This window comes from Collinsella sp. AM29-10AC, assembly GCF_003469085.1.
Lineage (GTDB): Bacteria > Actinomycetota > Coriobacteriia > Coriobacteriales > Coriobacteriaceae > Collinsella.
The window spans coordinates 1-57,671 of record NZ_QSKB01000011.1; the positions used below are offsets into that span (position 1 = coordinate 1).

Sequence of the window (57,671 nt, forward strand, 5' to 3'; positions counted from 1 at the left end):
TCCTAGTGTTCGCTTCTAATAAAGAAGGCCAAGATTCGGGACGCAGTTCAAATGAGCGATTTCACTCATTTAAGTCTGTCCCCAATGAGTAAGTACCCAATGACTGGTTTGGAAAAAATTGCGCCTGTCGCTTAAAAATAGTTCACCGTGGTTTACTATTAGCTTAGAAAAGTAGCAGAAGGCTAACAACGGGGGATAACATGGCGACAAAGCAAGCCTATGTCCAGGTCAAAGGGCTCAAGAAACACTATGGCGACGGTGATGCGCGCCTGACGGTGCTCGACGGCATCGACACGTCCATCAACCGCGGCGAGATCTGCGTCATGCTGGGACCCTCGGGCTCGGGCAAGTCGACCTTTCTCAACCTCATTGGCGGCCTGGAGGATGCCGACGGCGGCTCCATCATGGTGGACGGCTGCGACCTCACCGCGCTCAAGCCTGCCGATCTGGGCGAGTACCGCCGCCGCGAGCTGGGCTTTGTCTTCCAGTTCTACAACCTGGTGCCCGACCTTACCATCAAGGAAAACATCGAGGTCACGGCGCACCTGTCCAAAAACCCGCTCAATGTCGACGACCTGCTGCGTTCGCTGGGCCTCTACGAGCACCGCAACAAGTTCCCACGCCAGGTCTCGGGCGGCCAGCAGCAGCGCTGCGCCATCGGCCGTGCACTCGTCAAAAACCCAGGCCTGCTGCTGTGCGACGAGCCCACGGGCGCGCTTGACTACAAGACGTCCAAGGAAATCTTGCAGCTCATGGAGGATGTCAACCGCACCTACGACTGCACCATCATCATTGTCACCCACAATGCCGCCATCGCGCGCATGGCAAATCGCGTGCTGCGCCTGCGCGACGGGCGCATCGTCGAGGATGAGCTCAATGAGTCACCCGTCGCGGCCGCCGAGCTCGATTGGTAGGCGGCGCCATGACACCTCTCGCAAAACGTCTCCCGCGCGAGCTGCGCCGCAATATCGGCAAGTACCTGGGCATCTTTTTGCTTATGTGCGGAAGCATCGCCCTTACCTCGGGCTTTTTGCTCGCGGCGCATTCCATCGGCTGCCTCATCGACGACATGCGCGACGAGTACACGATCGAGGACGGCCGCGTGACCACCTCCTTCGAGGCTACCAAAGACCAGCTCAAGGCCGCCGAGGATGCAGCCGGCGACGTCGGTGGCGTCACGCTCTACAAGAATTTCTCCATCGACGCCATCATCAAAAAGACCGCCGGCGACGATGGCACCAAGCGCACGCTGCGCACCTATGCGCACCGCACCAAGGTCGATATCGCGTCCTACTGTGAGGGCAGGCAGCCCAAGGCGGACGATGAGGTGGCAATCGACCGTGTCTTCGCCACCAACAACGACCTCGCCATCGGCGATAAGGTCGAGCTTGAGGGCCGCACCTACACCATCTGCGGCATCATGACCCAGCCCGATAGCCAGGCGCTGTTCCTCAACAATTCGGACTTTACGGTGAACACCATCACGTACGGCGTGGCAGAGGTCACCGATGCCGGCTTTGCCGCGCTCGAGGATGCCGGTGGCGCGCCTGCCTACACCTACTCCTTCACCTTTACCGACCGCGATCTCCCCACCGCGGATCGCATCGATGCGGAGCAGGATATGGTCGAGGCGCTGACCGATGCCGATGCGCGCGTGGACGATCTGATCGATGCCGATTCCAATCAGGGCATTGGCTATGCGCGCGACGACGTGGACGGCGACTCCATGATGTGGATGACGTTGCTCGACATCATCATCGTGATCATGGCGTTTGTCTTTGTGGTGCTCACCGACGCCACCATCGAGGAGGAGAGCGCCATCATCGGCACGCTGCTCGCCAGCGGCTATCGCCGCCGCGAGATCGTGCTGCACTACCTCGCGCTTCCCGCCATCGTGGGCGTGCTCGCGGCGCTTTTGGGCACTGCGCTCGGCGTTGTGTTCTTTACCGAGCCCATGCGCGGTCTCTACTACGGCTCGTACAGCCTGCCGCCCTTCCAGGTGTACTGGAGCTGGGAGATCTTCGTGAAGTGTGCCGTGGTCCCCGCCGCTGCGCTCATCCTCATCACGCTGGTGGGTCTGCTTCGCAAGATGGGCAAGACGCCGTTGCAGTTCCTTCGTCACGAGGCGAGCGGCAAATCGGGCACCAAGCGCGGCCTGCAGCTGCCGGAGCGCATGGGTTTTGTTTCCCGCTTCCGCCTGCGTATCTTCCTGCGCAATCTGGGCAACTTCGCCACGCTCTTCGTGGGCATCGCGTTTGGGTCGCTGCTTTTGCTCTTTGGTCTGGCGATCCTGCCCACGATGACGCACTATGCGGACAATCTAGAGACGAGCCTGGTCGCCGAGCATCAGTACACACTCAAGGCGCCGCTGGAGCTCGAGGGCACTGCCGAGGAGCGCGAGCAGTGGTCGGCACTCGAGCGCTTGCAGTCGGTTGACGGCGCGCTGCTTTCTGCCGCCCAGGATGCCGATGACGAGCTTGACGGCGCGGCCGATGCGGCGCAGACGGCAGCCGATGCCGCGACCGCATCTCCGTCTGCCGAGAGCCTGACCGCAGCGCAGGATGCGCTTGCCAAGGTCCAGGACAAGAAGGATGCGCTCTACGCGCGCCTTGACGATCTTGCCGATGCCCTTGGCTGCGACCGCGACGAGGCTATCGACCTGATCGACAAGGCCTCTAAGATCGACACTGACAACGACGACATTCACCCGGTCAACACGACCGACAACGGCGCGGGCGCAATCGCGCAGGCCGAGAAATATGCCGTTTACCAGCTGCAGTACGACCGTGGCGACGGTAATGGCGAGGAGACGATTTCTGTCTACGGCATCTCGTCCGATTCGCGCTACTGGAAGGGCCTCAACATCGGCGATGGCCGCGTCGTCTTTGGCGGCGGTCTGCTCGATAAGTTTGGCTGGAGCGAGGGCCAGAAGGTCACGCTCAGCGACAAGTACGAGGGCGAGCATTATTCCTTTGAGTACGCGGGCAAGGACTGTGCCTGGGGCTCCAAGTCGGACATGAATATCTATATGAGTATCGACGACTTTAACGAGCTGTTCGACAACGACGCCGCCTACTTTAACGGCTATGTGAGCGACGAGAAGCTCGACCTCGACGCGCGCTACTTTGCCGGCGACACCACGCCCGACGACATGCGCGCCGTGGGTGACCAGTTCATCGGCATGATGAGCGACATGATCGGCATGATGGTCGGGCTCGCGGTGTTTATCTTCCTGCTGTTTATGTACCTGCTAACCAAGGCCGTTATCGACCATAGCGCCCGCTCGATCAGCTATATGAAGGTCTTTGGCTATCGCGATGGCGAGATCTCGCATCTGTACATCCGCTCGATCACGCTGTGCGTGGCGGCATCGCTCGTGCTGAGCCTGCCGTTGATTATCTGCTCGCTTACGGCTATTTTCCGCTCCATGTTGCTCGCCTATAACGGCAATATCGAGATTTATGTGCCAAGCTGGTCCATGGCGGCGTGCGCAGGGATCGGCTTTGCAACGTACCTGGTCGTGGCGCTGCTGCACATGCGCTCGATCAAGCGCGTCAGCCTGGCCGAAGCCCTCAAAGTTCAAGAGTAGTCATTGGGGACGTTCCTAAACGACTAGTCATCGGGGACAGTCTTTGCCGATCTGCCCGCTCGCCGGCCGGGCCGGCAAGGACTGTCCCTAGCTGCCGGCAGGAAAGGAACGTCCCCAACTGCCGGGTGCCGGATGGCGAAAGGATGTCCCTGGCGGCCGGTCATTTAAGTCTGTCCCCAATGAGTGGCCAGGCGCTGCGCTTGACTTTGACCCTGCTTCAACGGGTACCATCTCCTATGTCTGTAACGCCATATAGACCGAGGGGATATATCTATGACCGCAACTGCACCCGCAGCACCCGCCAAGGTGTACTTCACCAACCTGCGCACGCATGCTCGCGAGAGCCAGCTCGACAAGCTCAAGCGCCTCATTCGCCGCGCCGGTATCGAGCAGATCGACTTTGAGAACAAGTTTGTCGCCATCAAGATTCACTTTGGCGAGCTGGGCAACCTGAGCTTTTTGCGCCCCAACTACGCCCGCGCCGTCGCGGACGTGGTGAAGGAGCTGGGCGGCAAGCCCTTCCTCACTGACTGCAATACGCTCTATGTCGGTAGCCGCAAAAACGCGCTCGAGCACATCGACACCGCCTACCAGAACGGCTTTACCCCGTATGCCACAGGCTGCCAGATCATCATCGCCGACGGCCTCAAGGGTACCGACGAGGCGCTCGTCCCGGTCGAGGGCGGTGAGTACGTGCGCGAGGCAAAGATCGGTCAGGCGCTCATGGATGCCGATATCGTGATCAGCCTCACCCACTTTAAGGGCCATGAGCAGGCCGGTTTTGGCGGCGCCATGAAGAACCTGGGCATGGGAGGCGGCAGCCGTGCCGGCAAGATGGAGCAGCATGCCGCCGGCAAGCCGAACGTCGCGACTGAGCACTGCGTTGGCTGCCGTGCCTGCGAAAAGATCTGTGCGCACAACGCCATCTCGTTTGACGATACCCGCGAGCGCGAGCTTGCCAACGGCAACGCCCGCACGGTGCACGTGGCCGCCATCGACCACGATCGCTGCGTGGGCTGCGGACGCTGCATTGCGGCGTGCAACCAGGACTGCATCAAGCCCGACTATGATGCCGCGGCCGACGTACTCAACTACAAGATCGCTGAGTACACGAAGGCCATTGTTCAGGACCGTCCGAGCTTCCACATCTCGCTCGCCATGGACATCAGTCCCAACTGCGACTGCCACCCCGAAAACGACACGCCTATCGTTAACGATATCGGCATGTTCGCGAGCTTCGACCCGGTCGCTATCGATCAGGCCTGCGCCGATGCCGTCATGGCATCCGAGCCGCTGCCCAACACCGAACTCACCGATAGCGCGGCCAAGATGGAGCATAACCACGAGCATCTGGAGGGCGAGCAGGCCAAGGACCCCTTCTGCATCACGCATCCCGACACCGACTGGCGCGCGTGCATCGCGCATGCCGAAAAGATCGGCCTGGGCACGAGCAAGTATGAGCTCATCGAGGTCAAGTAGCACCTGTCTATTGGACATATCAAGCGCTTTTGTAGCGCAACGTTAGCAAAAGCCGCCCGTGAGCACAGCGCTTGCGGGCGGCTTTCCGGAAGTATGCGGCAAATTTCGAGACCGCCGAGCACACGACATTTTTTGGCAACAAAACCCCTGATAAATTGTTGGTAAAACTGCGGTCTGGTCGGCAGTTCCAGATTTTGCAGCATACTTCCGAAAATAGGGGGTTAGATAAATCCCCAACGCCGCTTTTTCCCTAAAAATTCCTATCGAGGAAGTCGTCGACCGTATTCCAGTAGAGCTCGGGGTCAACTTGCGCGCTCTTGGCGTGGGTGGCGCCGTGGATAGTGAGCTTCTGTTTAGCCTTGCTGACGCACGCCTCGTAGTTTTGGTCGAGCATACTGTACGGCACAAAGGTGTCCTGGTCGCCGTGGATAAACAGCATGGGAACCGTCGCGTGTTTGAGTTGCTCCACACTGCTCGCCTTATGAAAGTCGTAGCCCGCGCGCACGTTGCACACCAAGTTTGCTACATCGAGCAAAGGAAAGCTGGGCAGGCCGAACACGTCCTTGAGCTGCAGAGAAAACTCGTCCCAAACACTCGTATAACCGCAGTCCTCGATAATGCATTTCACGTTTGCGGGCAGAGATTCCCCCGCGACGTTCATGGCGGTTGCTGCACCCATCGACTCGCCAAAGACCAGGATGCGCGCCTCGGGGTCAGCCTGAACGATCCGCCCAATCCATGCAACGACATCGAGCCGCTCGGGCCAGCCCATGCCGATATAGTCGCCGCCGGAGCGTTCGTGGGCGCGGGCGGCGGGTGCGAGTACGTTCATGCCGCGGTCGTGGAATCGCTTGACGTATCGGGCCATACCGATGGGCTCGTCGGTATATCCGTGCAGGCAGACGGCGTAGTCGTGTGTGCTCTCCGGGGCGGCAAAATACCAGGCGGCGAGCTCGGTTCCGTCATCTGCGGTGAGGCTGCTGCTCTTGCGGTTCTCTTTAAACCATGCCCGCGCCTCGGTATCCTCGGCATCCGGATGCTCACCTTCTTTGTCGTTCTTGCTATCCTGCATCATCTTCATGGTGTACGGCGCTTGGGGGTTCAGGGCAAAGTCAAACAAAAAGTTGCCGGCAAATCCGAGCAACGTGACAACGAGCGCCAGCGCAACAACGCCGGCTATCTTGAGCCTTCGATGGGGGTGTGCGCTTTGAGTCATAATGTCTTCTCCTCTGGGATGTTAATACGTCAACAATCAAACGAAGCGCATTATGGATGTTCGCCGTTGATGCGTCAACAGACAAAGAATGGGTAAACAAAGGGTCACGTATGGTGCAAATTTCGCACGTACCCAGACGCTTTGATATAGTGTTGAGAACTCTTTTATGTTGGAGGATGTAACCGGCATGTCCGATTCGAGCGACAGTTCCAAGCCGCGGCCCAAGACCGCGGCCATTCCGCACTACACGGTGGGCGAGGAGATCATGAACTCCGTCACCCATGGTGTCGGCTGCCTGCTGGGCATTGCGGGTCTGGTGCTCCTGATCGTATTCGCTGCCCTGCGCGGCGGCGGCCCGGCCCACATGGCCGCGGCAATTGTCTATGGCGTCAGCATTATCCTCGAATACCTAGCCTCTACGCTCTACCACGCGATTCAGCCCGCGCGCGCCAAGCGCGTGTTTCGCATCATCGACCACAGCTGCATCTACCTGCTCATAGCCGGCAGCTATACGCCGTTTTGCCTCATCACGCTCGCAAACGACGGCGGCCCCGCGCTGTTCTTTGCCGTGTGGGCCATCGCCATTATCGGCATCGCCCTCGAGTGCTTTCTGCGCGAGCGTCAACCGCATTGGGTATGCGGCCTGGTCTATCTGCTGATGGGCTGGCTCGTCGTCTTTAAGCTGCCCGAACTTGTGGCGCTGCTCAACCCCGTGGCACTTGCCCTGCTCGCCGTCGGCGGCGTGTGCTACACCGCGGGCGTGCCGTTCTATATCGCCAAAAACGTGCGCTACCTGCACAGTGTGTTTCACTTGTGGGTGCTCGCCGGCAGTATCTTCCAGTTCATGGCGGTGATCCTCTTCGTAATCTAGCGACCACGCCTGCGCGCCCGCATCCTTGTTTGGGCGCCGGTGCAATTGCCGTATCCGCCACCAACGTTTTACCCTAACGTCCCGAATCTTGGAGGTTCGAGAAACTCCCGATGGACATAACCATCTCCCTTATCACTACCCTCGTTTTGACCCTCATCAACGGTTACTTCTCTATGTCCGAGATGGCGCTCACCACGGCAAAGCGCGCTGTGCTGGAGCACGAGGCCGAGGAAGGCGACAAACGCGCCGAGCGCGCCATTAAGCTGGCCGCCGATTCCGACCAGCTGCTCGCTACCATCCAGGTCGCCATCACGCTCGTGGGCTTTGCCTCGTCCGCTGTTGCCTCGACGAGTCTGTCCGACCCGCTCGCCACGTGGCTCATGAGCTTTGGCATCGCGCCGCTCTCCGCCATCGCGCGCGGCCTGGCGCCGGTCATCATCACCGTCGCGGTCGCCTTCGTGTCCATCGTGATCGGCGAGCTCGTCCCCAAGCGCATCGGCCTGGCCAATGCCGAGGGCGTGTCCAAGCAGGTCGTGGGACCGTTGTCGTTTTTCCAAAAGATCGCCCGTCCGCTCGTGTGGCTGACTGGCGCTTGCTCCGATGGCCTGGCCCGCATCCTGCGCATCAAGAGTGCCGACGACCGTCAGAACGTCTCGGAAGAAGAGATCAAGTACATGGTCTCGGAGCAGGACGACCTGCTCGACGAGGAAAAGCGTATGATCCACGAGATCTTTGACCTGGGCGACACCGTTGCCCGCGAGGTCATGGTGCCGCGCGTGGACACCACCATGTGCGAGGACGACGAGACGGTCGCCGACGTGTTGTCCACCATGCGCCAGACCGGCTTCAGCCGCATCCCCGTCTATCACGAGGACCCCGACAACGTCGCGGGCATCGCGCACATCAAGGACCTGATCCAGCCCGCGCTCGACGGCAAGGGCGACCAGCCCATCGCCGGCTTTTTGCGCGACGCCACCTTTGTGCCCGACACCAAGGACATCCTGCCGCTGCTGTCCGAGATGCAGACCTCGCACGACCAGATCGTGGTGGTCGTGGACGAGTACGGCGGCACGGCCGGCATCATCACCATCGAGGACATCGTCGAGGAGATCGTCGGCGAGATCGAGGACGAGTTCGACCCCGACAACAAGTATCTCACGCGCCTTTCGCGCCGCGAGTGGCTCGTCGATGGGCGTTTTTCGTGCGATGACGCGATTGAGCTTGGTTGGCCGCTCGAGGAAAGCGATGATTATGAGACCATCGCCGGCTGGATCTTGGAGCTTTGTGACTCGGTGCCCGACATCGGAGAGGTGTTTGAGGTCGCGGGGTACAAGTTCAAGGTGCAGTCGATGCGTGGCCAGCGCATCTCGCTCATTCGCGTGATTGCTCCGGCCGAAACCGATAAGAAGGATTCCGAGTCCTCGGCAGAGAAGCCGGCGGCGTCGGGTGCGGGCTCTGCGGATCCGCACGATGGCGACGAGTAGGGCAAGGACGAGTAGGGGAGAGTTATGGCAGGCCTGTTCAACATCCTTAAGGTCACCGTCAGCGAGGACAAGATCTGCGCGCATGTGCTGGTGAACCCCGGCATGCCGCTCATGACCTCGGAGGACATCGAGGCCACGGCGCGCGTGTACTACCTGGTGCCTGCGATTGCCAAGCACCTGTGCCTGGGCGATTCCGGTCGCGAATTTCAGGACTGCATGGGCCAGACTGAGCTTTGCCACCTGCTAGAGCACGTGACGGTCGAGCTCATGAACGAGACCGGTCTTGCCGGCAGCATCTCGTGCGGTCGCACGCGCGTGAGCGAGCACGACGAGCGCGTCTTTGAGGTTGAGCTTTCGTGTCCCGATGACGCGTTGGCCATTGGTGCGCTGTCGTCGGCGACCTTTATGATGGATTGGGCGTACCTGCACGCCGACCAGCAGGCTCCCGATGTGGACGGTACGGTCGCGGGCCTGCGCAACCTGGTGCTGGGCATGCGCGCCGAGGCCGAGGGCAAGGATCCTCACGAGGCCGTCGCCGCTGCGAACGGCGAAGATGCTGCCGAGGACGAGGGCGCTGACGAGGGCGATGTGCCGGTCGACGCCGAGCCCGTTGCCGATGCGACCGCCGAGCCCGTTCCCACCGAGCCCCAGGGCGTCCCCAACTTTGACGACGAGCCCCAGGTGGCGATTGATACCGAGGGCGCGGTTGCCGAGAGCCACGAGGCCTCCGCTGCCGTCTTTGGCGGTGCGGCGACGGTTCCGGCAGGACCTGCGCATGAGGGCGGCCTGCCGCTCGTGGACGGCGCCGGCGAGGACCCGGGTGCCACGGTGGCCATGCCGGCTATGCCTCAGGAGTAGGCCTACGCGTTTATCACCATCACGTACCTGCACCTTTGCCGTACGCAGATGAGCGGAGCGGCAAGTGATGCGCTGCGGGTATAATGGACAGCATTCAAACGGTGGGCACCGACGTGCCCGCAGGAGAGGAATGATCATGGGTAAGACTTTCAGCTTTGTCTCCGGCGCACTTTTTGGTGCTGCTGCCGGCGCTATTATCGGTGTTGCTCTGGCTCCGCGCTCGGGCGCCGAGACCCGCGCCATGGCTGCCGATATCGCCAACGACGCCTGGGACAATATGCGCGACACCTACGAGCACAGCGCCGAGGAGGCCCGTGCTGCGGTGAATGACTTTGGCCCGATGGTCGACGCCAAGACCGACGACCTGCGCGCCAAGGTCGACCTGGCCCGCGAGCGCATGGACCAGCTGCGTGAGCAGCTCAACGACGCCATTTCGGGTGGCAACGTGACGCCTGCCGCCGACGTCGTGGTCGAGAACGCCGTCGAGGCTGATACCGAGGCTGCGGAGCCCTCGACCGAGGCATAATGCGCGCCGGGGATTTTGTCGGCGCCAAGATTTATCGCAAGCCTACCGAGGACAAGCGCACCAAAAAGGACGGCACGCCGCGCAGCCCTAAAAAGCTCGGAAAGATTCACTTTCCGGTCTTTACCCCGGGCGGTACGCGCGTGGTCGGCTTTATGGTCCGCCAGTCCGATATCGCGGGCATGATCGAGCGCCCCGACCGATTCGTAGCGCTCGACGCCATTGGTGTCTACGAGGGTGCCATTGCGGTCGATGACGTCAAGGACACGTACGATGCTGCCGCCGCCAAGCGCCTCGACATCAACCTGGACGATTGCATCATCTGGGTTGGCATGGACGTGCGCACGGAATCGGGCGATGTCGTGGGCTACTGCTCGGACGTTGAGTTCAAGCCACGCTCGGGTGTCGTGCAGGCATTCTATGTGACCGCCGGTGCCGCTTCGAGCGTGCTGGTGGGCGACACGCAGGTGCCACCGACGATGCTGCGCGGCTACGAGAACGGCGCGATGGTCGTCTCGGACGAGGTCAAGTCGCTCGGGTATTCGGGCGGTGCGGCTGCCAAGGCCGCCGAGGCCAGCGTCGTGGTGGGCGATAAGGTCAAAAAGGGCGCCAAGGTACTCGACGATAAGGGATCGGTTGCCGTGGACAAGGGCAGCCGCGCACTGGGCAAGCAGCTCGGCAAGACGCGCGGCATGTTCAAGGCCTTTAAGGACGAATACCAAAAGGCGAGCGGAGGCTCGTCAAAAGCTACAAAATAGCGACGTACCAAATGATGGGAGGCAAGCCGGAGACCTGTTGCTCCGGCTTGCTGTGTTTATGGGGGAGGGCATATGCGCCAAAACGGATCCAACTTAAACGGGCGTTCGGGTACGCGTCCGACGGCGCGCCGCGATCTGGGGCAGCTGCCCAGCGGTCAGCGCAAGCGTCACCGTAAGCCCGGCGCGATGTACCTCAACCATAGCCGCGGCTTTAGCGATCGCAGCGCGCGCATCGGCAACAGCCGTACGCCCCGTCGTTCGTCTCGCCTGCCCTATGCGCTCATCGCCGTGGGTTGCGCACTCGTGCTGTTTATCGCTGCCGTCGTGGGCTACGTCAACCGCAGCGTGGACGTGGAACTCAACGGCCAGAAGACCGCGGTGCGCGTGGGCTCTACGCTGCAGAATCTCATAGACGACCAGGAGTTGACTGACACCTACGACGCAGGCGACCTACTGGCCGTCGATGACAGCGTGCTCAAGCGCCATGGGGGCGAAAAGCTGTCGGTGAAGGTCGACGGCAAGCGCGTGAAGCAGGGCAAATGGGATAGCCGCGAACTTGAGGGCGGCGAGAAGGTGACGGTCAAGGATGGCCGTAACACCTACGAGAAGCACGAGATTCAGGCTACGGTTATCGAGCCCAAGCTCAAGGTCGAGGGCACGGGCGCCATAGAGTATGTGCAGACGTGGGGTGTCCAGGGCCGCTCCGAGGTGTGGGTTGGTGAGCAGTCGGGCAAGACGCAGGACCGCGGCGAGGTTGTGCCCGCCACCGATTGCGTCGTTGCGTGCGCCAGCGTGGCGCCCAAGGGCAACAAAAAGTACGTGGCGCTGACGTTTGACGAGGGTCCGAGCGGCGCCACCAAACAGATCTTGCAGGTGCTCAAGGAAAAGGGCGTCACCGCGACGTTCTTCCTTTCGGGCGATGCGGCCGAGGCCTCGCCTGCCACGGCCAAGGCGATTGTCGACGCCGGGTGCGAGATCGGATCCAACAGCTACAGCGACGATTCGCTCAAGGGTCAGGACCGTGAGGCGGTGCGCGAACAGATCACGAAAGGCACCGATGCGATTAAGTCGGCGACCGGCGTGAAGACGATGCTGCTGCGTGCTCCCTACGCTGCCTTTGACGAGCAAAACTGGATTGATGCGATGGACCTGGTCTCCGCCGTGGTCTCGTGGAATATCGACTCGGGCGACTGGCTGCTAAACGGTGCCGACGAACAGGTCTCGACGGTGCTCGATTCGGTGACGCCGGGCAATATCGTGCTGCTCACCGATAGAGACGAATGCGCCGAGCAGACACTCGAGGCGCTGCCGCAGATTATCGACGGCCTCATTGCCGACGGCTACAAGATCGTGACGCTCAGCGACCTGGTCAAGACGGACACGTCGCTGAGCAAAAAGCTCACCTCGCTGACGAAGGTCACCATGCCCAAGGACGCCGTGTTCCCCCAACTTGCCGAGGACGACGACACCACAGAGTAGTCATTGGGTAGTCATTTAGGAACGTCCCCAATGACTATGTCACGGATGCGTCAGCGTTTGGTATGCCTGCAATGTGCAGCGCATAAATTCGATGCCGCAGGGCGATGCTGATGCTATAGTTACTGCGGTTAATGAGGGTCAAGAGAAAGGTTACAGGTGAAATCCAAACCTCGACCATACAGTCGATGACCCCATGCAGGTGCTTTTTGCGCATGCACGGGGTGTAAGCGTCGAGCGGCGTGCCGCCCGCGCATGCGTATACATATCCAGAAGCCCCCGGACGTCGCACATGCGGCCGCGTTCGGAGGAATAATGATGGGGAGCACCATTGAATTATCTGAGTGAGATGCTCAAATTGCCGGTCTTGGACGTCGATGGAGAAAAGCTCGGCGTGGTGAACGATTTTGGTATTGCTACCGGCGAAGTTTTTCCGCACGTGACGTCGCTCGCGTTCCGCGGTCCCGGCAAGACGCCGTTTATGATCAGCTGGCGCAAATGGGTCGACCGTATCGACGAGACGGGTGTACACCTTAAGACGTCGGCCACCGAAATCCGTTTTTCGTACCTGCAGCCGACCGAACTCTTGCTTGCCCGCGACGTGCTCAACAAGCAGATTGTCGACACGCAGGGCATGAAAGTCGTGCGCGTAAACGACATCAAGTTTTCCATGTCGGGCGAAAATCAGCTGCGCCTGCTGGGCGCCGAAGTGGGCGCCCGCGGTCTGCTACGCGCGATCAGCCCCGCACTCGAGCATATCGTCGAAGGCTTTATGAAGCACCTGGGCAAGCCGCTCAGTGAGGACATCATCGCTTGGTCCTACATGGACCTGCTCGATCGCTCGACCAAGAACATTCAACTCTCGGTGTCGCATAAGACGCTCGGCGAGCTGCACCCTGCCGACATCGCCGACATTATCGAGCAGCTCGACCCGCGCCTGCGTGCGCAGGTGTTTGCACAGCTCGATACTGCCCAGGCCGCCGAGGCCATCTCGGAGTTCGATGACGACGAGCTTATGACCGAGATGCTCGAGGGCCTGTCCGACACGGACGCATCGTCGATGCTGGCCATGATGGACCCGGACGACGCCGCCGACCTGATCGACGAGCTCGATTACGAGAAGGCCGAGAAGCTCCTGCGCCTGATGGGCGTCAAGGAGGAGAAGGCGATTCGTAACCTGCTGGGCTATGAGGACAACACCGCCGGCCGCATCATGACCTCGGAGTTTGTCTCGCTGCCCGCCACGGCGACGGTCGGCGATGCCATCGAGGCGATTCGCAAACTCGATGAGGACTTCGAGAGTGTCTATTACGTCTATACCGAGGATCCGAGCGGCATGCTCACCGGCGTGCTCTCGCTGCGCACGTTGATCGTTGCCGACCGCGATGCCACGCTGGGCCAGCTCGCCTATCGCGACCTGGTCTACGTGTCGCCCGACGAGGACCAGGAAGACGTGACGGACGAGATGACCAAGTACGACCTGGTTGCCATCCCTGTCTGCGACGAGAACCGTCATATCCTGGGCATCGTGACCTTCGACGACGCCATGGACGTTATCGCCGAGGAGCATCAGGAGGACCTGCAGATCGCCGGTGTCGGCTCGGGCGATAGCGCGTCGGACGACTCGACGAACGTGCTCAGCTGGTTTGTGCATCGCCAGTACTGGGTTGTCGTGTGGGGCATTGCCTCGTGCATCATGGCAACGGTGCTGGGGACGGCGCTCGGCTCCGCGCATCTGGTGGTGTTCCCCATGTGCGCCATGCCGCTCGTGCTGCTTGCTGCCTCGCGCATGGTGTCGTTCGTCAAGAACTACTTCTTGGAGTATGACGGTCACGACGACGAGCCCAAGCCGTATCTGGGGTTCTTCTTCCAGAGCACGGGCATGGGCCTGATTCTGTCACTCGTGACCTACCTGTGCGCCCAGCTGGTGCGCACCGCTGCGTTCCCCGATGCGCCCATGTTTGAGGAGCAACTCTTTACCGGGTGCTTTAATATCGCTGCCATCATTTGCCTGGTTGGCAACATGAGCGCCGTGATTTACCTGATGGTGCTGTTCTGGCGTGACGAGCATGACCTCAACACGTCGGGCACCGCCATGAACGTTATTGCCGTCATGATCTCGTGCGTAGCGTACTGCGCCGCTGCGGTGCTGCTCACCATGTCGGTCATGGGTTAGGTGGTCGCGTGCAAAATACCAAGCAAAAGTCGGGCACCAAGCAAAAGTTGACCATCGCGGCCATCTTTGGCGCTATGGGTCCCGGTCTGCTGGCGGCGCTTTCGGGCAATGACGCCGGCGGCATTGCAACGTATTCCAGCGCGGGCGCCAGCTATGGCTACAAGATGCTCTGGATGCTTCCCGTCATGACTGTGCTGCTTATCGTGACGCAGGAGACCGCGGCGCGCTGCGGATGCGTCACGGGTAAGGGCCTGGCCTCGCTCATCCGTGAGCGCTTTGGCGTGCGCAGGAGCGTGCTGGCCATGGCGGCGCTGTTGATTGCCAACACGGCGGTGACCATCTCGGAGTTCGCGGGTATCGCGAGTGGCCTTGCTCTGTTTGGCGTTCCGGCGAGCATCTCGGTGCCGCTCGTGGCGCTGCTGGTGTGGATGCTTACCATGTCGGGCAGTTTTCAGCGCATCGAGAAGATTTTGCTGCTGGTAAGCTGCGTGTTCGTGACCTACATCGTCGCCGCGTTTATGGCCGGCCCCAACTGGGGCGAGGTCGCGGTCGACTTGGTCGTCCCCAATATTCAGAACGATCCCAGCTACGTGTCGCTCGTGGTCGCAACAATCGGTACCACCATCGCACCGTGGATGATCTTCTTGGCGCAGAACAACGTGGTCGATAAGAACGCGGGCGAGGACGATATCGTGCTGCAGCGCATCGATACCGTGAGCGGCTCGCTTGCCGCTGATGTCATTGCCGGCTTTATTATCATTACGACCGGTACGGTGCTGTTCCCGGCGGGTATTCAGATTAGCGATGCTGCCGATGCTGCCCGCGCGCTGGAGCCTATTGCGGGTCAGTGGTCTACGGTACTGTTTGCCTCGGGCCTGGTCGCGGCGAGTTTCTTGGCTGCCTGCGTGCTGCCGGGCGTTACGTCGAGCGCTATCTGCGAGGCATTTGGCTGGGAGCGCGGTGCCGATCGCAGCTGGGACGAGGCCCCGGTCTATCGCGGCATCATTACGGCCATCATCGGCATCTCTGCCGTGCTGGTGCTTATGCCCGGCGTCGATCTGTTCCAGATTATGATGACCTCGCAGGTCATCAATGGCGTGCTGCTGCCCGTGGTTCTGGTGTTCCAGGTGGTTATTGCCGCTGACCGTCACATTATGGGCACTAACCGCAACGGCCGCGTGTGGAATGTGCTCACTTGGGCGACTATCGGTGTGATTACGGTGCTCACGGTCGTTATGTTTGTTCTGCAGGCGATGGGTTACAGCGCTTAGCGCCTCCTTTGGACTCCAAACAGGCCGCTGCCATGGGTTGCGGACTGTATTTTGCCTGTTATAGGGGGTTAGTAATATGCGTGTGGACAAAAAATGCCAAATATGAGTACTGTTGCCTGGATGATAGTATTTACGACCAAGAAAATAATGAACATATCTAAAAATCTGTTCATTAAAAGCGAAGCTCCAAGTCTTAAGCCGGCCATTCTGGTCAACTGGAAGGGTCGCGCGCTACCGCTTGGGCGCCATTTTGGGTGGTTTTGCCTGCTACTAAAATGGTAACAGTACTCATATTTGCCCCTTTTTGTCCACGACCTCTTGGAGCCGGCTCGAAAAGAGTGATTTTGGGTTGTTTGCTGCAGGCTACTTGTCGGTGCCCAGTTTGTGCGGCTTGAGAGCGAGCGCATTGACGAGTGCGTCGGTGGCAGACTTGACGGCTGCCGGTTGCGGATCGTTGACGTGATCCTCGGGATGCACGGGCAGGTCCTTCTTGACTGCATCGTGGATCAAGTTGAGGTACTCAGTTACGCCAGTGGTCGATAGATGCGTGCCATCGCCATCGAACAGGTCGTTGCGGTTGGCGCTGTATCCGTACCAGTCGATAACGCGCACGTTCTTGTAGCGCGTAGCGGCGTTGGCGATGGCCTGGTTGGTAGAGCCAACCCACGGCTGCGGGCTGCGCGTGTTCACAAACACCACAATACGCTTATCTCCCGCATCGGCCATGATGGCGTCGATCTGGTCGTCGGTTACCAAGCCGTTGGTGCCCAGTGCAAAGACCACGATCTTGCCGGCAAGGTTCTGTTGGAGATAGCCCTCAAATGCCGCGCGGCCCGCATCGAACTGGCGGCCCTTTTCGGCATCGATGTGACTGTGGGGGAACACGCCGTCGAAGGAATCGACGGCGCGCAGCGACACGGAGTCACCGATCATCAGCAGGTCGTAGGATCCGTCGGGGAAGCCGTCGTTGTCCTTGTCGGTGTCGTCGGCCGCCTGCTGGTCGGTGGGCGCGGTGTTTTTGGCTTCCTTGTTGAGGACTTCGGCGCCCTCACCGCTCAGTGCGGAGGTCTCCGGCACAAAGATCAGGCCGCCCAGTGCAACGACCAACACGACAGCGCAGGCTGCGCAGACAGGGACGTGCGCGCGTACCCAGTTGGCGGGCGTGGTGGCGCCGTCGCGAAACTCGGATACGGTGCGCCCAAAGGCGCCCTTTCTAAACGGCGTCTCGATAAAGCGATATGAACATTCGGCTGCGGCGACCACCAACAACACCTGCAAAATGTACTGCCACCACGGCGTATCGTTGATGTTGGCGACCGGGTTCATGAGCAACAGTAGCGGATAGTGCCACAGGTAGATGCTGTACGAGCGCTTGCCAACCCACACGAGCGGCTCGGCGGACAGTGCGCGGGCAACCATTCCCTGGGGCTGCACGCAGGCCGCGATGACCATGAGCGTGAGGATGGAGCATAGCAGCGTGCCGCCGCGATACTGGAACGCGGTGTAGCCGTTGGTGAGCGCGACCATGGCGGCAAGGCCAACCAGACCCACGACGCCCAACACATCGATGGATGCGGGCGAGGACCAAAAGCGCACGAGGGCGCTCGGCTGTGCCGGGACGGTCTCGGCTGCGTTGTCGGCCTTCTCGCCAGGCTTGCCCTCGGCGTTCTTGCCGTGCTTGGCGGCGCCAGCCAGGCGATTGAGCCCCAAACGATGAGCGAGACACACCGGCGCCAGGTCGCGATCGGGGATAAAGGCCATCCAGGCGCCCAGCAGCAGCGAGAAGACGCGGGTGTCGGTGCCGTAGTACACGCGGCTGGGGTCGGCGGCAGGGTTATAGAGCACCATCATGGCGATGGCGGAGACAGCAGCCAGGCCCAGAACCATGCGGCGCGTGTTGGGCTTGCTCATGTGCATGGATACCATAGCGAGCAGCAGCGGTGGCCAAACCAGGTAGAACTGTTCCTCGATGGCGAGCGACCAAAAGTGCGTAAGCGGCGAGGGGTCGCCCAGGGCGTTGAAGTACGAGACGTCCTGCATAATCTGCCACCAGTTGTTAAAGAACAGCAGCGACGGCAGAATGTCGGGACGCATCTTGGTGAGCATCACGTGGTTAAAGATGGTGCACAGCGCGCAGGTCACGAACACTACCGTTACCACGGCGGGGACCAGGCGACGGATGCGGCGAATCCAGAAGCTCTTAAGGTCGATGCGACCGGTCTTAGCGACTTCGTTGAGCAGCAAGCGCGTGATCAGATAGCCCGAAAGCACAAAGAAGATCGTGACGCCAAGCAGGCCGCCCTGAGCCCACGTGAGGTTGAGGTGATAGAGCACCACCGCGACGACGGCAAGCGTGCGCAGGCCGTCAAGGGCAGGGATGTAGCGGGACTTGGGGCGAGCAGGCGTCTGCTCCGCGGCGGGTGTGTTGGCGCGGCCCGCGTTGTTGGCAGAAGCGCGATGGGGGCTCGCGGTGCGTCGCGGCTCGTTGGCACGGCGTTCGCCCTTCACGCGTTCGTGCGGCGCCGGCTCGTTGCCCGTGCGGCGTCGACCGCGCGAGCCCGATTGCGAGAATTGTTCCATAAAACATCATCCAATGACGAGAATAATCAGCACGTATTCATTGTAGCTGCCTGCCCCTGTGAATGCTTGCTGCTGGCGTAAGCTCAAGCGCGCGTCCACATCAAAGTGGACTAAAGTTATAGGGGGTGCGAGAGTGCACAATCGTTGGTCGACGGTGGGCGCAAAGCCTGAAGACGAGGAGGTTTCCATGGCGGATCACAGCATCGTTGCGGTGTTCGGCAGCATGAACATGGACCTTTCGGTGGCGTGCGAGCGCATGCCGCGTGCGGGCGAGACAGTCGGTGGCAGCGGTTTTATCACCAACGCCGGTGGCAAGGGCGCTAACCAGGCCGTCGCTGCTGCGCGCATGGGTGCGCGCACGTGCATGATTGGCGCTGTTGGGCGCGATACCTTTGGCGATGCGCTTGTGGCAGGGCTCCAGGATGCCGGCGTGGGCGTTGAGTTTGTGGCGCGTCGCGATGACGTGGAGACCGGTACCGCGACTATCATTCGCTGCGAGAGCGACAACCGCATCGTGCTGTCGCCGGGCGCCAACCATGCGCTTGCGGGCGAGGACGTTGCCCGCGCACTGAGGCGCTTGGTGGCCGACGAGCTCGACGGCGATGCCAGCGAGTTTGCCCCGGCTGCCGGAAGCGTCTTTATCGCCCAGGGCGAATGTGACCTTGCAGCGACGGCCGAGGCGCTTGCTTGCGCTCACGAGCTGGGGTTCTATACGGTCTTTAACCCTGCGCCCGCCTGCGATTTGCCGGCAGGAGCGTGGCCTGCGGTCGACTTGGTCTGCCCCAACGAGACCGAGTGCCAGATGCTGACGGGCATTCTGCCCACAGATGATGCGAGTTGCGTCGCCGCGCTCAATGCGCTGCTCGACAAGGGCGCCGGCGCCGCGGTCATCACGCTGGGCGGCGCCGGCTCGGTTACGCTCGGCGATGGCGGTGAGCCGCTGCGCATGCCGGCGCTTTCGAGCGCGGTGGTCGATACGACGGCCGCGGGCGATACGTTTATTGGTGCGCTTGCTGCAGCTCGTCTGGAGGGTCTGCCGCTCTTTGAGTGCATGGCCGCGGGTGCTCGCGCCTCGGCGGTGACGGTGTCGCGTCTGGGCGCTCAGCAATCGATTCCCACGCGCGCCGAAGTTGAACATTGGTTTGGTTAAACGATAAAGACGGAGAAGCGGAGTAGAACAATGGCAACCAAGAAGCTGATCCTTGATCTGGATATGGGTGTGGACGATGCGATGGCGCTGGCCTATGCCATCGCGAGCCCCGAGGTGGAGCTCGTGGGCATCACCACGTGCTTTGGCAACGTGCGCGTCGAGCAATCGGCGCACAACTGCCTGGCGGTGCTCGACCTGTTGGGTCGTCCCGAGGTGCCGGTGTACCTGGGCGCCGATCGTCCCATTAAGGCGACTGAGCCCTATACACCGCCGGCGTCCACCACGCTCATTCACGGCAAGAACGGCATTGGCGGGGCGAGCGTGCCCGCGTCGCCGTACGAGCCGGTGGGGGCGACGTCGGCCGACGGTAACGCGGCGGTCGATTACCTGATTGATGCTGCGCGCACCTATGGTCCCAATCTGGTCTACGTTGCGACCGGCCCGCTCTCCAACCTGGCACTTGCCTTGGAGCGCGATGCGGCGGCGATGATGTCTATCGGTCGCGTGGTCGTGATGGGCGGTGCGCTCACCGTGCCCGGAAACGTGAGCGCGGGCGCCGAGGCCAACATGGCAAGTGATCCCGAGGCGGCCGATGCCGTGCTGCGTTCGGGCCGCAAGCTCACTATGGTGGGGCTGGATGTGACGCATCGCGTGGTGCTCACGCGTCGCGACATTGCCGGCTGGACGGGCTCGGGCACCATGGCCGGTTGCGCGTTTGCGAGCATGGTGGAGCACTACATTGGCTCGTACGAGATGAACGCCTCCTACCTGGGTGGCTGCGCGCTGCACGATCCGCTTGCCGTCGCCGTGGCGATTGACCCCACGCTCGTGGGCGCGCTCGGCTGTAACTTGCGCATCGACCTGCTTGGCGAGTATCGCGGCCGCACCATCTGCGATGAGCGCCGTGTGGCCGATCCCGACAAGAGCGCACTCGTGGCGCTGACCGTCGACGCCCCGCGCTTTCTGTCCGAGTTCAAGGCGCGTATGGCCCGCGTCCTGGGCTAAATGTTTTTCACGCCCCGCCCCATGTAGTCAATTTGGGACGGGGCTTTTTTAGCTACCGAGTAAATGTGCCCGTTGGGGGAATAGTCGCACCACTTTGCTTGACAACAGGCTAAACTAGCTATTAAACATTTACTATTCTGTTTAGATTGAATTTGCGGTCGTTTAGTTATCGAGTCACGGGGCGGTCAGGCCACGATGCTCGACCGCGACCGTTACTAGGGGGAACAATGGCTAAAGCAAGTGTTCGCGAGATCAGCCGCATCACCGGTTTTTCGCCTGCGACCGTGTCCAACGCGCTCAACCGCAAGCGCAGCGTGAGCGAGGAGACCGCCAAGGTCATCCTGGAGTGCGCACAATCGCTCGGATACCAGCAGTCGACGCAGCTCGAGAGTATCCAGTTCGTGCTTGCGCGCAAGACGGGTGCCATCCTGGACGAGAGCACCTTCCATCCCGCGGTTATTGAGGGCGTGGAGCGTCAGGCGCGTCGCCACGGCATGAGCACGAGCTTTGTCTCGCTCGACTTTAGCGACCTGGACGCCGTGCGCCCGCAGGTCGAGGGCCTGATCGCCGATCCGTCCGCCGCCATTGTGCTAATGGGTACGGAGTTGGGCGAGGAGGACTACGCCCTGTTCGCTAACGCCGCCGCCCACCTGATTGTGCTCGATGGCTGGAGCGATCGCCAGTATTTCGACGCCGTGGTCATTGCCAACACCGATTCGGTGCTGCGCGCCGTGGACTACCTTATCGAGAAAGGCCACAAGCAGATCGGCTATCTGGCGGGCAACCTTCGTATTCGCAACTTTAAGGATCGCGAGCGCGGCTATCGCCAAGCGCTTGAGGACGCGGGCCTCGAGGCCAATCCGGCATGGCGTGTCACGTTGGGCACCACGCTCGAGGGTGCCTATCGCGACATGGGCGTGTGGCTCGACAGCGTCTCGCACGACGACCTGCCGACGGCTTTCTTTGCCGAGAACGACGTGCTCGCCGTGGGTGCCATGCGCGCGCTCAACGAGCACGGCATACGTGTGCCCGACGATGTCTCGATCATCGGCTTTGACGACCTATCTCTGGGTGCCTTCTCCAACCCGCCGCTCACCACGGTGCACGTTCCCAAGCACGAGGTGGGCGAGATCGCGGTGCGCCGCCTGGTGGGCAACATCCGCAATCCCAAGAGCTATACCTGCAAAACGGCCGTATCGACCTATTTTGTCGAGCGCCAGAGCGTGCGCGAAATCTAGGCAGAACGGCGCCAGACCTCAGAGCGGAAAAGTCCGCCAAAGGCAACCATATATGACGCTACCAAGAGAGAGGGTCCTACGGGGCCCTCTTTTTGTTGCCCTTGTATGTTCAGATTGTTTACATACCGTTTAGGCTGATTTCTCTACCGTTTACGGGACTTTCGCGCTAAACTACTAAACAAAAGAGTAAAACATTTAGTAAACAGAACAAAACGAAACATGCGTCTGTTTACTGAACATGTGATTAGGGGAGGACGTACATGGATAAGATCAAGCTCGGTTTCGTGCCCACGCGCCGCAGCATCTTTAGCGCGCCGGACGCGATCAAGTATCGCGGCCTTACGGCTGATCGCCTGCGCGAGATCGGCGTCGACATCGTGGATATCGACGACATCAACGACGAGGGCCTGCTGTTCGACGACAGCCATATCGCGCCTATCGTCGAGAAGTTCCGCGCCGAGGGCGTCGATGGCATCATGCTGTGCCACGCCAACTTTGGTACCGAGTACGTTTGCGCCCGCCTTGCCCGCGAGCTCGGTCTGCCCGTGCTGCTGTGGGGTCCGCGCGACGAGCGCCCCGAGCCCGACGGCACCCGCCTGCGCGATAGCCAGTGCGGCCTGTTCGCCACCGGCAAGGTCCTGCGCCGCTTCCAGGTGCCCTTCACCTACATGACCAACTGCCGCCTGACCGATCCCGAGTTCGAGCGCGGCGTCTGGGACTTTTTGGCCGTGTGCAACGTGGTCAAGACCTTCAAGCACACCCGTATTCTGCAGATGGCCACCCGTCCGTTCGACTTCTGGTCGACCATGTGCAACGAGGGCGAGCTGCTCGAGAAGTTCAACATCCAGCTTTCGCCCATCCCCATGACCGAGCTTGTCCAGGCCGTGCGCGACGCCCAGGCCGACGAGCAGGCCATGGCAGCCATGCTCGCCCACATTGCCGACAGCTTTGAGATCTGCATCCCCGAGGATAAGGTCCCCGCTGTGGCCGGTCTTGCCATCGCCATGAAGCGCTTGGTCGAGAAGTACGGTTGCAACGCCGGTGCCATCCAGTGCTGGAACGCCCTGCAGGACGAGTTGGGCATTATGCCCTGCGCCGCCAACGCCATCCTTAACGAGATGGGTATCCCCGTCGTGTGCGAGACCGATATCCACGGCGCCATCACCGCGCTGATGGTCGAGGCTGCCGATCTGGGCCGTCACCGCGGCATGTTCGCCGACTGGACCGTGCGTCATCCCGACAACGAGAACGGCGAGCTGCTGCAGCACTGTGGCCCCTGGCCCTGCAGCTGTGCGGCCGTCAAGCCCAAGCTCACCTACCCGCTGGCGTTCGATCACCCCGGCGCGCTGACGGCCGAGGCCAAGCACGGCGACCTCACCCTTGCCCGTTTTGACGGCGACAACGGCGAGTACTCGCTGCTGCTGGGCAATGCCCGCGGCATCGACGGCCCGGCCGGCATGGGCACCTACCTGTGGGTCGAGGTCGACAACCTCAAGCGCCTCGAGGCCAAGATCGTCGAGGGTCCCTACATCCACCACTGCGTCGCCATTCACGCCAACGTCGTGCCGGTGCTCTACGAGGCGTGCAAGTACATCGGCATTGCCCCCGACTTATACGACCCGATTGAAGAAGACGTCAAAGCCTACCTGCGAGGAGAGTAGAAATGGCAACTATCGAAGAGCTTGAGTCCCTGCGTTGGGACCTTCGCCGCGATTGCGTCGATATCATCATGGCTGGCGCCGGCGGCCACATCGGCGGCGACATGTCGGTGATCGACGCCCTCATGACCCTCTACGCCAACCATCTCAACATTTCGCCCGAGACCGTCGACGATCCCAACCGCGATCGCTTCGTGCTCTCTAAGGGTCATGCCATGGAGGCCTACTACGCGGTGCTCTGCCACGAGGGCTATCTGGACCTCGATGACGTCAAGGCCCGCTTCTCCAAGTTCGGCAGCCCCTACATCGGTCACCCCAACAACAAGCTCAAGGGCATCGAGATGAACTCGGGCTCGCTGGGTCACGGTCTGCCCGTGGCCGTGGGCATGGCGCTTGCCGGCAAGATGGACGGCCGCGACTACCGCGTCTGCACCATCATGGGCGACGGCGAGCTTGCCGAGGGCTCGGTCTGGGAGGGCGCTATGAGCGGCGGCAACTACCAGCTCGATAACCTGTGCGCGCTCGTGGACCGCAACCGCCTGCAGATCAGCGGCAGCACCGAGGACGTTATGAAGCAGGACTCGCAGGAGGAGCGCTGGGCCGCCTTCGGCTGGAACGTGCTCTCCATTCCGGGCAACGACGTCCAGGCCATCGACGCCGCGCTGACGCTGGCCGCCGAGACCAAGGGTAAGCCCACGGTCATCATCCTCAACACGGTGAAGGGCTACGGCTCGCCGGTTATGGAGGACAAGGCCTCCTGGCATCATCATCTGCCCAACGATGAGGAATATGCCCAGATCATCGCCGATTTCGCTGCCCATAAGGAGGCTATCAATGGCTAACAAGATCGCCAACCGCAAGGTTATCTGCGACACGCTGCTCGAGGCCGCCGCAACTGACAAAGACATCGTCGTCCTGTGCTCCGACTCCCGCGGCTCCGCATCGCTCACGCCGTTCTTCGATCAGTATCCCCAGCAGTCCATTGAGGTCGGCATTGCCGAGCAGGACCTGGTGAGCATCGCCGCCGGCATGGCCTCGTGCGGCAAGAAGGCCTGGGCCGCCTCGCCGGCGTCCTTTGTGACCACGCGTTCGTATGAGCAGTGCAAGGTCGACGTCTCGTACTCCAACACCAACGTCAAGCTCATCGGCATCTCGGGCGGCGTGTCCTATGGCGCCCTGGGTATGAGCCACCACTCCGCGCAGGATATCGCCGCCATGAGCGCGATTCCCAACATGCGCGTGTATCTGCCGAGCGACCGCTTCCAGACCGCCGAGCTTGTGCGCGCCCTGGTAGCCGACAACAAGCCGGCCTACATCCGCGTGGGGCGCAACCCGGTCGAGGACGTGTACGCCGAGGGCGAGTGCCCGTTCCAGATGGATCGCGCCACCTGGGTGCGTCGCGGCACCGATGTGACGCTTGTCGCCACCGGTGAGATGGTCCGCCATGCCGTGGACGCCGCCGATTTGCTGGCCGAGCAGGGAATCTCGGCAACAGTGCTCGACATGTACTGCGTCAAGCCACTCGACGCCGAGGCCGTGATCGAGGCCGCCGGTACCACGCGTGCCGTCGTGACGGTCGAGGAGCACAGCCCCTTCGGCGGCCTGGGTTCCATGGTCGCGCAGGTCGTGGGCGAGCATTGCCCGCGTCCGGTCAAGTGCCTCTCCCTGCCCGATGCGCCGGTCATCACCGGCACGAGCCCCGAGGTCTTTGCGCACTACGGGCTCACCGGCGAGGGAATCGCCAAGACGGTCGCCGAGTTCCTGCCCGCAGAGTAACTGGAATGTGACAAAGGGACAGTCCCTTTGTCACATTCGTTTTGAAAGGGGTGGCCATGGGCCGCTACATCATCGGAATCGATCAATCCACGCAGGGCACCAAGGCGCTGCTGGTGGACGAGGGCGGCCATTTGATTCATCGTGCCGATCGCTCGCATCGCCAGATTGTCAACGAGGCCGGCTGGGTGAGCCATGATCCAGCCGAGATCGCCGCCAACGTGCTGGCCGTGGCGCGCGCCGTGGTGGAGGAGACCGGGGTCGATCCGGCCGACGTCGCCGGCATCGGCATCTCCAACCAGCGCGAGACTACCGTTGCCTGGAGGCGCACGACGGGCGAGCCGCTGTGCGACGCCGTGGTGTGGCAGTGCGCCCGCGCCCGCGAGCTGTGCGACGAGCTGGCCGCGCGCGAGGGTGTAGCCGAGCTGGTGCGCGACACGACGGGTCTGGTACTCTCGCCCTACTATCCGGCGGGCAAGATGGCTTGGATTCTCGCGAACGTTCCCACGGCTGCCGAGGCCGCGGCGGCAGGCGAGCTGTGTCTGGGCACCATCGATGCCTGGGTGGTCTGGACGCTCACGGGCGGCGCGGAGTTCCGCTGCGACTGGTCCAATGCCAGCCGCACGCAGCTCTTCGACCTGCGCCGTGGCTGCTGGAGCGAGCCGGTGTGTGAGGCCTTTGGCGTCGATGCAGCCTGCCTGCCGCAGGTGACCGATTCCGATGGCCTGTTCGGCATGACGGACCTGGGCGGCTTTTTGCCGGCGCCCGTGCCCATTCACGGCGTACTCGGCGACAGCCATGCCGCCTTGTTTGCCCAGGGCTGCCACAGCCGCGGCATGGCCAAGGCGACCTATGGCACCGGCAGCTCGGTCATGATGAACGTTGGCGACGAGTTCGTTGCCAGCTCGCACGGGCTTTCGAGCTCGCTTGCGTGGCGTATGGACGGTGTGACCGAGTATGTGCTCGAGGGCAACGTGAGCTACGCCGGCGCCGTCAAGACGTGGCTGCGCGACGACCTGGAGCTCATCAACAATCCCGAGGAAGTCACCGACCTGTGCTATGCCGCCAACCCGGCGAGCCGCGTCTACTTTGTGCCGGCGTTCACTGGCCTGGGCGCGCCGCACTGGGCGAGCGACGCCGAGGGCTGCGTCTTTGGCATGACACGCACCACGGGCCGCGCGGAGTTCGTGAAGGCCGCCGATGAGTCGATCGCCTATCAGATCTTCGACGTCATCGATGCGATGGTCGAGGATTCGGGCGCGGCACTGGCCGAGCTTCGTGTTGACGGCGGTCCCACGCGCGACGCGTACCTGATGCAGTTTGAGAGCGACCTGGTCGGCTCGCCCATCCGCATTGCGAGCAACGACGAGATGAGCGGTCTGGGCGCGGCCTGGGCCTGCGGCATTGCGCTGGGCATGTACACGCGCGACGTCGTCGACGTCTACGGCGCCCGCGGCATCGTGGAGCCCACCATGTCCGTCGACGAGCGCGCCAAAAAGATCGCCGGCTGGCGCCATGCTGTCGACGCCACAATTGCATACACTGCCTAGGCGGCTGCGCGTCGCCCAAGGATTTTTCTGGGACGGGGATAAAAAACTCATTGATCCCCGTCCTAGGCAGCTCATTTGGGGTGGGGCTTTTTTGACTGGTATGATTGGTGCGACCATTCGAACCAGCTAAAAGAGCCCCGTCCCAAATTGACTACCGAGAGGATCTGCCATGGAGCGCATCGCGAGTTTTTCCGTTGACCATCTGCTGCTCGAGCCCGGCGTGTATGTGAGCCGCATCGACCGCGATCCGGCGACCGGCGCCGCCGTCACCACCTTTGACCTGCGCCTGACCACGCCCAACAAGGAGCCAGTTATGAACACGGCGGAGTGCCACACCATCGAGCATCTGGGTGCCACGTTCCTCCGCAATCATGCCGAGTGGTCGAGCCGCATTGTCTACTTTGGCCCCATGGGCTGCCGCACGGGCTTTTACCTGGTTGTCTTTGGTGAGCTGACGAGCGAGGAGATCTTGCCGCTCGTGCGCGAGCTGTTCGAGTTTGTTGCTGGTTTTGAGGGCGATATCCCCGGCGCCGCTCCCGAGGAGTGCGGTAACTATCTGGACCAGAACCTCCCCATGGCAAACTGGCTCGCGCGCCGTTATCTCGACCGCGACCTGGCCAATATCGACGAGAAGCACCTGCACTACCAGCAGGCGTAAGGGCTTTATCGCCCAAAGCGCGCGCATTGGGCGCCTTCGCTTATGCGGGGGCGCCTTTTTGTTGAGTGGTCGGGACGAGCGTTCAAAATCGCTCATGTTTGTTCTAGAATGTTCGTATAGTCACATTTACGAACAGGAGCGAACATGCACATCTATTCTGTCAACGATCCCGAGTTCAAATCCTATGGCAACGTTTGGGATGACGTTCCGTCCGAGCTCACGTCGCTCGTGCTCGAGGCGCTCTCTGCCACGCCCATCCCCGAAGGCAGCAAGTACGTAGCAAGCGCGCCGGAGCTCGAGAGCGTCAAGGGTGCCGATAAACTGGGCTTTCTCATGTTTGGCGGCCGCCCCTTCCAGCTCGGCTGGTGCAACGGCCACAACACGCAGCTCAACTGCCTGGAGTATCACCGCGCCAGCGAGTTTAACCTGGGCGCTCGCGACTTTATCCTGCTCGTGGCGCATCGCTGGGAGATCGAGGACGGCAAGCTCGACACCGCGTGCGTCAAGGCGTTCCGCGTGCCGGCGGGTACGGTCGTCGAAGTCTTCAACACCACGCTCCACTACACGCCATGCATGGTCGACGACGGCGGCTTCCAGGTAATGGTTGCGTTGCCCGCCGGCACCAATGGTCCGCGCCCCGAGGCCGCAGCCGACGTGCCCGCGGTCGGCGACAGCTACTGCTACTGGAAGGCTGACAAGTGGGTCCTCTGCCACGCCGACAGCCCCAAGGCGGCCGAGGGCGGCTACGTGGGCCTCGTCGGCAAGAACCTCGACATCGCCTGTGGCTAGCATCTTCCGTCTCGATTTGTAACATCTAGCGGGCTAAATCGTCTCTACCTGTTACAGATTTAGACAAACTGCGGGGGGCTGCCCGAAAATCTCGATCTGTAACACCAAGCCCGGTTTTGGCTGCCTACCTGTTGCAGATCGAGACAAACCGTCCCCAACCACCACAAAGGTGCCTGTCCCCTTTGTGGTGGTGTGGGGCGGCGGTATCAGAAAGTGTCAGACGGGGGCGGCTGCGGGGCGCCTGTGCGCGAAAAGAAGTGTCGACCTGCGCCGTTGCCGTTGAGTAGCGCGCTGCTTACGGGGATACTGAAGCCACGACAAACAGCGTGTGAAAGGATTGATGCATGGCTTTCCGTAAAGACTTCCTGTGGGGCGGCGCAACGGCTGCCAACCAGTGCGAGGGTGCCTACGACGTGGACGGCCGCGGCCTGGCCAACGTGGATGTGGCCCCGCACGGCCCCGAGCGCTATGCGGTGGTCTCCGGCCAGCGCAAGATGCTCGACTTCGAGGACGGCTATTACTACCCCGCGCAGACCGGCATCGATTTCTATCACCACTACAAGGAGGACATCGCCCTCTTTGCCGAGATGGGCTTTAAGACCTTCCGCATGAGCCTGGCCTGGACCCGCATCTTCCCCAACGGCGACGAGACTGAGCCCAACGAGGCCGGCCTGGCCTTCTACGAGGACGTGTTCCGCGAGTGTCAGGCGCACGGCATCGAGCCGCTCGTGACCATCACGCACTTCGACTGCCCGATTCACCTCATCAAGGAGTACGGCGGCTGGCGCAACCGCAAGCTCATCGACTTCTACAAGAACCTCGCGACCACGATCTTCACCCGCTACAAGGGCCTGGTAAAGTACTGGCTTACCTTCAACGAGATCAATATGATCTTGCACCTGCCGTTTATGGGTGCCGGTCTGGTCTTTGAGGAGGGCGAGAACAAGGAGGCCGTCGAGTACCTGGCCGCCCACAACGAGCTCGTCGCCAGCGCTTGGGCAACCAAGATCGCTCACGAGATCGACCCTGAGGTCAAGATCGGTTGCATGCTTGCCGCAGGTAGCTACTACCCCTACAGCTGCCGTCCGGGCGATGTGCGCCAGGCGCAGATTGACAACCAGAGCAACTATTTCTTCGTCGACGTTCAGAGCCGCGGTTACTACCCGGCCTATGCCGTCAAGAAGCTCGAGCGTCTGGGCATCGATGTGGGCATGACGGACGAGGACCGCGAGATCCTGGCCGCCAACACCGTCGACTTCATCAGCTTTAGCTATTACAGCACCCGTTGCTCCGCCGGTGCCGATAACCCCGATGTCGAGCGCACCCAGGGCAACGCCTTCGCCGGCGCCAAGAACCCCTACCTGCAGGAGAGCCAGTGGGGCTGGGCCATCGATCCGCTGGGCTTCCGCATCACCCTCAACGACCTGTACGACCGTTATCAGAAGCCGCTGTTTGTGGTCGAGAACGGCCTGGGCGCCAAGGATGTTGTCGAGGAGGATGGCTCCATCAACGACGACTACCGTATCGACTACCTGCGCCAGCATATCGCCGCGATGCGCGATGCGGTGACCGAGGACGGCGTTGACCTGCTGGGCTACACCACCTGGGGCCCGATCGACCTGGTGTCTGCCGGCACGGGCGAGATGTCCAAGCGCTACGGCTTTATCTATGTCGACCGCGATGATGCGGGCAACGGCACCCTCAAGCGTTCCAAAAAGAAGAGCTTTCACTGGTACAAGCATGTCATTGAAACGAATGGTGAGGATCTGTCCTAAGGAAGCCGAGACACTCAACTTCAGAGTTTCCTAACCAAAACGCCCGGCGAGCAGTTAATGCCCGCCGGGCGTTTTGTTAAAAGAAGTGAAAGCACTCATTGGGGACGTACTTAAATGAGTGCCCGCAGAATGAGAGTGGATAATCTCCCGTTTTTAGCCTGTTTGTGGGCTCAAAGTGGGAGATTATCCACTCTCGTCATTGGTAGTCATTGGGGACGCTCTTAAACGACTAGTCGCTGGCGACGTCCCTCGCCGTCGGCGGATTTTGGGACATGTGGCCCGCTTTTTGGGCCCGCCTGTCGGTACACTAAAAGCACTATGGGTACCCGCGAGCGACATATCGGCCACGCGGCCGCCCGATCCGCACCCGTGGCGGATCCCAGGGGCGGCAGGCTCTTCGCCATGCCGCGATTCCTTGTTGGTATAACACATCAGGTGTACCGTCACCGCGTCTTTGCTATCGCCGGCGCCATCACCGTGCTGTTCCTCATGCTTTTGGCAGTCTTGCCGGCGCTGTTTGCCTCCGACCCCAAGCTTTCCAACGCCGTGCCCGCCTATAGCGAGGTGTCCGAAGAGGTCGTGGATGCGCTCGTCCACTCGAGCTCTCTCCCGTTGCTTGTCGCCGCAATTATATTTTCGATCTGGGGTGTATCGGTCTATCTACGCTGTTTGGACTATGTGTTGCGCCGCCGCCTTGTTGCCGTCGCCACCATCTGCGCCCTCTGGATGATTGAGGTCATCCTCAAATACAAGTCGTTCACACCGTTCTATGCCACCGTGCTGTGGTACCTGTACTACGTGCCCATGACGCTCATTCCGCTGCTCTACCAGCTGTGCGGCCTGCGCCTTGCGGGGCTGGAACAACACCGTGCGGGCCGTCGCTATCGCAGCATCCTGTGGGTCGTGGCCATCCTACTTATCGGTTTTGTGCTCACCAACGATTTCCACCGGCAGGTATTCCACTTTGACCGTGCAAGCGACACCTGGAGCAACGATTACACGTACGGCTGGGGCTATTTCGCCGTCTTAGTGTGGACGGCCTTTAACTTCGTGGCCTTTTTTATCTTGGTGGGCCGGTCCTCGTCCTTTCGCATCCAGCGTTTCTCGGGCACGGCGGCGCTCGTACTGCTGGGTGGCGCATTCTTTGCCGTCTCGTATGCGTTGCGCGTGCCCTGGGCATGGAGGCTCAACTTTTCGCTCGTCTATTGCGTCCTGTGCGTGGTGGCGATGGAAATCTGTCTCGATTGCGGTGTCATTCCGTCGTATCACGACATCGCCGGCATCTTCGACACCTTGCCGCTCGACCTCAAAGTTCTAACGCGCGACCTGCAGGAGGTCTATGCCACGCCGGCGTCAAAGCCAATGCCGGTAGGCGTGCGCGAGGAGTTGCGGACCCAGGAGCACGGCCACGCCCATGCCTTTGCTGTGGCGTCCGATCCCGATGTGGTGTACCGTGCCTTTCCACTGCTGGGCGGATCGGCCCTGCTTGCCCAAGACGTGTCGGATCTCAACGAGCTTAACCGTGAACTGGCACATCGTCGCATGGAACTGCAGCGTCAAAACGAGCTGCTCGCCGCCGACTACGACCTTAAGACGCATCTGGCAGATCAAGAGGCCGAGACCTTGCTGGTCCAAGACGTGGACCAAGCACTTGCCCGCGCGCTCGAAGGGATGTACGACCTGCTGAGCTCGCTGCCACCGTTGACCGACGAGGCGTCTTCGCACGAGCGTTACCGCATGCTGCAGCGCGCCAAGATGCTCGTCGCCTATTGCAAGCGCAAAGGGTCGCTCACGTTGGCACAGCACGGTGAGAGCGGTTTTGATCGCGACCGCATTCAACTCATTGCCAATGAGCTCGCAAGCGACCTGCGCACCATCGATATCGATTGCGCCTCGATTATCGCCATACGGCGCCCGATGCACGCCAGTACGGTAAGCGCCCTGTACGACTGCGTGTATGACTTTGCGTTTTTTGCCTACACCACCGACCATCCGGCGCTTATGTATCACTTGGGCGACCATGATCGGTGCAGCGTCGAGTTGCGTGCCACGCTTTTCTCCAACGACGATGAGGATCTTTCGCAGACACCCGCTGCGCAAGAGCTCGAAAGCGCTTTGCAAGGGCGCAACGTGGCATATCGCCTTGAGGGCGAGCCCGGCCAGCTGCGCATGATCGTCTTGATGCCGCAGGCGGGTGAGTGACGATGCAGATTTCGTTCATCCTTCCCCAAATCGTTGCGCTCGATGTTGTCTTTGCCCTGGCTGCGTGTCTGCAGATGATCCACGTCCCGCTCATCGCATCGCGCCGCTCGTCCTATAACCGTAAGGTGATTTGCGCCTACGAGACGAGCCTTGTGCTTCACCTGATGATTTCGGCGCTCATCTTATTCGCGTCGTCTGGCTCGTATCTGGTGGCGCCGCTTGACGTTTGCGCCAGGGCAATGGGCGGAGTGTTGTGGCTCAATGCCGCGATCTTTGCCTATGGCGTGGTCCTTATGGTGCGCTATCGTCGCCCTGTCATGCTGGCCGAGCTGCTGCTTGTTGGCGCCGTGACACCGCCGGTGGTTTTTGCCATGGGCTCGGTGTGGGCCGTTGTCCTTATCGCAGAGGGAGCGTTCTTCCTGTTCCGTTCCGTCGCGGCGCTCTTGATGGACGTCCGTAACCGCCAGGAGGATATCACCGCGTTCTCGACGATCGAAACCATCAACGTGATTCCCGTGGGCATCCTGTATCTGGACTCGAGGGGCCGTCCACTGCTCATGAACCGCTGCATGCGCAAAAACCTGGTGGAGCTTCATATGCCCACCGACCTAGGCGATATGAGCGGTACATGGAACGACCTGCGCAAGCTCAGCATGCAAATGCCCGGAGGCGGTAAGAACAGCGTGCGGATCAACCTGGACCGCTTTGGTGAGGCGCGTGCGGTGGTCGAGGTTTCTCCCGCCGAGATTCGCCTGTTTGTGTGCGATGGCGTTATGGTCTCGGGCCGTTCGTTCGAGCGCATAATCGGTCTGGATGTGACAGAGTATGCGCATGCGCATGACCGCCTGGCGCAGGCCAACCACCTGCTTGAGCTTGCGGGCCAAGAGCTCCAGGCCCAGATCGAAGAAGTCAAAAAGGTTGCCGACAATGCGGCCTACCTGCGCATGCGTTCCCGCGTGCACGATGTGATCGGCCAGCGCCTGTCCATCCTCCATCGCTATTTGGAGGAGGGGCGCCTGGATGACGAGTCACTCGAGCAGATCGACCCGCTGCTGCGCTCAATCGCTGCCGATCTGCGCAGCGGGGGCGACACCGAACCGGCAGAGCAACTGGGCGATATCGTCCATGCCTTTGGCCTGGTGAGCGTGCAGATCGATGTTGAGGGTGCGCTGCCTGAGGACGCACGTGTCGCCGCCGCCTTTTTGCAGATTATCCGCGAGGCCTCGACCAACGCCACCAAGCATGCACAGGCGCATCGGGTCCATGTGCGCTTGTGGCAGGAGAGGACGGATGCTGACGCCGTCGCGCACATGACGATTTCTAACGACGGGTCCCCGGCCCCCGTATCGTATCGCGAGGGAACGGGTATCCCAGGTATGAGGCATGTCGCGCAAGATCTGGGTGGCAGCCTAGAGGTCCACGCCACCCCGCCCTTTACGCTTACGGTATCCATTCCGCTTAACGCCAACGACACGTCCCAAAGGAGAAGCTCATGATCCGCGTGTTAATTGTCGAAGATCAGGCCATCCTGCGCGAGAGCCTGGCGCGCTCCGTTGGCGACCAGCCCGATATGACCGTCGTTGCCGCGATCGCCGATGCCTCCGAGGCCTTGGGTGTCGCGCTCAAGGAGCGCCCGGACATGATACTGATGGACGTGTGCACCGAACACGATTCAAACGGCATCGTGGCGGCGGCACGCATCAAGGAGCAGCTGCCCGAGTGTCGCATCATTATCATGACAGGCATGCCCGAGATCACCTTTGTCGATCAGGCCCGCGAGGCGGGCGTCGATAGCTTTGTGTACAAGAACGTCGGTATCGACGAGCTGTTCGCCGTGATGCGCTCCACGCTGGCGGGTTACTGCACGTTTCCCAAGCCGCCCGAGAGTATCTTCTCGGGCACGGCGGCCCTCGACGATGTCGAGCTATCGATTTTGCGCCTTGCCTGCGAGGGTAAAAGCCGCCGCGAGATTGCGGCCGAGCTGTTTATGAGCGAGGGCACCATCAAGCGCCGCATCTCGGAGATCCTGAGCAAGACCGGCTACGACAACATCATGCGCCTGGCCGTACATGCGGTGACCGAGGGCAGCATCGTTCCCAACATAGAGCGCTAGCGCTCGTTACGCATCGGCATAAAAGCGACGGGGCCGCAGGATCATTTCCTGCGGCCCCGTCTGGTGTGCGCGGATGTGTCCGCCAATCCGCGGCTGATGTTACGTGCCGTTACGCGATGGTTGCGCTGTAGGAGGCAACGTCCTCGTAGGAATCGGTCAGGTAGGCGTCGATGCCGATGGTCGTATTGACCAGGTCGTCAAGGCTATCGAGCGTGCCGTTCGAGAACGTGAATTCCTCAGTGGCGTTGGTGCCGGGCATCAGGTGAGCCGAGAACCAGGGTTCCTTCATGGTGCCGTTGACGTTGGTCTTGCCGGAAGGAGCGTAGAAGGTCAGGTCCTTGTCGCTCTTGTTGGTGATGTTGACGACAAAACCGATGTCGCCCCACTCGTCCTTGAACTTCTCGGTGATGGTAATGGTGCACAGGTCATCATCGGCAACGGTGACGGCGGGGGAGATTTCAATCTTCTGGACGTCGTCTTCTTCGACGGCCTCATCGATCTCCTCTTCCTTCTCGGCCGCCTCGCGATCCTTCTTCACCGTGCCGGACAGATCCTTGTCGGACTTGGTAAAGACAAGATTGCCGTCATCCTCTTCGAGGATGAGCTTGCCGTCCTTGAGCTTCATGTCATGCGACTCGTCTTCGGCGGTGATGGTTACGGTGGTGGCGTCCTTGGCCTCCCACTTAAGGTCGACAACCTCAAGGAACAGGTCGAGGGAACCCGTGCCGTCCTCATCGAGGATCAGGATGCAGTTGACGCCCCACTCCTCGAGCATATCCATGTACTCGTCGGTTAGCTCTTCGCCCTCCAGGGTTCCACCCGAGAGTTCCCAACTGCCGACGAAGTTGGCCTTGGGGTCTTTGCCGCCGCCGCTGCAGCCCGTCAGGGCAAAGGCGAGCGCAAGGACGCATGTCAGAAATGCGAGTACGGACTTTTTGAACGTTGTCTTCATGGTGTCCTCCTTTATCGAACGAAACCCATAGAAGCAAATGCGGGGGTGGCGGATCCCCCGCCAATTACCAGATAGAGGGGCTAGGGCCTGGGCGTTCCGCAGTTGCTGCAGAACTTGCCGCCGTTTTCGCTGCCGCAGTTGGGGCAGAACCACTTGGCCGGTGCCGGGGCGGGTGCGGGACTGCCGCACTCGGAGCAGAACTTGCCGGTGTTGGTGGCGCCGCAGCTGCAGGTCCATGTGCCGGCCGCGGGGGCAGCGGCAGGAGCCGGTGCGGGAGCGGGCGCCGGAGCCGGCTGCGGGGCGGCCTGCTGCTGTGCCTGGCCGGCGGCGAACAGCTGGCTGGCGTTCATGCCACCCATGCCACCTGCCATGCCCATGCCCATAAAGCCTGCCATCGCGCCGTTGGGGTTGGCGGCTGCCGCGCGCATTGCGTCGCTCTGGGCGCTGGCAATGTTGGCTGCCGCCATGGTGGGATCGCGCATGACTGCGGCTTTCTGCAGGTCCTTGATCATCTGCTCGTCCTCTTGCGAAGCGGCGATGGAGTTGACGCCAAAGCTCACGATCTCGACACCGCGCAGGTCACGCCAGTCGGCAGAGAGGACCTCGTTGAGCGCGCGGGCGAGCTCGGTGGTGTGGCCGGGGATGGCGCTGTAGCGGATGCCCATCTCCGAGATCTTGGCGAAGGCGGGCTGCAGGGCGGTGAGCAGCTCGGACTTAAGCTGGCTGTCGATCTTGTCGCGCGTGTAGCTATCGGTCACGTTGCCGCACACATTGGTGTAGAACAGCAGCGGGTTGGTGATGCGGTACGAATACTCGCCGTTGCAGCGCACAGAGATGTCGACGTCCAGACCGATATTGTTGTCGACTACGCGGAAGGGCACGGGAGAGGCGGTGCCGTACTTGTTGCCGATGATCTCCTTGGTGTTGATAAAGTAGACGCGCTGGTCCTTGCCCGCGTCGCCGCCAAAGGTAAAGCGGCTGCCGATATTGGCGAAGGTCTCCTTGATGGAGTCGCCCAGATTGCCGCTAAAGACGCTCGGCTCGCTGCCGGTGTCAAAGACGAACTCGCCGGGCTCCAGCGCTACCTCGATGATCTTGCCGTTTTGCACCACGAGCATGCCCTGGCCGTCGTTGACGGCGATGACGGAGCCGTTTGAGATGACGTTGTCCTCGCCACGCGTGTTGGAGCTGCGGCCGCCGGTGCGCTTGCTGCCCTTGCAGGCCAAGACGTCAGCGGGCATCGATTCGCAGTAGATAAATTCCTTCCACTGGTCGGCCATGACGCCGCCGGCAGCACCCAATCCAGCTTTCAAGAGTCCCATGGTGATCTTCCTTTCTCGTCAAAGGCCGGGTGGTATTGGTCAGAATGGCTAATCGTCCTTGTTGTCTTTCATGACAACGGTGGTCTCGGTGTGGCTGAAGGTGTCGTGCTTCTCGGTCAGGTCGAGCTCGCCACAATACTCATCGGCGTGGGTGGCCTCGTTGGCTGTCTTGAGCTGGCCTACCAGCAGTACGTCCGCGATGATTACGATGATCAGCGGCGCGACGATGTTGATGAGGATGCCCTCGACATCAAAGGTGAGGTAGTCTGGATCGAAGGCGTTCTCACCCATGAAGAGGATCTGGGAGAGGGCAAATCCGATCACAAAGAACAGCACCGAGGCAATGGCGAGCTTGGGCTTGGAACAGGGGAGCTCGCCGACCATGCGACCGGTCTGGCCGTTCATGGCAAACAGATAACCCTTGCCGTTCCACGAGGTAGAGAGCATCCACACGGGGAACAGGGCATAATCGCTTTCTTCCCAGGTGTAGTCGAGCTGCTTGCTTTCGACCGTGGCGTCGTCATATTCGTCGACGACGGTCTCGCGCAGGGCCGAGATCGTGCTCTCCTCCATGCGGCGCTCGGCGCGCGCCTTGCAGGTTTCGCAGTCCTCGTCGTAGCGGTTGGCGATGTAGCCGGGCATATACGCGACCGAAAACGGGCGCAGCGCGCCGTAGTCAAACGGCTCGATGGCGTCCATGTGGCCGTCGGGCATCTTGGACGATCCGTCGACGGGCACGCGCTCAAACGAGATATTGCCTTTACGGTAGGCGTCGTAGTGGTCGGTGGTCGTGACGGTGCGATCGGATTCCTCGGTTACGGTCTCGTTGGTCGCGTCAAAGTACACTTCGCCGTCAACGCGGGCGCCGTAGAGCCAAAACGGTACGTAGACGCCTTGGACCTCGTCGATGTGGTTGCCGGTGACAAAGCTCTTGGGCAGCAAGATCTTGCCCTTGTAGTGCTCTTTGAGCGCGGCCATAACGTCGTCGCGTCCGAGCTTAAACGGGATCACCAGATCGGGCGAGAAATCTCCCGAGAGCTGGCCGGGTGCCACGGCGGAGTTGCCGCAGTACGGGCAGGTGGTAACGGCGACAGTGCCATCGGACACGAGCTCGGCGCCGCACGACGAGCAGATGTAGCCGGCGTTTTGGGCCAGCTCCTGCACGGCATCGTCGACAGCAGGCGTGGGGGCCGCGGCTGCGGCATCGGCTTTGGCATCTGCCTTGTCCTGGCGCTCGCGATAGAGGGCCTCGACTTCTTCGACTTCAAAACGCGAGTCGCAGTAGTCGCAGACGAGCTTTTGCTCGGCACTGGCAAAGTGAAGGGGGCCGCCACACGCGGGGCACTGATAGTTGACGCTCTCGAAGGCCATGATCGGTCCTTTCCGTGCCGGGTGTTATGCGCCGATAGCGCCGCCGCAGTATTCGCAGCGCCCGCTGGCATCGGGAATGGTGGTGGCTCCGCAGAAGGGGCAGGTGACCGCGGTCTTGGGGGCCTTGGCGGCCACGACGCTGTCGCGCGTCTCCTGGCGCAGCTGCACCAGCGCATCGCGGACTTCGGTTGCCTGGCGCTTGGCCTCGCGGTATTCGATGGAGCCGCGCTGATCGATGGTGGAGTCGTTTACGCGCAGGTTGATCTCGGTAAAGTACGGCGTGTTGACGTGAATGGTCAGATTAAAGTCGTAATCCAGGTCGTAGCGCGGCGGGTTGTAGCTCTCGCGCTCGCCGTCCTCGGTCTCGCGATAGATCTCGGTGCGATGCTCGTCGATATCCATATCGCAGCCGAGTACCTGCGAGAACTCGATGATGTCGGGATTGGCGTCGCGCCAGCGGCTCTGCGAGGTGATGATCAGCAGGCCCGCGTCCTCATCGAGCATGATGTTGGTGCGCCCGGCAGAAAGCGTGCGCGTGGGGTTGAACGACGCCAGGCGCTCGGCGTTGGCCTCGCGGTAGGCGAGTTGCTCACGGATATCGTCCGCGGTGCTGGAGCGATAGCCGTGAAAGTAGGGGGAGAGCTTGCCGGCGCACTCTTTGCACAGGTAGCCTTCATTGATTTTTGTCTTACCTAGAAGTCCCAGCTCGGTACCGCAAATCGCGCACTCTTTCTTCTCGAACATCTTGTCAAAGAAGCCCATGGCTGCCTCCCATCAACTGGTAGCGTGTGTCACTTTTGATGATGGGGGAGTGCGCAGCCTTTCACGATACCCAGACGGCTCAACGAGTCTCCACAACTGGGACACATGGCCCATTTTTCCTACTCATTGGGGACGTACTTAAATGAGTGAAACTACTCATTTAAGTACGTCCCCAATGAGTGCTCGCAGAACGAGAGTGGATAATCTCCCATTTTTGGCCTATGTGCAGGCTCAAAGTGGGAGATTTCCACTCTCGTCATTTGGGTGTCCAAAAATCCCCGCTCGTTTGGCGCCTGGGGACACTCTTTGTCGAATGTGGGCGTCGCCCTTGCTATGCCACAGTCACGGCGACCTGGGCGTAGCGGCTGCAGGGGCGCTCGGCGCGCGTCTGCACGGTGAGGGTGAGCACAAAGCGGTCGCCGGGTCGTGCGTCGGCGGGCACGATGAAAGTGGCATCCTCCGTGCATTCTTGCCACAGCGACAGATCCTGGACGCCTGCATAGCTCGACGGGTCTACGGCGACATCCCAATGCGCATCGAAGCCCCTGCCGTCGGGGTCGACGATGGTCGCCGCAAGGTCGATGCGCTCGCCGGCTGCGGCGCTGCGGTCGGCCGTGACCTCGACAACATGCGCCGGATGCGAGCAGATGGCCGGATCATGGGCGCACCATTGCGCGCGGGCGGCAAAGTCTTCCTGATAGGCACGCAGGTAGGGATTGAGATTGTCGTCTGAGGGCGTGCCGAGGGCGGCAAAACCGGTGGGCGCGTTCGCATCGGGGCGTCCATCAAGAAACATGCGGCCGAGCAGCGTATCGAAGTCGCGGTCGTCGATACCGCGCAGGCCAAACGGAAGCAGCGGAATATAGGTCATGCTGTCGCCTTCGGCCATAAAGTCGCCGCGCTCAAACTGTACCGCGGGCATGCCTTCCAGGCCCCAATCCAGGCGGGCATGCTTGCCAAACTGAAAGCGCTCGGGCTCGTTTTCGTAGACCTTACCATCGCCATAGAGCATATAGCGTGCCATGAGGTGGCCGTTGCCCTGCGTGAGGTTCTGCTTGGGCCAAGGAGCCTGAAACAACGGCAGCGTATCGGGCTGAGCCATCTTGGCGTCGACATAGCCGCCATACATATAGGGCACGCGCCAAAAGATGAGCTCGGGAAAGAGCTCACGCCCATGGTCGAGCCACGAGTTGTCCTGTCCCACGCCATCGGCAACGCCCATCACGCGCACCTTCTGATAGACCTGCTGCTGCACGGCGGGCCACTCGGGCGTGGCGCGATAGCGCTCGGCAATACTCATGAGGGCGCGAACGATCGTATTCATACCACCCCAGCTGAGCAACCATAACGTACGCGGATCATCATCCAGAATCGCCTGCGCAATTACGCGAGACCCCTCAGTTTCCTCAGTCACATCACCCTCAAAGGCAACATTTCCCACAAAGGTGCGCTCGATTATCTGGGCGGGCGTGGGAAACGGCGGCTCACCGGCAGCGGCCGCATTTGCCTGCAACTGCGGCCAAGCCTGGGCATATTCATTGCTCCAGAGGCTCTCAATCCAATGCTCGGGAAACGGACGATACTCACGAAGCTCCCCTGCCAGTGGATCGGGTTCATGAGGCACAACAGCCCACTCATAAGAGCGCCGCCCTTTGGTCCGCCAATGCGAATTCACCTCGCCGAGCGTATGAACCCCATCCCCAAGAAAGTGATACTGCGAAGCCGTATACACCACAGCCTGAACATCAAGCAAGTTGAGATACAGAGCCAAATGAACAAGCGAGTTCATATCATCGACTTCCATATCAGTGGTAACAATCACCCGAGTCAACTTCTGGGACATAGGAACAGCTCCAATCAAAATCAATTCAGCCAGTTACGCGCAAGGCAAGACGGGACCCACGCCCCCATCGCCCGCGACCCGGCGGCCCGCCGGAAGCGGCCGACCAGCGTTTCGAACAACGTTAACTTAGGGGGGCTCTGACCTTTAGCTTTGTAAACATTCCGCAGCGCGAGCCCCGCTTATCCGATGCTCCGAAGGAGCAGGATAAGCGGGGCTCATGCGCGAGGACGTTTACAAAACTAAAGGTCAGAGCCCCCGATGGGATGGTTACCTCGAAACCCTGGCCGACCACTCCCAGCAGCCCACCGGCTCGCCGTCGATGAGTACGTTGCCCCCGTCGAAGTCTTGATAACACAGGTCGTTGAATTGGTGGATCCACACGCCGTGGTTGAACGTCTTCTTGGCCGAGCCGTCGGCCTCGCGATACACGCCGGTCAGGTCCTCGACATGGCTAAAGTAGGTGAGATGCACGTTGGCGCCGGCATCGCGCAGGCGCGCGAACAGCGGCAGCACGGTCTGTTGCGGGTGCACGAGCTCGTCGCCCTTGGAGTGCGTAAACCACAGCGGCGTCTTGGCGAGCGAGGCTACGTCCTCGTCCGTGGCGTTGTACCACGGGGCGCAGCAGGGAAGGCCCGCGGCGAAGAAATCGGGGTAGTCGGCGCACAGGCGCAGGGTCATAAAGCCGCCGTTGGAAAGACCGGCGACCACGATGCGGTCGGTGTCGATGCGGTCGGCATGCTCGGTGACAAACTCATCGATAAGTGCCTTGAGCACGGGGGAGTAGATGCTCTGGTTGGAGTGACCAAGCTGCTCGACGCCGTTGTCCATCCAAAACGTGGGCGACTGCGGCACGAGCACCCAGGCAAAGCCGCCAAAGTAGCGCTGGATCTGCGCCTGGCTGATGGCCGTCACGCGGTTGCCGATATAGGCGCGCGTGGCGCCTTCGCCCTGCGTGGCGCCCTTGCCCTCGCCGGCGCCGTGCAGATACACCACGAGCGGTGCCTTTTGGGGCACGGCCGTGGCCTCGGGCGCAAAGGGGTTGAAGCATGCCGAGTCCTCGGCCTTAAAGCTGGGCTCAAAGAAGCCGTATTCGAGCGCGATACCGTCGACGGCGGTCTTTTGCGTGTCGTTGCTCCAGCCTTTGAGCGCAGGGCAGATATCGCCACGGCAGGTGTCGAAGACCAGGCCGCAGGTGGGATCGTCGCCGTCGTTGCCGGGAAGAGCCGCGAGCTGCGTGATGTGCAACTGGTCATCGAGCATGCGCGAGCCCATGACGCCGCCTTCGATCTTTTTGGTCAGGCGCTGCTCGGCGACCTCGAGCGCCACATGGGTGCCCACGGCGAGCTTACGTCCGTTCTCGTCGCACGGATATGCGGCGAGAATGTCGATGTAACCCACGGAGGGCGCGGCATGGTCGGCGCCGCGTTCCTTGCGCATCAGAACATCGCCCGAGCGCTCGTGACGCTCTACATATATATGGAAGGTGTTCGCGTCGATGTCGTTGGCGCGCACGGTGCAGGGCAGGTCGAGTACGACCTTGCTGATCCAGGGGCCAAAGTCGCCCAAGGTGGTGACGGTTGCGTAGGTACACAATTTGAGTTCCATGAGCTGCCTCCCTTGCGCCGCGAATGCCTGGCATCTGCGGCAATACAAACTAAACATGTTTAGTGTAATCTAGAATTGAAGAATAACCAGATGAACTCGGTAAACGGCAAAATTGAACACGTCGTGAACTACTAAACGTATGTTTACTAGCTTCTAGCAGGGATTCTGTTGATGAGTTAACAGATCAGTGAGGTGTTCATCAAAATAAAATCCCACGTAAATGGCTATATATCAATAGAGGGTCAAAGAGACCATCTCCCGCCATTCAAATACGTTCACCCCCGATTTCCTACCGTTCACCGGACTGTAGACGGCAAAATTGCCATAAATTCGGCGCTCCGTGTAAACTAAAGCCCGTAAACGTTCAGTAAACACCTTGTTTACAAAAGCGTATCCAAGGGTCCGGCAACCGTAAGGGGTTATAGTCGCCGGGCCAAAGGCGTGCCTAAGCCCAAGGGGGCTGGCACACGAAGATATGGGGAGGGGTCCCATGGCAGTAGATAACAAGCAGATTGCCACCGATGTCCTCGAGCTCGTGGGCGGTGCGGAGAATGTTTCCGTTGCCACCAACTGCATGACGCGCCTGCGTCTGACGCTCAAGGATAACAGCAAGGCCGACGTGGAGAAGATCAAGAAGGTCAAGGGTGTTCTGGGTTGCCAGTTTGCCGGCAGCCAGCTCCAGGTCATCATCGGCCAGAACGTGCCCAAGGTGCTCGCCGAGTTCGTCGCCATCTCCGGTGTCAAGCAGGGTGAGGCCGTCAACGAGAACCTCGATGCTCCCAAGGAGAAGTTCGAGCTCAAGAACCTGCCCAATATCATCCTCGACTATCTGTCGGGCTCCATGACCCAGCTCATCCCGCTGCTCATGGCCGGCGGTCTGTTCCGTACCATCGCGGCCGTCCTCGGCCCCACCATGCTCGGTGTGCTCTCGGCCGACGACCCGACCTATACGTTCCTCTACACCACGCTGTACGAGGCCACGTTCACCTTTATCCCCATCTACCTGGGTTATGCCGCGGCTAAGAAGCTCGGCGCCAGCCCGGTGCTCGGCATGCTGCTCGGTGGCGCCCTCATGGCTCCTTCCGTGGTGAGCGTCGCCACCCAGGAGGGCGGCGGAATCATCTCCGTCTACGGCATCCAGATCGCCGCCGCCAACTATCAGCAGTCCGTCCTGCCGATCATCCTTTCGGTGCCCGTCCTCTACTTCATCGAGAAGTTCTTTAAGAAGGTCATGCCCGACGTGCTCTCCACGGTCTTCACGCCGTTCTGCACCATGATCGTTACCATCCCCATCGCCTTCATCGTCCTCGCCCCCATCGGCAACGAGATCGGTACGCTGATCGCTAACGCGCTCTTCGGCCTTGCTGACCTTGGCGGCATCGGTATTCTGATCGTCATGGCCGTCCTCGGCGCCTTCTGGCAGCTCTTCGTGGTCTGCGGCATGCACATGCCCGTCATCCTGCTCGCCCAGGTTCAGATCATCGCTGCCGGTTACGATCCCTTCGTCTTCGTTTCCACCAACTGCGCTATGGCCGCCGTCTGGGGCTGCGCCTTCGGTGCCTTCCTCAAGATGAAGAACCCCGACGAGAAGTCTCTCGCCATCGGTTACGTCATCTCCGCCATCGCCGGCGGCGTCACCGAGCCCGCGCTCTTCGGTATCCTCATGCGCTTCCGTCGCACTATGCTCGGCATGTTCATCGGCGGTGCCATCGGCGCTGTGTTCTCCGGCCTCATGGGGGTTACCTACTACCTCGCAGGCGGTGCCTCCAACTTCCTGGTCTTCACCAACTACCTGCAGGGTGGCCAGATGAACACCGTCTGGGCTATCGTCGGTATGGCAATCTCCTTTGTCATCGCCGCTGCCGTCGTCTTTGTCTCCGGCTTCTCCAAGGAGGAGCTCGCCGAGATGGAGGCCTAAGGCCAAGCCATTCGGTCGCATAAGACCTCACCTACACGACAGGGCCCCGTCAGGCGCAAGCCCGGCGGGGCCCTTCTTGCAAGGTAGACTGATTGGGGGCGCGTGGCGCCTACTCGCCGGGGCTTGCTAAGCGCCAGGGGCTTTCGCGCGGGGTTACCGCGAAAGAATCTGCCGGTTCGCAACTCCTTTATCAAACGAAAGGACATGCAGATGAGTTTGGGAAAACTGACTGTCAACAGTCGCCAGGACGGCTTTTTGTGCGAGGGCAAACCGTTCTTTTGGTTTGCCGATACGTGCTGGAGCGCATTTACGAGCATCGCCGAGGACGACTGGGACTACTATCTGACCCGCCGTGCCGAGCAGGGCATGAACGTGCTGCAGGTCAACACACTGCCGCAGTGGGATCGCTGCTGCCCCGATTTGGGCATTTGGCCCTATGCCAGCGAGGACGGCGTGCACTTTGATTGGTCCCGTCCCAACCAGGCGTACTGGGACCGCGCTGCTGCCATGTGTCGCGCTGCCGTCGAGCACGGCATTCGTCCGGCACTCGTGCTTATGTGGTGCAACTACGTGCCCGGTACCTGGGGCGCCAAGATTGCCGAGCATTGCGGTGCCGAGGTTATGCCGCGCGAGGAGGTCCGTGCCCACGTTGCCCGCGTCGTCGAGAACCTGGGTGAGTTCGACCCCGTTTACGTGGTGACAGGCGATACCGACTTTACCAGCGACGAGGCGATCGCCTATTACGAGGATGCCCTCGACGAAGTCGTCAATCGCGCGCCCGAGGCGTTGCGCACCATGCATATCAACCGCGGCAACCGCACCATCCCGGCACGGTACCTGGACCGCTTGGACTTCTACATGTTCCAGCCCGGCCACAACTACGAGGGCCAGCCCGAGGCTTGGCACTTGCCGCAGGACTTTATCGCCAACTATCCCAAAAAGCCGATGGTCAACTCTGAGCCTTGTTACGAGCAGATGGGTGCGTCGCGCAATGTGTACTGGCGCTTCACCGCGCAGGACTGCCGCGCGAGTGTGTGGTCGTCGATCCTTGCCGGCGCCAGCGCGGGTGTGACCTATGGCGCGCACGGTGTTTGGAACTGGCAGACTAGCAAGAGCCAGGGCTCGGTGTTGGGCGAGGGCTTCGATATGCCGTTCCGCTGGCAGGAGTGTCTGCAGTTTGCGGGCGTTTGGGACTTTGGCGCGATCGAGCATGTGCTTGCCGGCCTGGGTGCTACGGCTGGCGACGACGCACTTGCCGTGGTTCCGGCGCAGGAGCTCCTCGATGACGCGCGCGAGGCCATTCGTGTGGCGCGCGTTGGCGATCGCGTCGTCACGTACCTGCCGCGCACCACGGCGCTCAAGTTTAAGCTCGACGGCGCGCGTGGCTGGACGGCGACGGTTCTCGACATGGAAGACAAGCGCGTCGCCAAGCTGCCCGTTCGCGACAACGGTGACGGCACCGTGCGCGTGGCTCAGCATCCCTTTGAGCACGACGCCCTGGTGATCCTGACCCCTGGGCGCTAACGGCTCTTCTCCAACATTTACAACCCAGTCCCTTTCATAAGGCTGCGACGGAATGGTTCCTGCATGACGGCTTTAAGCTGTCAAGGGGAGCCATTCCGCCGCACTCATTGGGGACGTGCTTAAATGAGTGGTTTAACTTGAGACGGGACTTTTTGACCGCCTGATGGGTCGCGCGCCACAATTCGGGCGCTACAGTAGCTCGCCGTGGCGGGCGATGTAGCGGCGCTTGACCAGCTGGGTGAGCGCGATATAGGCGGTGACGATGCCGACGAGCAGCGCGAAGAAGCTCGGCGGCAGCGGCATGAGGCCCAGCGCATCGGCGACGGGGCTTGCCGGCAGCCAGGTGACGAGCGCCAGGCCCAGCACGGTGAGGGCGCACAGCGCGGGCGCGGCGTGGTCGCGCGCGCTCGGCAGGCGCGGGGAGCGCAGCATGTGGATCACGAGCGTCTGTGACCACATGGACTCGACAAACCATCCGCTCTGGAAGAGCGCCGCAAAGGCCGCCATGTCTGCGACGTTGCCCGCGGCGGCAAGCTCTGCCCAGCTCGCGCCCACGGTTGCGGGGCACACTACAAAGAAGAGCGCGGCGAAGGTCGCGATGTCAAACAGCGAGCTCATGGGGCCCAACTCGAGCATAAAGCCCCTAATGGACGCGGCATCCCAGGCGCGCGGGCGGGCAGTCCAGGCGTCGTCGACGGTGTCCCACGGCAGCGCGATGCATACGATCTCGTAGACGAGCGACAGCAGCACCAGCTGCAGGGCGCTCATGGGCAAAAACGGCAAGAACAGGCTCGCGACGGTCACGGACAGCACGTTGCCGAAGTTGGAACTCACCGTGGTCTTGAGGTACTTGAGCAGGTTGCCGTAGGTGCGACGGCCTTCGATGGCGCCGCGCTCGAGCACGCCCAGATCCTTCTGAAGCAAGATGATATCGGCGGATTCCTTGGCGATGTCGACGGCGGAATCGACCGAGATACCGCAGTCGCTCGCGCGCATGGCGGCGGCGTCGTTAATGCCGTCGCCCATAAAGCCCACGGTGTGACCGAGCAGCTCGCGCATGACGCGCACCAGGCGCGCCTTCTGCAGCGGCGAGAGTTTGGCAAAGAGATGAGTTTTCTCAGCGCGCTCGGCAAGCTCGGCGTCGTCGAGCGCATCGATCTCGGAGCCCAGCAAGACGTTACTCGCGTCGATGCCGATCTGCTCGCAGACGGTGGCGGCCACGCGGTCGTTGTCGCCGGTTAAGACCTTGACCGCCACGCCCTTGGCCTCGAGGGTGGCGACGGCGCCGGCGGCACTTGCCTTGGGCGGATCGAGGAAGGCCAAAAAGCCCATCAGCACCATGTCGCACTCGTCAGCGATGCCAAACTCGCCCACGCAGCGCGGATTGGTCTTCTGCGCCACGGCAATCACGCGCAGGCCCTCGGCGTTGAGCCCGGCTACCTGCTTGCGAATCTGGGCGAGCTTATCTTTGGTAAGCGGCTGGGCGGCACCATCGACCTCGACAAAGGAGCAGATCTCGAGCATTTCCTCGGCAGCTCCCTTGGTGACCATCTGGGTTTTGCCTTGGGCGTCGGCGACAACTACGCTCAGACGACGGCGCGAGAAATCGAAGGGCACCTCGTCGACCTTGGTATAGCGGTCGCGCAGGCTCTGGCCCAGCATGGAATCGGGTGCTGCGGCCGAGGGCGTCACATCGGCGCGGTCGATGACGGCCAGGTCGATAAGGTTCTTGAGGCCGGTCTGGAAGAAGCTGTTCAAAAACGCATGGCGCAGCACGCGCGCGTCCTCGTTGCCGTCGGTGTTGAGGTAGCGCTCGAGCACGATGCGGTCTTCGGTGAGGGTGCCGGTCTTGTCGCAGCACAGGACGTCCATCGCGCCGAGGTTTTGGATCGCCGGTAGCTCCTTAACGATAACCTGGCGACGGGCGAGGTCCTTGGCGCCCTGCGACAGGCTCGAGGTCACGATGACGGGGAGCATCTGCGGCGTGATGCCCACGGCCACGCTCGTGGCGAACAGCAGCGCGTCGATGACGTTGCCCTTGGTGGCGACGTTGATGGCAAAGACCGCCGGCGCCATAACGAGCATCAGGCGCACGAGCAACATGGAGACGCTCGAGACACCGCGGTCAAACGCGCTCTTCTCGCCGCGCCCGTTGAGCATCTTGGCGATGCCGCCCAGGTAAGTGTCCGAGCCGGTGGCTACGACAAGTGCCATAGCGGTGCCGTTTTGCACGGAGGTGCCGGTAAAGACGATGTTCTTGCAGGCAGAGAGCGGCAGCGCGGAGCTGTCGGCACCCTCGGCGACGGTGATGGCAGCGGTCTTTTCGACGGCCTCGCTCTCGCCGGTGAGTGCGGACTCGATCACAAACAGGTCGCGCGCGGTGATGATGCGGGCATCGGCCGGCACCATATCGCCGGCAGAGAGACGGATTACATCGCCGGGGACGAGCTCGTCAAAGGGGATCTCGATACGCTCGCCGTCGCGCAGGGCACAGCAGGTGTTGGAGGCCAGGTCCTTGAGGGCCTCGGCCGCATTGCCGCTGCGGGCTTCCTGGATAAACTTCATGCCGCCCGATACCAGCAGCATGATGCCGATGACGATGACCGTGGAGGGGTCGCGCTGGGGCTCGGGCACGGCGAGCACGTCGATGTAGAGCGAGACCAGTGCGAGCGCGGCGAGGATGCCGGCGAAGGGGTCGATGAACGCGTCGGCGATGCGGCGGGCGAGTGTCTTGGTCGGCGCCTCGATGGTGTTGGGGCCGACGGCGTCTAGGCGCTCGGCGGCGTGCTCGGTACCGAGTCCGCCAGCCCTGGCGTCAAGCAGCACGAGGGCGTCCTCGGCGCTATGGGTGGCGGCGAATATGGTGTTCTTGGACAGGCCGGTGTGAGCGGCAGGGCGCGCCGTGCGGCGGCGCTTGGAGATGACTTCGAGTACCGTAGCGGTTTTGAGCATCAGCATAGGGTCCTCCTTGTTGAAGGGAGTTAGCGTACGTGTCGTATGTGCTTTAAAAACCTAGATGTCGCTCACGTCATGCTCTCGAACCGCCACAAAGGGGACAGGCACCTTTGTGGTGGTTTTGACGATCGGTTCGTGGCGCTTATGCGCGTGCGGAATCCTCGCGGCGTGCCGAGGGCGACATGCAGGTTTTTCGACTATGACTGCCTTCCATGGCACACCTCCTTAAGGCCGGGCGCGGCGCGCTTTGGGTATCTCGTACCCGTTTTAATCCGCCCGTATTTTTGATGAGGGGGTTTGCCGTGTCAACCCCTTTGTTTGGAAAACCATTGCCCCTGACAAAGCCTTTACAGAATGCTGAGGCCCCAAAGCGCGCCCGCACCGACGCCCTGCCTGCGCTAAACTGGAAGGCACGTACGCGATTACGAGAGGAGCCCGCATGGAGGCTTACAAGCAAGAGTTCATCAAGTTTATGGTTGAGTCCGACGTCCTTAAGTTCGGCAGCTTTACGCTCAAGAGCGGCCGTCAGTCCCCGTTCTTTATGAACGCCGGCGCTTACGTGACGGGCTATCAGCTCAAGAAGCTGGGCGAGTATTACGCCCAGGCCATCCACGATAACTTTGGCGACGACTTTGATGTCCTGTTTGGGCCGGCCTACAAGGGCATTCCCCTGGCCGTCGTGACCGCCATCGCCTACCACGAGCTGTACGGCAAGGAGGTCAAGTACTGCTGCGACCGCAAGGAGGCCAAGGACCACGGCGCCGACAAGGGCAACCTGCTGGGCTATGAGCCCCAGGACGGCGACCGTGTGATCATGGTCGAGGACGTCACCACCAGCGGCAAGTCCATCGACGAGACCTATCCCAAGGTCAAGGCTGCTGCCGATGTCGAGATCAAGGGCCTGATCGTGTCCCTCAACCGCATGGAGGTCGGCAAGGGCGGCGTGACCACCGCGCAGAAGGAGATCGAGGCCAAGTACGGTTTCCCCGTCGCGAGCATCGTCTCCATGGCCGAGGTCGTCGAGACCCTTTACAACCACGAGATCGACGGCAAGGTTGTCATCGACGACGAGCTCAAGACCGCCATCGACGCCTACTACGAGCAGTACGGCGTCAAGTAGGTTCCGCCGTTCTACCGAACGGCGGACCGGCCGACGCTGCGCGCTGCCCAGGACGACAATTTGTCATTCAAAAGGCAAGGCATGACCAAAAGGTCTATGCCTTGCCTTTTTCATGCCAACTTGTTCGTCCTGGACGTCGCTCGCTGTCGTTGCCAAAACATCGGGGCTCTCGCTGCCGTTGCCCAGTCATTGGGGACAGACATAAATGAGTGGTCATTGGGGACGTTCTTAAATGACTACTCAGGATGAGCGTCCAAAAATCCGCGCTCGTTCGATTGGCGCATGTCTACGCAGCGTAGGTTGTCGAGCCTGGCCTTCAAATGGATACTGACTGTCGAACCGGTTCACTCCATTTCTTCAATTTGATTGGACAGCCCATGAACCAGACACGGCAAACCAATGCTTCCCATACTTTTTTGGCAGCGCATGCCATCAAGCAGCTGCGCGAAGAGCGCGGCCTCACCCAGCGCGCCCTGGCGGAAAGCCTTGGCGTGACCGATAAAGCCGTCAGCAAATGGGAATCCGGCCGCGGCCTTCCCGACATTTCCCTCGTTGAGCCTTTGGCCCAGAGACTCGGCATAAGCGTGGCTGAGCTTTTGGCTGGTGACATTCGGGCCAACGCCAACCGTGCAGGCAATATGCTCAAAGGCGTCTTTTACGTTTGCCCTATCTGCGGAAACGTTGTGCACGCGCTCGGAGAAGGCAGCTTTAGCTGCTGTGGCTCCACGATGTTTCCCCAGGAGGCCGAAGAGCCGGACGCGGACCACGCCTTTTCCATCGAGCGCATCGAGGACGATTGGTACGTCACGCTCGATCATCCCATGACCAAGGATCACTACATTAGCTTTGTGGCATATGCGACTATGGATGGCATCTGCTTTAAGAAGCTCTATCCAGAGCAATCGGTGCAGCCGCGCTTCCATATTACCGGGCGCGGCAGGATATATCTTTACTGCAACCAACACGGACTCTTTACGTCGCTGACGCCTCGCAAATAACGGCTTTCTATCCGCCCTCCTCATGCGTTCCCAGGGGACCCAAAATGAGCGTGGATAATCTCCCGGTTTTGGCCTGTGCGCGGGCTCAAAGTGGGAGATTATCCACGCTCGTTAGGTTAGTGTCCGATGATCCACGCTCGTCGCTACTTGAGCCCGGGCAGGCGGGTGTAGGGAAACGACCGCTCTAAGAACTCAGAGCAGCGGGCGTAATCTTTGGCAAAGTAGCTGCTGTAGAGTGAATCGAGCACGTATTGCACGGCGATGTGGCTGGCGAACTGTGTGATGCGATGCGTCATGCTCTCGTGATCGCTCACCGTGAGATAGGCGGCAAAGCCGGGGTGAATGCGGGCGCAGTGCGGTGTGCCGATGACGATGACCGGGACATGTCGACTGCTGAGGATTGGCAAGATCTCCCTGAGGTTGGGGGCAAGGCCGCTGTAGGAGATAACGATTGCCACATGGTCGGGGCCCGAGGCGAGCGCCGTACGCACCTGCGCCTCGACACTGTCGTGGCACGTTGCGCTTTTGCCGGCGGAAAGCAGGCGATCGCGGAACATTCCCGCTGGATACAGATTATGCGAGCCCGTGTAGATGTCCACGGTGCCGGCGCGCACGATAAGCTTGGCGGCCTGGTCGAGCTGTGTGGGGTCGAGCAGCTCCTGCGTTTCGGCCAAAGTGGTCTGATAGAGCCCCTCCATACGCTCCATCACCTGCGCAGGAGTGGAGGTGGCATCGAAGGGAAAGTTGATGTCCACGTCGCGCCGGTTACCCGTCTCGGCTGCCTGACGGATGAGCTCGACCTTGAGGTCTTTGAATCCCTCGAGGCCGAGCTTTTTGCAAAAACGGTGCACGCTCGCAACGGAAACGTTGGTGCGCGCGGCAAATTCCTTAATAGAGAGCCCGCGGACGTCTTCGCCCATGGCAAGGGCCGAGATGCCGAGCTGTTGCTCGGTAGGGGTAAGGCCCTGTGCCTCGGAAATCGTGCGTTTGATATCCATGCGAACTCCCACACTCAACAAGCCTGCCAAAAAGGGACAGGTTTATTTTGGCAGGTTTTGCCCGCAAAGGGTAACGGGACCGAGGATGCCGCTCGGGGCGATGGGTTCGGTGAGGGCGAAGATGTCGGGAATCGCATGATCGAGCGTGTTGATGACGTCGACGGTGAGTTCGTGCGTGCCGGCGGCAAGCGGGTCGATGGCAAAGCGATAGGGCGGACAGATGCGTGTGCCGAGTGGGTGTCCATCGAGCGTAAGTGTCGCGACTTCGTAGACATCTCCCAGGTCGATTGCGGCATCGGCAAGGTCGTTCGCCAGCTCGAACAATGTGCGATAGCGGAACGTCCCGCATGCATCGGGGAATCGCTCGGCAGTGAGATCGCATAAGTGCTCGAGTTCCTGCGGGGCGCCAAAGGTTCCGCTGTCGGCAGGGGAGAGGGCGACGGTCCAAGGTCCGTTGATGTCGAGGGCGAGCGCATCGCTCGAGCCCATGTCCGCGCCGTCCCCGGACTCCAGCTCGCCGTCCGTCTCCAAGGCAACGAAGCAGCTCTCGAAGGGTGCGAGCTCAAGCGTTCCGTCAAACGCAACGGGATCGGTGCCATTCAACAGGTCGAGGCGCGTGCCGCAAAGTCGCTCGCCTTGCGCGAGTTTAACTGTGCAGTCGACGCACTCGCGCGGGTGCTCGTTGACCAGCATGACGTAGGTCTCGTCGGCGTGCTCGTAGCGAAGCGCGCGCAGCCAGGGCTGGGGCGTGTCGGTGACAACCGTCTGCAGCCCAACGCTCGCCAGCACGCCCGCCATATCGGCAAGCGGAGTCGCTGCAAGTTCACCCAGTTCAACCACGCCATCGGCGTCGTAAAGCGCGCTCGACACCTCGTCGACAGCGAGGACCATAACGCCCGCCGCCATCATGCGCCTTATGGCCCGCGTCGTCGCCGAGCCAATAAATGAAGCTCCTGGCATAACAAACGCCTGGTAACGACAATCGTTTACGGCAAGCATTCCATCAGCAACTGAAACCTCGTAACGGTCCTCATCCTCAAAAGCCTCGGCGGGCACAAAATCAAAGTCGATCTGCGCGCGCGTGAGCTCGGCAGCCACGCGCTCGATAGGCATGGCGCTGCCGGCCCACTCGGCATCGGCGTGGTACAGGATGGCGACGGGACGCGCGGCGCTGCCTCCCGAAAGCAGCGTTGCCGTACGGTTCATATAGCTCATGAGCTGGCCAAAGTGCGGCCATTGCGGATTGTTGCCGTGTGCGTAAAAGTGCGGCGGGCAGTCCCAATCGGGGAAGGGCGCCATGCTAAATGCGTGCGGCGTAAACCAGTTAATACCGCGGACGAGCATGTGGTCGGCGATCCATTTCATCTCGCGAAGGCCCTCGTGCCAGCCGAAGGCGCCAAAGACCTCGGCCATACAGCTCCCCTGCTTTTTTGGGTCGAGACGCGCGGCCGAAGAGCCCAGCTTGGCAAGCGCGTAGGTAAAGAACTCCATGTTCCACGCGCCGTGGAAGTAGCTGTAGCGCCCGTGGTCGATGCCGGGGGCAAGCTGGTTGATGACAACGTCGATGCCCGCCATATCTTGTCCGGCGACCGCGCGGAAGTAGTGCCCGGCGCCCTGGCCCAGGCGCGTGTGGCAGCTTTTGTCCTCAATCACATGTCCGATGTGCATGACGCCGCGCTCGCGGCACCAGTCGCCAATCTGCTCGTCAAAGCATGCGCGGTAGAGTTGCGTGGCAATGTCCATGTAGGCGTGACGGGCTCGGGCACCATCTGCCTCGCGTGTCCAAAGGCCGTGTAGCTTGGTGAGCCAGTCCTCGCCAAGTGCATTGCACAGGCGGCTGGCAAGCTCGTCCGACCAGGGCAGTGACATATCGCCGCGTCCAATAAAGCTGCTGGTAGAAGCATCGTCGAGAGCCGTGCCCTTCTCGTTCATAAAGCCCGGCTCATCGGTAAAGAACCCCAGTATGGTGCAGCCGAACTCGTCGCCCAGGTGCTCAAACGTGGGCTCGTAGACGGCATCGATGAGCACACGGCACGAATCGGCGTCGACCATGTTGATGTACTCATCGCGAAAGCCGGTCTTTTGGCTGGTGACGAAGAGCTCGACGGTGGTGATGCCGGCGGGCGCGTCAAAACGCAGGCGAGCGGGGGTGCCGTCGGCCTGCTCAACGGAGAGCTCAAGGTCGAGCGGTGCGCCGGCGGCGTCGAAAGTCGCCGCGCCCACAAAGCGCTCCGTGTGATCCATAAGATTGCCGAGCTTGATGACCGTGGACGGCTGGGGACCGACGACCGTAACCGTGCGATGTTTGAGCACGGTCTTCTTAAGCGCGGGGTCGACGTTCTCGCCCGCAAGCGCGCCGTTGGCGTAGCCCGTGGGGAAATGGGCGTCGTCGAGCAGCCAGATCTTCAACCCTAAGCGCTTGCACTCGCCGATGATAAAACGCAGGTCAGCCCACCAGCCGTTGCGACAAAACTCGGGATGCGTGCGCGATTCGAGGCAGACCTCGCGGATGTTCGCACCGGCGATCTGCTCCAGGTATTCGGTAATCGTCTCGTGCGCCTCGCCCTTGAGCCACAAGAACGGAAGCACATGGTTGTCGTATGCCGCCATATCCACTCCTCTAAAACCAACCTTTTAAATCGATTGAAGTCAGAGTACGCCGAGCGCGCCGTCCTGCTAATATCAAAACCACAGCAGAATATGACCGAATCAACGATTGTGATGCCATGGATCTTGCACGTTTAGACAGCCTTCTGCTCGAGCTGACCGACAGCGAGCGTGCTTACCACGCGGGCGCCCGCTATGACTGGAATGATGCGTTCAGCTGGGGTCATCAACAGAATATCAGTGAAAAACATATCCATAAAATCGGTGACCCGACGCGAGCCTTGCACCAAGAAGGCATGCCTGAGGGCCTATCAATCGTGCGCAACTCGCGCTTCAACCCTGTACCGGAGCATGTGCACGATTATGTCGAAATCAGCTATGTTTATCGCGGGCATGCGCCGCAGACCGTCAACGGCGAACAGCTTATGCTTGCCCAAAACGAGGTGCTCTTACTCGACGCCGCCTGTCCACATGCCGTAGGCGAGCTCGGCGAGCATGACATTATGCTGAGCATCGTCATCTCGCGGCCGATGTTGCACCGCAGCCTAGAGCAGAGCCTGTCGCCGTCAAGCACCGTCTCGCAGTTCCTCATTAATGCCCTCAATGACGAAACCGACCACCGCGGTCATGTGCATTTCCGCACGGGCAACAGCCGCCGCGTGCGCCGATATATGCAGGAGATGCTGTGCGAGCTTCTGGAGCCGACGGCTGCGAGTCCCCAGATCGTGTCGAAGCTGTTTGAGTTGCTGTTGATTGAGCTGATGCAAAGCTATGAGGCCGCACTGCTGCAAGCGGGCAAACCTACACTTCCCTCGGCGCAGGTCGCGGCCGCCGTGGGCTACATCGAGCGCCATGCCTGCGATTGTACGCTCGAGGACGTAGCTCGCCACCTCCATCTGAGTCCCAACTACGCAAGCGCGCTGCTCAAACGGCAGACGGGACGCACGTTTATGCAGCTCGTGCAGGAGAGTCGCCTAACACGCGCGGCAACACTGCTCGACGCCGGCTCCACTGCGGAAGCCGCGGCGCGCGAGGTCGGCTACGCCAACATGAGCTTCTTCTACAAAAAGTTTGCCGAGCGCTATGGCTGCACGCCGGCAGCGTATCGCCAGCGTTTGCCCAGATAAAACCGACCAAAATAAACCTGTCCCTTTTGGCAGTCCCTTTTTGGCAGGTATCAGGAAGTGTCAAGGGCGGGGTGGCGGCGGGGTGCCGCTGCGAAAAGAAGTGTCGGGTTTGGCGCGCCCGCTTCTGCCCGCCCCGTGCGCAGGCGATACTCAGCTTATCGACCCACGATGTAAAGGAGATGCTCATGGCAAACATCAAGTTCCCCGAGGGTTTCTATTGGGGCGGCGCCACGGCCGCCAATCAGTTTGAGGGTGCTTGGAACGTGGACGGCCGCGGTCCTTCGGTCGACGACCATTTCTTGGGCGGCAGCTACAAGGAGCCGCGTCAGATCACGATCGACATCGACCCCGACCGCTTCTACCCCAATCATGACGGTATCGACTTCTACCATCACTACGAGGAGGATATCGCGCTGTTCGCCGAGATGGGCTTCAACATGTTCCGCATGTCCATCTCTTGGAGCCGCATCTTCCCCAACGGCGACGATGCCGAGCCCAACGAGGCCGGCCTCGCCTTCTACGACCGCGTCTTCGACTGCCTGCGCGCTCACAATATCGAGCCGCTCGTGACCCTGTCGCACTACGAGATGCCCTATCACCTGGTCGAGAAGTACAACGGCTGGGCGAGCCGCGAGCTCATCGGCTTCTTTGAGAAGTATTGCCAGACCGTCTTCGACCGCTATCAGGACAAGGTCAAGTTCTGGCTCACTTTCAACGAGATCAACTGCGGTACCCAGGACATGGGCAACCTCTTTGGGACCAGCATGATCCAGGGCTTTGAGGGCCCGGCTTCGGCGGTCCACACCACGCCGCAGGCCCGTATGCAGGCCCTGCATCACCAGTTCGTGGCCAGCGGCCGTGTTGTACGCTATGCCCACGAGCACTACCCGCAGTTTAAGATGGGCAACATGGATTGCTTCATCCTTTCCTATGCCGCCACATGCGATCCGGCCGACGTGTTCGCCACGCAGCAGGAGATGAATACCATGAACTGGTACTGCTCCGACGTGCAGGTGCGCGGCAAGTATCCGTTCTACGCCAAGCGCTTTTGGACCGAGAATGACGTTGAGCTCGTGATGGAGGACGGCGACCTGCAGGATATCGCCGACGGCAAGGTCGATTTCTACACCTTTAGCTACTACATGTCCGGCACCGTGGGCACCCACAAGGATCACGAGATGACCGAGGGCAACATGACCTTTGGCGGCAAGAATCCCTATCTGGAGTCCACCGACTGGGGCTGGCAGATCGATCCGCTGGGTCTGCGCATCGCCCTCAACGAGATTTACGCCCGCTACGAGATTCCGCTGATGGTGGTCGAGAACGGCATGGGCGCTTACGATGAGGTCGAGGAGGACGGCTCCATCCACGACCCGTACCGCATCGCCTATCTGCAGAGCCACATCAAGGCCATGGGCGAGGCCATCGCCGACGGCGTTGACCTGATTGCCTACACCTGCTGGGGTCCCATCGACCTGGTTTCCGCCGGCACTGGTGAGATGCGCAAGCGCTACGGCTTCATCCACGTCGATAAGTACGACGACGGCACCGGTACCTACGAGCGCCGCCGCAAGGACAGCTTCTTCGCATATCAGAAGATCATCAAGTCCAACGGTACCGAGGGTCTGGATTAATCGACAATATGAGTGCCGCTGGGGAAAAGGTTTTGGGAAGGGCTTGGAAGGGCTTGCGATTCGAACCCTCACCTTAGCAATTTGATCATTTGGCACTATAATCACCATAGGCATGCGCAAAACGTTGCGCTTAATCAAGAGGAGAAAACGTATGGGTCTGTTTGACATGTTCAAGAAGAAGGCTGAGCCCGCGGCAGCTGCTGCTCCGGCCTCCATCTCTGCTTCTGCCGGCGCCGACGTGCTGTGCTCGCCCGTCAAGGGCAAGGTCATCAAGATGGCCGACGTGCCCGATCCCGTCTTTGGTGGCGAGGTTCTGGGCAAGGGCTGCGCCGTGTGGCCCGAGGACGACCTGGTCTACGCTCCCTGCGACGGCAAGGTGACCGTCACCATGGGTCACGCCGTGGGCCTGCAGTCCGATAGCGGCATCGAGGTTCTGGTGCACGTTGGCGTCGATACCGTCAACATGAACGGTGACGGCTTCGAGGGCTTCGTCAAGGCCGACGACGTCGTGAAGGCCGGTCAGCCCTTGCTCAAGATCGACCGCGCCAAGATCGCTGCCGCCGGTTACAAGGACTGCGTCGTCGTGGCCGTGTCCAATACCGCCGAGTTTGCCGACGTCGAGCTCGCCGTCGAGGCCGAGTCTGCCGTTGCCGCCGGCGATGCCATCGTCAAGGTCGTCCGCAAGTAAGCTGCGGCATCCAAAGGGTGTGCAAGGGTGGTCGGGTTATCCGGCCGCCCTTTTT

At 61.1% G+C, this 57,671-nt stretch carries 42 protein-coding genes; 31 read left to right on the forward strand and 11 right to left on the reverse strand.

All coding sequences use genetic code 11. From position 1 onward, the window contains the following. The first annotated feature begins 200 nt into the window (after positions 1 to 200). The 3 genes from DW754_RS04795 to DW754_RS04805 all read left to right on the forward strand — a co-directional run bounded on the left by DW754_RS04795 (position 201) and on the right by DW754_RS04805 (position 5,068). On the forward strand, positions 201 to 914 hold the full coding sequence (locus DW754_RS04795; RefSeq protein ID WP_117655442.1) for an ABC transporter ATP-binding protein: 714 nt from the start codon (positions 201 to 203) through the stop codon (positions 912 to 914). An 8-nt stretch (positions 915 to 922) separates the two neighbouring features. Continuing rightward, entirely contained in the window at positions 923 to 3,589 is a 2,667-nt protein-coding gene (locus DW754_RS04800; protein WP_117758582.1) for an ABC transporter permease, read from the forward strand. A 273-nt stretch (positions 3,590 to 3,862) separates the two neighbouring features. Then, positions 3,863 to 5,068: a DUF362 domain-containing protein gene (locus DW754_RS04805; RefSeq protein ID WP_117758583.1), complete on the forward strand. Its 1,206-nt coding sequence runs from the start codon at positions 3,863 to 3,865 to the stop codon at positions 5,066 to 5,068. A gap of 250 nt (positions 5,069 to 5,318) precedes the next feature. Here the strand turns inward: DW754_RS04805 and DW754_RS04810 are convergent, their stop codons facing one another. After that, the gene (locus DW754_RS04810; RefSeq protein ID WP_117758584.1) at positions 5,319 to 6,284 is read right to left on the reverse strand and encodes an alpha/beta hydrolase; all 966 of its coding nucleotides are present in this window, start codon (positions 6,282 to 6,284) and stop codon (positions 5,319 to 5,321) included. 187 nt (positions 6,285 to 6,471) lie between these two features. Between DW754_RS04810 and DW754_RS04815 the strand changes: the two genes are divergently transcribed. From DW754_RS04815 to DW754_RS04850, 8 genes are all read left to right on the forward strand, one after another. Next, positions 6,472 to 7,155 (forward strand): hemolysin III family protein, encoded by a 684-nt coding sequence (locus DW754_RS04815; protein ID WP_199411441.1) that lies wholly within the window; start codon positions 6,472 to 6,474, stop codon positions 7,153 to 7,155. A 110-nt stretch (positions 7,156 to 7,265) separates the two neighbouring features. Next, on the forward strand, positions 7,266 to 8,639 hold the full coding sequence (locus DW754_RS04820; protein ID WP_117758585.1) for a hemolysin family protein: 1,374 nt from the start codon (positions 7,266 to 7,268) through the stop codon (positions 8,637 to 8,639). 24 nt (positions 8,640 to 8,663) lie between these two features. After that, the gene (locus DW754_RS11145; RefSeq protein WP_233508870.1) at positions 8,664 to 9,497 is read left to right on the forward strand and encodes a hypothetical protein; all 834 of its coding nucleotides are present in this window, start codon (positions 8,664 to 8,666) and stop codon (positions 9,495 to 9,497) included. A 136-nt stretch (positions 9,498 to 9,633) separates the two neighbouring features. Then, on the forward strand, positions 9,634 to 10,023 hold the full coding sequence (locus DW754_RS04830) for a YtxH domain-containing protein (RefSeq protein WP_099432470.1): 390 nt from the start codon (positions 9,634 to 9,636) through the stop codon (positions 10,021 to 10,023). Then, entirely contained in the window at positions 10,023 to 10,778 is a 756-nt protein-coding gene (locus DW754_RS04835; RefSeq protein WP_117758586.1) for a PRC-barrel domain containing protein, read from the forward strand. Before DW754_RS04830 ends, DW754_RS04835 begins: the two co-directional genes overlap by 1 nt. Before the next feature lie 72 nt (positions 10,779 to 10,850). Further along, on the forward strand, positions 10,851 to 12,257 hold the full coding sequence (locus tag DW754_RS04840; RefSeq protein ID WP_233508871.1) for a polysaccharide deacetylase family protein: 1,407 nt from the start codon (positions 10,851 to 10,853) through the stop codon (positions 12,255 to 12,257). 328 nt (positions 12,258 to 12,585) lie between these two features. After that, positions 12,586 to 14,430, forward strand: coding sequence for a magnesium transporter (locus tag DW754_RS04845; protein ID WP_117758587.1), 1,845 nt, complete (start codon positions 12,586 to 12,588; stop codon positions 14,428 to 14,430). 74 nt (positions 14,431 to 14,504) lie between these two features. Further along, positions 14,505 to 15,701 carry an Nramp family divalent metal transporter gene (locus DW754_RS04850; protein ID WP_117758623.1) on the forward strand — a complete coding sequence of 399 codons (1,197 nt, stop codon included), beginning with the start codon at positions 14,505 to 14,507 and terminating at the stop codon, positions 15,699 to 15,701. A 363-nt stretch (positions 15,702 to 16,064) separates the two neighbouring features. Here DW754_RS04850 and DW754_RS04855 read toward each other — a convergent pair whose 3' ends face one another. Then, entirely contained in the window at positions 16,065 to 18,281 is a 2,217-nt protein-coding gene (locus DW754_RS04855) for an acyltransferase family protein (RefSeq protein WP_117758588.1), read from the reverse strand. Positions 18,282 to 18,468: 187 nt separating this feature from the next. On the opposite strand from DW754_RS04855, the gene DW754_RS04860 reads away from it, so the two are divergent. The 13 genes from DW754_RS04860 (at position 18,469) to DW754_RS04920 (ending at position 34,192) form a co-directional block, all read left to right on the forward strand. Next, positions 18,469 to 19,431 (forward strand): ribokinase, encoded by a 963-nt coding sequence (locus DW754_RS04860; protein WP_117758589.1) that lies wholly within the window; start codon positions 18,469 to 18,471, stop codon positions 19,429 to 19,431. A gap of 30 nt (positions 19,432 to 19,461) precedes the next feature. Next, positions 19,462 to 20,436, forward strand: a complete 975-nt coding sequence (locus tag DW754_RS04865) for a nucleoside hydrolase (RefSeq protein WP_117758590.1) — start codon at positions 19,462 to 19,464, stop codon at positions 20,434 to 20,436. Between the two features lie 227 nt (positions 20,437 to 20,663). Beyond that, positions 20,664 to 21,674 (forward strand): LacI family DNA-binding transcriptional regulator, encoded by a 1,011-nt coding sequence (locus DW754_RS04870; RefSeq protein ID WP_117758591.1) that lies wholly within the window; start codon positions 20,664 to 20,666, stop codon positions 21,672 to 21,674. 260 nt (positions 21,675 to 21,934) lie between these two features. Beyond that, positions 21,935 to 23,335, forward strand: coding sequence for an L-fucose/L-arabinose isomerase family protein (locus tag DW754_RS04875; protein ID WP_117758592.1), 1,401 nt, complete (start codon positions 21,935 to 21,937; stop codon positions 23,333 to 23,335). A gap of 2 nt (positions 23,336 to 23,337) precedes the next feature. Beyond that, positions 23,338 to 24,174, forward strand: a complete 837-nt coding sequence (locus tag DW754_RS04880; protein WP_199411442.1) for a transketolase — start codon at positions 23,338 to 23,340, stop codon at positions 24,172 to 24,174. Beyond that, entirely contained in the window at positions 24,167 to 25,108 is a 942-nt protein-coding gene (locus DW754_RS04885) for a transketolase family protein (RefSeq protein ID WP_117758593.1), read from the forward strand. The genes DW754_RS04880 and DW754_RS04885 overlap by 8 nt, the downstream gene beginning before the upstream one ends. Before the next feature lie 56 nt (positions 25,109 to 25,164). Further along, entirely contained in the window at positions 25,165 to 26,655 is a 1,491-nt protein-coding gene (locus DW754_RS04890) for a glycerol kinase GlpK (RefSeq protein WP_117758594.1), read from the forward strand. A 169-nt stretch (positions 26,656 to 26,824) separates the two neighbouring features. Next, positions 26,825 to 27,313, forward strand: coding sequence for an S-ribosylhomocysteine lyase (locus DW754_RS04895; RefSeq protein WP_117758595.1), 489 nt, complete (start codon positions 26,825 to 26,827; stop codon positions 27,311 to 27,313). A gap of 144 nt (positions 27,314 to 27,457) precedes the next feature. After that, the gene (locus DW754_RS04900) at positions 27,458 to 28,102 is read left to right on the forward strand and encodes a DUF4867 family protein (protein WP_117758596.1); all 645 of its coding nucleotides are present in this window, start codon (positions 27,458 to 27,460) and stop codon (positions 28,100 to 28,102) included. A gap of 344 nt (positions 28,103 to 28,446) precedes the next feature. Continuing rightward, positions 28,447 to 29,877 carry a 6-phospho-beta-glucosidase gene (locus DW754_RS04905; protein ID WP_117758597.1) on the forward strand — a complete coding sequence of 477 codons (1,431 nt, stop codon included), beginning with the start codon at positions 28,447 to 28,449 and terminating at the stop codon, positions 29,875 to 29,877. 402 nt (positions 29,878 to 30,279) lie between these two features. After that, the gene (locus DW754_RS04910) at positions 30,280 to 32,079 is read left to right on the forward strand and encodes a histidine kinase N-terminal 7TM domain-containing protein (protein WP_158561611.1); all 1,800 of its coding nucleotides are present in this window, start codon (positions 30,280 to 30,282) and stop codon (positions 32,077 to 32,079) included. 2 nt (positions 32,080 to 32,081) lie between these two features. Next, positions 32,082 to 33,575, forward strand: coding sequence for a sensor histidine kinase (locus DW754_RS04915; protein WP_117758599.1), 1,494 nt, complete (start codon positions 32,082 to 32,084; stop codon positions 33,573 to 33,575). After that, the gene (locus DW754_RS04920; protein ID WP_117758600.1) at positions 33,572 to 34,192 is read left to right on the forward strand and encodes a response regulator transcription factor; all 621 of its coding nucleotides are present in this window, start codon (positions 33,572 to 33,574) and stop codon (positions 34,190 to 34,192) included. The genes DW754_RS04915 and DW754_RS04920 overlap by 4 nt, the downstream gene beginning before the upstream one ends. A gap of 109 nt (positions 34,193 to 34,301) precedes the next feature. Here the strand turns inward: DW754_RS04920 and DW754_RS04925 are convergent, their stop codons facing one another. The 6 genes from DW754_RS04925 to DW754_RS04950 all read right to left on the reverse strand — a co-directional run bounded on the left by DW754_RS04925 (position 34,302) and on the right by DW754_RS04950 (position 42,047). Further along, positions 34,302 to 35,144, reverse strand: coding sequence for a hypothetical protein (locus DW754_RS04925; RefSeq protein WP_117758601.1), 843 nt, complete (start codon positions 35,142 to 35,144; stop codon positions 34,302 to 34,304). An 80-nt stretch (positions 35,145 to 35,224) separates the two neighbouring features. After that, positions 35,225 to 36,466: an SPFH domain-containing protein gene (locus DW754_RS04930; protein ID WP_089573532.1), complete on the reverse strand. Its 1,242-nt coding sequence runs from the start codon at positions 36,464 to 36,466 to the stop codon at positions 35,225 to 35,227. Positions 36,467 to 36,514: 48 nt separating this feature from the next. Next, positions 36,515 to 37,837, reverse strand: coding sequence for a hypothetical protein (locus DW754_RS04935; protein WP_117758602.1), 1,323 nt, complete (start codon positions 37,835 to 37,837; stop codon positions 36,515 to 36,517). Positions 37,838 to 37,861: 24 nt separating this feature from the next. After that, positions 37,862 to 38,599 (reverse strand): DUF4428 domain-containing protein, encoded by a 738-nt coding sequence (locus DW754_RS04940; RefSeq protein ID WP_117758603.1) that lies wholly within the window; start codon positions 38,597 to 38,599, stop codon positions 37,862 to 37,864. Positions 38,600 to 38,930: 331 nt separating this feature from the next. Beyond that, a complete protein-coding gene (locus DW754_RS04945) occupies positions 38,931 to 40,442 on the reverse strand; it encodes a nucleoside hydrolase-like domain-containing protein (RefSeq protein ID WP_117758604.1) in 1,512 nt (503 codons plus the stop codon). A gap of 267 nt (positions 40,443 to 40,709) precedes the next feature. Further along, the gene (locus DW754_RS04950; RefSeq protein WP_117758605.1) at positions 40,710 to 42,047 is read right to left on the reverse strand and encodes a prolyl oligopeptidase family serine peptidase; all 1,338 of its coding nucleotides are present in this window, start codon (positions 42,045 to 42,047) and stop codon (positions 40,710 to 40,712) included. Positions 42,048 to 42,537: 490 nt separating this feature from the next. Here DW754_RS04950 and DW754_RS04955 point away from each other — a divergent pair, with 490 nt between their 5' ends. Together DW754_RS04955 and DW754_RS04960 are read left to right on the forward strand one after the other, a co-directional pair. Beyond that, a complete protein-coding gene (locus DW754_RS04955) occupies positions 42,538 to 43,965 on the forward strand; it encodes a PTS transporter subunit EIIC (protein ID WP_117758606.1) in 1,428 nt (475 codons plus the stop codon). A gap of 210 nt (positions 43,966 to 44,175) precedes the next feature. Next, positions 44,176 to 45,489, forward strand: a complete 1,314-nt coding sequence (locus DW754_RS04960; RefSeq protein WP_117758607.1) for a DUF4038 domain-containing protein — start codon at positions 44,176 to 44,178, stop codon at positions 45,487 to 45,489. Between the two features lie 189 nt (positions 45,490 to 45,678). Here DW754_RS04960 and mgtA read toward each other — a convergent pair whose 3' ends face one another. Continuing rightward, the gene (gene mgtA / locus DW754_RS04965; protein ID WP_117758608.1) at positions 45,679 to 48,447 is read right to left on the reverse strand and encodes a magnesium-translocating P-type ATPase; all 2,769 of its coding nucleotides are present in this window, start codon (positions 48,445 to 48,447) and stop codon (positions 45,679 to 45,681) included. A 436-nt stretch (positions 48,448 to 48,883) separates the two neighbouring features. Between mgtA and pyrE the strand changes: the two genes are divergently transcribed. Continuing rightward, positions 48,884 to 49,564, forward strand: a complete 681-nt coding sequence (pyrE, locus tag DW754_RS04970; protein ID WP_117736922.1) for an orotate phosphoribosyltransferase — start codon at positions 48,884 to 48,886, stop codon at positions 49,562 to 49,564. A gap of 377 nt (positions 49,565 to 49,941) precedes the next feature. Continuing rightward, complete coding sequence (locus DW754_RS04975; protein WP_055250846.1) at positions 49,942 to 50,562, forward strand: helix-turn-helix domain-containing protein; 621 nt, start codon at positions 49,942 to 49,944, stop codon at positions 50,560 to 50,562. 143 nt (positions 50,563 to 50,705) lie between these two features. Here DW754_RS04975 and DW754_RS04980 read toward each other — a convergent pair whose 3' ends face one another. Both DW754_RS04980 and DW754_RS04985 read right to left on the reverse strand, forming a co-directional pair. Beyond that, on the reverse strand, positions 50,706 to 51,560 hold the full coding sequence (locus tag DW754_RS04980) for a MurR/RpiR family transcriptional regulator (RefSeq protein WP_117758609.1): 855 nt from the start codon (positions 51,558 to 51,560) through the stop codon (positions 50,706 to 50,708). Positions 51,561 to 51,602: 42 nt separating this feature from the next. Further along, the gene (locus DW754_RS04985; protein WP_117758610.1) at positions 51,603 to 54,170 is read right to left on the reverse strand and encodes a glycosyl hydrolase; all 2,568 of its coding nucleotides are present in this window, start codon (positions 54,168 to 54,170) and stop codon (positions 51,603 to 51,605) included. A gap of 116 nt (positions 54,171 to 54,286) precedes the next feature. Here DW754_RS04985 and DW754_RS04990 point away from each other — a divergent pair, with 116 nt between their 5' ends. The 3 genes from DW754_RS04990 (at position 54,287) to DW754_RS05000 (ending at position 57,616) form a co-directional block, all read left to right on the forward strand. Then, positions 54,287 to 55,294, forward strand: a complete 1,008-nt coding sequence (locus DW754_RS04990; RefSeq protein ID WP_117758611.1) for an AraC family transcriptional regulator — start codon at positions 54,287 to 54,289, stop codon at positions 55,292 to 55,294. A 185-nt stretch (positions 55,295 to 55,479) separates the two neighbouring features. Next, a complete protein-coding gene (locus tag DW754_RS04995) occupies positions 55,480 to 56,928 on the forward strand; it encodes a glycoside hydrolase family 1 protein (protein WP_117758612.1) in 1,449 nt (482 codons plus the stop codon). A gap of 151 nt (positions 56,929 to 57,079) precedes the next feature. Continuing rightward, complete coding sequence (locus tag DW754_RS05000; RefSeq protein ID WP_117758613.1) at positions 57,080 to 57,616, forward strand: PTS glucose transporter subunit IIA; 537 nt, start codon at positions 57,080 to 57,082, stop codon at positions 57,614 to 57,616. Positions 57,617 to 57,671: the final 55 nt, after the last annotated feature.

Coding starts and splice junctions, on each gene's coding strand:
- DW754_RS04960 (WP_117758607.1), top strand. CDS start 44,176: ATGAGTTTGGGAAAACTGACTGTCAACAGTCGCCAGGACGGCTTTTTG.
- DW754_RS04910 (WP_158561611.1), top strand. CDS start 30,280: ATGCCGCGATTCCTTGTTGGTATAACACATCAGGTGTACCGTCACCGC.
- DW754_RS04795 (WP_117655442.1), top strand. CDS start 201: ATGGCGACAAAGCAAGCCTATGTCCAGGTCAAAGGGCTCAAGAAACAC.
- DW754_RS04950 (WP_117758605.1), bottom strand. CDS start 42,047: ATGGAACTCAAATTGTGTACCTACGCAACCGTCACCACCTTGGGCGAC.
- DW754_RS04850 (WP_117758623.1), top strand. CDS start 14,505: ATGGGTCCCGGTCTGCTGGCGGCGCTTTCGGGCAATGACGCCGGCGGC.
- DW754_RS04975 (WP_055250846.1), top strand. CDS start 49,942: ATGAACCAGACACGGCAAACCAATGCTTCCCATACTTTTTTGGCAGCG.
- DW754_RS04925 (WP_117758601.1), bottom strand. CDS start 35,144: ATGAAGACAACGTTCAAAAAGTCCGTACTCGCATTTCTGACATGCGTC.
- DW754_RS04800 (WP_117758582.1), top strand. CDS start 923: ATGACACCTCTCGCAAAACGTCTCCCGCGCGAGCTGCGCCGCAATATC.
- DW754_RS04915 (WP_117758599.1), top strand. CDS start 32,082: ATGCAGATTTCGTTCATCCTTCCCCAAATCGTTGCGCTCGATGTTGTC.
- DW754_RS04905 (WP_117758597.1), top strand. CDS start 28,447: ATGGCTTTCCGTAAAGACTTCCTGTGGGGCGGCGCAACGGCTGCCAAC.
- DW754_RS04830 (WP_099432470.1), top strand. CDS start 9,634: ATGGGTAAGACTTTCAGCTTTGTCTCCGGCGCACTTTTTGGTGCTGCT.
- DW754_RS04870 (WP_117758591.1), top strand. CDS start 20,664: ATGGCTAAAGCAAGTGTTCGCGAGATCAGCCGCATCACCGGTTTTTCG.
- DW754_RS04840 (WP_233508871.1), top strand. CDS start 10,851: ATGCGCCAAAACGGATCCAACTTAAACGGGCGTTCGGGTACGCGTCCG.
- pyrE (WP_117736922.1), top strand. CDS start 48,884: ATGGAGGCTTACAAGCAAGAGTTCATCAAGTTTATGGTTGAGTCCGAC.
- DW754_RS04945 (WP_117758604.1), bottom strand. CDS start 40,442: ATGTCCCAGAAGTTGACTCGGGTGATTGTTACCACTGATATGGAAGTC.
- DW754_RS04865 (WP_117758590.1), top strand. CDS start 19,462: ATGGCAACCAAGAAGCTGATCCTTGATCTGGATATGGGTGTGGACGAT.
- DW754_RS04900 (WP_117758596.1), top strand. CDS start 27,458: ATGCACATCTATTCTGTCAACGATCCCGAGTTCAAATCCTATGGCAAC.
- DW754_RS04890 (WP_117758594.1), top strand. CDS start 25,165: ATGGGCCGCTACATCATCGGAATCGATCAATCCACGCAGGGCACCAAG.
- DW754_RS04930 (WP_089573532.1), bottom strand. CDS start 36,466: ATGGGACTCTTGAAAGCTGGATTGGGTGCTGCCGGCGGCGTCATGGCC.
- DW754_RS04810 (WP_117758584.1), bottom strand. CDS start 6,284: ATGACTCAAAGCGCACACCCCCATCGAAGGCTCAAGATAGCCGGCGTT.
- DW754_RS04805 (WP_117758583.1), top strand. CDS start 3,863: ATGACCGCAACTGCACCCGCAGCACCCGCCAAGGTGTACTTCACCAAC.
- DW754_RS04985 (WP_117758610.1), bottom strand. CDS start 54,170: ATGGCGGCATACGACAACCATGTGCTTCCGTTCTTGTGGCTCAAGGGC.
- DW754_RS04980 (WP_117758609.1), bottom strand. CDS start 51,560: ATGGATATCAAACGCACGATTTCCGAGGCACAGGGCCTTACCCCTACC.
- DW754_RS04940 (WP_117758603.1), bottom strand. CDS start 38,599: ATGGGCTTCTTTGACAAGATGTTCGAGAAGAAAGAGTGCGCGATTTGC.
- DW754_RS04895 (WP_117758595.1), top strand. CDS start 26,825: ATGGAGCGCATCGCGAGTTTTTCCGTTGACCATCTGCTGCTCGAGCCC.
- DW754_RS04995 (WP_117758612.1), top strand. CDS start 55,480: ATGGCAAACATCAAGTTCCCCGAGGGTTTCTATTGGGGCGGCGCCACG.
- DW754_RS04885 (WP_117758593.1), top strand. CDS start 24,167: ATGGCTAACAAGATCGCCAACCGCAAGGTTATCTGCGACACGCTGCTC.
- DW754_RS04935 (WP_117758602.1), bottom strand. CDS start 37,837: ATGGCCTTCGAGAGCGTCAACTATCAGTGCCCCGCGTGTGGCGGCCCC.
- DW754_RS05000 (WP_117758613.1), top strand. CDS start 57,080: ATGGGTCTGTTTGACATGTTCAAGAAGAAGGCTGAGCCCGCGGCAGCT.
- DW754_RS04815 (WP_199411441.1), top strand. CDS start 6,472: ATGTCCGATTCGAGCGACAGTTCCAAGCCGCGGCCCAAGACCGCGGCC.
- mgtA (WP_117758608.1), bottom strand. CDS start 48,447: ATGCTGATGCTCAAAACCGCTACGGTACTCGAAGTCATCTCCAAGCGC.
- DW754_RS04855 (WP_117758588.1), bottom strand. CDS start 18,281: ATGGAACAATTCTCGCAATCGGGCTCGCGCGGTCGACGCCGCACGGGC.
- DW754_RS04835 (WP_117758586.1), top strand. CDS start 10,023: ATGCGCGCCGGGGATTTTGTCGGCGCCAAGATTTATCGCAAGCCTACC.
- DW754_RS04860 (WP_117758589.1), top strand. CDS start 18,469: ATGGCGGATCACAGCATCGTTGCGGTGTTCGGCAGCATGAACATGGAC.
- DW754_RS04990 (WP_117758611.1), top strand. CDS start 54,287: ATGGATCTTGCACGTTTAGACAGCCTTCTGCTCGAGCTGACCGACAGC.
- DW754_RS04920 (WP_117758600.1), top strand. CDS start 33,572: ATGATCCGCGTGTTAATTGTCGAAGATCAGGCCATCCTGCGCGAGAGC.
- DW754_RS04875 (WP_117758592.1), top strand. CDS start 21,935: ATGGATAAGATCAAGCTCGGTTTCGTGCCCACGCGCCGCAGCATCTTT.
- DW754_RS11145 (WP_233508870.1), top strand. CDS start 8,664: ATGGCAGGCCTGTTCAACATCCTTAAGGTCACCGTCAGCGAGGACAAG.
- DW754_RS04820 (WP_117758585.1), top strand. CDS start 7,266: ATGGACATAACCATCTCCCTTATCACTACCCTCGTTTTGACCCTCATC.
- DW754_RS04880 (WP_199411442.1), top strand. CDS start 23,338: ATGGCAACTATCGAAGAGCTTGAGTCCCTGCGTTGGGACCTTCGCCGC.
- DW754_RS04955 (WP_117758606.1), top strand. CDS start 42,538: ATGGCAGTAGATAACAAGCAGATTGCCACCGATGTCCTCGAGCTCGTG.